The organism is Mycobacterium sp. SMC-4, assembly GCF_050205565.1.
Taxonomy (GTDB): Bacteria; Actinomycetota; Actinomycetes; order Mycobacteriales; family Mycobacteriaceae; genus Mycobacterium.
The window spans coordinates 1-57,671 of sequence record NZ_JBNMQU010000001.1 but is presented as its reverse complement, the minus strand read 5'-3'; the positions used below and the strand labels follow the sequence as shown (position 1 = coordinate 57,671).

General features: G+C 67.7%; 45 protein-coding genes, 2 pseudogenes and 1 riboswitch (1 of these 48 running past the window's edge). Of the genes and pseudogenes, 28 read left to right on the top strand and 19 right to left on the bottom strand.

The genetic code is table 11. The features are described 5' to 3' along the window. Both ACQI46_RS00235 and ACQI46_RS00230 read left to right on the top strand, forming a co-directional pair. A protein-coding gene (locus ACQI46_RS00235; protein WP_427091953.1) for a bifunctional methylenetetrahydrofolate dehydrogenase/methenyltetrahydrofolate cyclohydrolase crosses the window boundary here: on the top strand, nt 1-637 show its 3' portion. 221 nt of this gene lie to the left of the window's left edge; 637 of the gene's 858 nt are visible here — the last part of the coding sequence; its start codon lies beyond the left edge, outside the window; its stop codon occupies nt 635-637. After that, on the top strand, nt 634-936 hold the full coding sequence (locus tag ACQI46_RS00230; RefSeq protein ID WP_427091952.1) for a DUF3017 domain-containing protein: 303 nt from the start codon (nt 634-636) through the stop codon (nt 934-936). The genes ACQI46_RS00235 and ACQI46_RS00230 overlap by 4 nt, the downstream gene beginning before the upstream one ends. A 563-nt stretch (nt 937-1,499) precedes the next feature. Here the strand turns inward: ACQI46_RS00230 and ACQI46_RS00225 are convergent. From ACQI46_RS00225 to ACQI46_RS00210, 4 genes are all read right to left on the bottom strand, one after another. Continuing rightward, a complete protein-coding gene (locus ACQI46_RS00225) occupies nt 1,500-2,219 on the bottom strand; it encodes a class I SAM-dependent methyltransferase (RefSeq protein WP_427091951.1) in 720 nt (239 codons plus the stop codon). Next, nucleotides 2,216-3,343: a homoserine O-acetyltransferase MetX gene (gene metX, locus ACQI46_RS00220; protein WP_427091950.1), complete on the bottom strand. Its 1,128-nt coding sequence runs from the start codon at nt 3,341-3,343 to the stop codon at nt 2,216-2,218. The genes ACQI46_RS00225 and metX overlap by 4 nt, the downstream gene beginning before the upstream one ends. A gap of 11 nt (nt 3,344-3,354) precedes the next feature. Next, entirely contained in the window at nt 3,355-4,680 is a 1,326-nt protein-coding gene (locus ACQI46_RS00215) for a bifunctional o-acetylhomoserine/o-acetylserine sulfhydrylase (RefSeq protein WP_427091949.1), read from the bottom strand. A gap of 44 nt (nt 4,681-4,724) precedes the next feature. Further along, nucleotides 4,725-4,844, bottom strand: a riboswitch (SAM riboswitch). Nucleotides 4,845-4,913: 69 nt separating this feature from the next. Continuing rightward, on the bottom strand, nt 4,914-5,750 hold the full coding sequence (locus tag ACQI46_RS00210; RefSeq protein ID WP_427091948.1) for an alpha/beta fold hydrolase: 837 nt from the start codon (nt 5,748-5,750) through the stop codon (nt 4,914-4,916). A 62-nt stretch (nt 5,751-5,812) separates the two neighbouring features. Between ACQI46_RS00210 and ACQI46_RS00205 the strand changes: the two genes are divergently transcribed. From ACQI46_RS00205 to yhjD, 3 genes are all read left to right on the top strand, one after another. Continuing rightward, nucleotides 5,813-6,625, top strand: a complete 813-nt coding sequence (locus ACQI46_RS00205; protein WP_427091947.1) for an exodeoxyribonuclease III — start codon at nt 5,813-5,815, stop codon at nt 6,623-6,625. 72 nt (nt 6,626-6,697) lie between these two features. Further along, on the top strand, nt 6,698-7,720 hold the full coding sequence (gene trpS / locus ACQI46_RS00200) for a tryptophan--tRNA ligase (protein ID WP_427091946.1): 1,023 nt from the start codon (nt 6,698-6,700) through the stop codon (nt 7,718-7,720). A gap of 16 nt (nt 7,721-7,736) precedes the next feature. Beyond that, nucleotides 7,737-8,810: an inner membrane protein YhjD gene (yhjD, locus tag ACQI46_RS00195; protein ID WP_427091945.1), complete on the top strand. Its 1,074-nt coding sequence runs from the start codon at nt 7,737-7,739 to the stop codon at nt 8,808-8,810. Here the strand turns inward: yhjD and ACQI46_RS00190 are convergent. Continuing rightward, nucleotides 8,785-10,011, bottom strand: coding sequence for a D-alanyl-D-alanine carboxypeptidase family protein (locus tag ACQI46_RS00190; protein WP_427091944.1), 1,227 nt, complete (start codon nt 10,009-10,011; stop codon nt 8,785-8,787). The genes yhjD and ACQI46_RS00190 overlap by 26 nt on opposite strands. Before the next feature lie 70 nt (nt 10,012-10,081). On the opposite strand from ACQI46_RS00190, the gene ACQI46_RS00185 reads away from it, so the two are divergent. Next, complete coding sequence (locus ACQI46_RS00185; protein WP_427091943.1) at nt 10,082-11,233, top strand: metallophosphoesterase; 1,152 nt, start codon at nt 10,082-10,084, stop codon at nt 11,231-11,233. A 78-nt stretch (nt 11,234-11,311) separates the two neighbouring features. Further along, on the top strand, nt 11,312-11,566 hold the full coding sequence (locus ACQI46_RS00180; protein WP_427091942.1) for a hypothetical protein: 255 nt from the start codon (nt 11,312-11,314) through the stop codon (nt 11,564-11,566). On the opposite strand, the gene ACQI46_RS00175 is transcribed toward ACQI46_RS00180, so the two are convergent. Both ACQI46_RS00175 and ACQI46_RS00170 read right to left on the bottom strand, forming a co-directional pair. Then, a complete protein-coding gene (locus ACQI46_RS00175) occupies nt 11,552-12,937 on the bottom strand; it encodes an aspartate aminotransferase family protein (RefSeq protein ID WP_427091941.1) in 1,386 nt (461 codons plus the stop codon). The genes ACQI46_RS00180 and ACQI46_RS00175 overlap by 15 nt on opposite strands. Next, complete coding sequence (locus ACQI46_RS00170) at nt 12,934-13,455, bottom strand: Lrp/AsnC family transcriptional regulator (RefSeq protein WP_427091940.1); 522 nt, start codon at nt 13,453-13,455, stop codon at nt 12,934-12,936. The genes ACQI46_RS00175 and ACQI46_RS00170 overlap by 4 nt, the downstream gene beginning before the upstream one ends. Nucleotides 13,456-13,576: 121 nt before the next feature. Here ACQI46_RS00170 and ACQI46_RS00165 point away from each other — a divergent pair, with 121 nt between their 5' ends. After that, entirely contained in the window at nt 13,577-15,052 is a 1,476-nt protein-coding gene (locus ACQI46_RS00165; RefSeq protein ID WP_427091939.1) for a gamma-aminobutyraldehyde dehydrogenase, read from the top strand. A gap of 89 nt (nt 15,053-15,141) precedes the next feature. Here ACQI46_RS00165 and ACQI46_RS00160 read toward each other — a convergent pair whose 3' ends face one another. Then, nucleotides 15,142-22,077 carry an Ig-like domain-containing protein gene (locus tag ACQI46_RS00160; protein ID WP_427091938.1) on the bottom strand — a complete coding sequence of 2,312 codons (6,936 nt, stop codon included), beginning with the start codon at nt 22,075-22,077 and terminating at the stop codon, nt 15,142-15,144. 665 nt (nt 22,078-22,742) lie between these two features. Between ACQI46_RS00160 and ACQI46_RS00155 the strand changes: the two genes are divergently transcribed. Then, on the top strand, nt 22,743-23,663 hold the full coding sequence (locus ACQI46_RS00155) for a sigma-70 family RNA polymerase sigma factor (RefSeq protein ID WP_427091937.1): 921 nt from the start codon (nt 22,743-22,745) through the stop codon (nt 23,661-23,663). Here ACQI46_RS00155 and ACQI46_RS00150 read toward each other — a convergent pair. Further along, the gene (locus tag ACQI46_RS00150) at nt 23,620-24,195 is read right to left on the bottom strand and encodes a carboxymuconolactone decarboxylase family protein (RefSeq protein ID WP_427091936.1); all 576 of its coding nucleotides are present in this window, start codon (nt 24,193-24,195) and stop codon (nt 23,620-23,622) included. The genes ACQI46_RS00155 and ACQI46_RS00150 overlap by 44 nt on opposite strands. A 200-nt stretch (nt 24,196-24,395) precedes the next feature. Here ACQI46_RS00150 and ACQI46_RS00145 point away from each other — a divergent pair, with 200 nt between their 5' ends. From ACQI46_RS00145 to ACQI46_RS00120, 6 genes are all read left to right on the top strand, one after another. Continuing rightward, entirely contained in the window at nt 24,396-25,526 is a 1,131-nt protein-coding gene (locus tag ACQI46_RS00145; protein ID WP_427091935.1) for a polyprenyl synthetase family protein, read from the top strand. Continuing rightward, nucleotides 25,526-27,031 (top strand): phytoene desaturase family protein, encoded by a 1,506-nt coding sequence (gene crtI, locus ACQI46_RS00140; protein WP_427091934.1) that lies wholly within the window; start codon nt 25,526-25,528, stop codon nt 27,029-27,031. The genes ACQI46_RS00145 and crtI overlap by 1 nt, the downstream gene beginning before the upstream one ends. Beyond that, on the top strand, nt 27,031-27,975 hold the full coding sequence (locus ACQI46_RS00135; RefSeq protein WP_427091933.1) for a phytoene/squalene synthase family protein: 945 nt from the start codon (nt 27,031-27,033) through the stop codon (nt 27,973-27,975). Before crtI ends, ACQI46_RS00135 begins: the two co-directional genes overlap by 1 nt. 68 nt (nt 27,976-28,043) lie before the next feature. After that, nucleotides 28,044-29,513 (top strand): FAD-dependent oxidoreductase, encoded by a 1,470-nt coding sequence (locus tag ACQI46_RS00130; protein ID WP_427091932.1) that lies wholly within the window; start codon nt 28,044-28,046, stop codon nt 29,511-29,513. After that, nucleotides 29,510-30,502, top strand: coding sequence for a DUF5914 domain-containing protein (locus ACQI46_RS00125; protein WP_427091931.1), 993 nt, complete (start codon nt 29,510-29,512; stop codon nt 30,500-30,502). The genes ACQI46_RS00130 and ACQI46_RS00125 overlap by 4 nt, the downstream gene beginning before the upstream one ends. 86 nt (nt 30,503-30,588) lie before the next feature. Continuing rightward, nucleotides 30,589-31,728, top strand: coding sequence for an AI-2E family transporter (locus ACQI46_RS00120; RefSeq protein WP_427091930.1), 1,140 nt, complete (start codon nt 30,589-30,591; stop codon nt 31,726-31,728). A 77-nt stretch (nt 31,729-31,805) separates the two neighbouring features. Here ACQI46_RS00120 and ACQI46_RS00115 read toward each other — a convergent pair whose 3' ends face one another. Genes ACQI46_RS00115 through sdhC form a run of 4 tightly spaced genes read right to left on the bottom strand, consistent with a single transcriptional unit; the run spans nt 31,806 to nt 35,161 of the window. Beyond that, nucleotides 31,806-32,582 (bottom strand): succinate dehydrogenase iron-sulfur subunit, encoded by a 777-nt coding sequence (locus ACQI46_RS00115; protein ID WP_427091929.1) that lies wholly within the window; start codon nt 32,580-32,582, stop codon nt 31,806-31,808. A 1-nt stretch (nt 32,583) separates the two neighbouring features. Further along, a complete protein-coding gene (sdhA, locus tag ACQI46_RS00110) occupies nt 32,584-34,338 on the bottom strand; it encodes a succinate dehydrogenase flavoprotein subunit (protein WP_427091928.1) in 1,755 nt (584 codons plus the stop codon). A 20-nt stretch (nt 34,339-34,358) separates the two neighbouring features. Then, nucleotides 34,359-34,826 (bottom strand): succinate dehydrogenase hydrophobic membrane anchor subunit, encoded by a 468-nt coding sequence (locus ACQI46_RS00105; RefSeq protein ID WP_427091927.1) that lies wholly within the window; start codon nt 34,824-34,826, stop codon nt 34,359-34,361. After that, nucleotides 34,823-35,161 (bottom strand): succinate dehydrogenase, cytochrome b556 subunit, encoded by a 339-nt coding sequence (gene sdhC, locus ACQI46_RS00100; protein WP_427091926.1) that lies wholly within the window; start codon nt 35,159-35,161, stop codon nt 34,823-34,825. Before sdhC ends, ACQI46_RS00105 begins: the two co-directional genes overlap by 4 nt. Nucleotides 35,162-35,467: 306 nt before the next feature. Between sdhC and ACQI46_RS00095 the strand changes: the two genes are divergently transcribed. The 3 genes and pseudogenes from ACQI46_RS00095 (at nt 35,468) to ACQI46_RS00085 (ending at nt 38,404) form a co-directional block, all read left to right on the top strand. Next, nucleotides 35,468-35,884 (top strand): cytidine deaminase, encoded by a 417-nt coding sequence (locus ACQI46_RS00095; RefSeq protein WP_427091925.1) that lies wholly within the window; start codon nt 35,468-35,470, stop codon nt 35,882-35,884. Between the two features lie 56 nt (nt 35,885-35,940). After that, nucleotides 35,941-37,293 (top strand): annotated as a pseudogene (locus ACQI46_RS00090) (thymidine phosphorylase); the annotation flags it as partial. A gap of 22 nt (nt 37,294-37,315) precedes the next feature. Next, the gene (locus ACQI46_RS00085) at nt 37,316-38,404 is read left to right on the top strand and encodes an adenosine deaminase (protein ID WP_427091924.1); all 1,089 of its coding nucleotides are present in this window, start codon (nt 37,316-37,318) and stop codon (nt 38,402-38,404) included. Between the two features lie 212 nt (nt 38,405-38,616). Here the strand turns inward: ACQI46_RS00085 and satS are convergent, their stop codons facing one another. Genes satS through ACQI46_RS00070 form a run of 3 tightly spaced genes read right to left on the bottom strand, consistent with a single transcriptional unit; the run spans nt 38,617 to nt 41,302 of the window. Continuing rightward, a complete protein-coding gene (gene satS, locus ACQI46_RS00080; protein ID WP_427091923.1) occupies nt 38,617-39,870 on the bottom strand; it encodes a protein export chaperone SatS in 1,254 nt (417 codons plus the stop codon). 44 nt (nt 39,871-39,914) lie between these two features. Then, a complete protein-coding gene (locus ACQI46_RS00075) occupies nt 39,915-41,009 on the bottom strand; it encodes a C40 family peptidase (RefSeq protein WP_427091922.1) in 1,095 nt (364 codons plus the stop codon). After that, nucleotides 41,009-41,302, bottom strand: a complete 294-nt coding sequence (locus ACQI46_RS00070; RefSeq protein WP_427091921.1) for a type VII secretion target — start codon at nt 41,300-41,302, stop codon at nt 41,009-41,011. The genes ACQI46_RS00075 and ACQI46_RS00070 overlap by 1 nt, the downstream gene beginning before the upstream one ends. A gap of 63 nt (nt 41,303-41,365) precedes the next feature. On the opposite strand from ACQI46_RS00070, the gene upp reads away from it, so the two are divergent. After that, entirely contained in the window at nt 41,366-41,989 is a 624-nt protein-coding gene (gene upp, locus ACQI46_RS00065) for a uracil phosphoribosyltransferase (protein ID WP_427091920.1), read from the top strand. 28 nt (nt 41,990-42,017) lie between these two features. On the opposite strand, the gene ACQI46_RS00060 is transcribed toward upp, so the two are convergent. Further along, nucleotides 42,018-43,616: a phospho-sugar mutase gene (locus ACQI46_RS00060; RefSeq protein ID WP_427092752.1), complete on the bottom strand. Its 1,599-nt coding sequence runs from the start codon at nt 43,614-43,616 to the stop codon at nt 42,018-42,020. A gap of 25 nt (nt 43,617-43,641) precedes the next feature. Between ACQI46_RS00060 and ACQI46_RS00055 the strand changes: the two genes are divergently transcribed. Then, nucleotides 43,642-44,742, top strand: coding sequence for an AbrB family transcriptional regulator (locus ACQI46_RS00055; RefSeq protein ID WP_427091919.1), 1,101 nt, complete (start codon nt 43,642-43,644; stop codon nt 44,740-44,742). On the opposite strand, the gene ACQI46_RS00050 is transcribed toward ACQI46_RS00055, so the two are convergent. Then, entirely contained in the window at nt 44,688-45,473 is a 786-nt protein-coding gene (locus ACQI46_RS00050; protein ID WP_427091918.1) for a purine-nucleoside phosphorylase, read from the bottom strand. The two genes, ACQI46_RS00055 and ACQI46_RS00050, sit on opposite strands and share 55 nt — an antisense overlap. 49 nt (nt 45,474-45,522) lie before the next feature. Here ACQI46_RS00050 and ACQI46_RS00045 point away from each other — a divergent pair, with 49 nt between their 5' ends. The 4 genes from ACQI46_RS00045 to ACQI46_RS00030 all read left to right on the top strand — a co-directional run bounded on the left by ACQI46_RS00045 (nt 45,523) and on the right by ACQI46_RS00030 (nt 52,184). Further along, a complete protein-coding gene (locus ACQI46_RS00045) occupies nt 45,523-46,701 on the top strand; it encodes a M20 family metallopeptidase (protein ID WP_427091917.1) in 1,179 nt (392 codons plus the stop codon). Continuing rightward, nucleotides 46,698-47,867 (top strand): M20 family metallopeptidase, encoded by a 1,170-nt coding sequence (locus tag ACQI46_RS00040; RefSeq protein WP_427091916.1) that lies wholly within the window; start codon nt 46,698-46,700, stop codon nt 47,865-47,867. The genes ACQI46_RS00045 and ACQI46_RS00040 overlap by 4 nt, the downstream gene beginning before the upstream one ends. A 349-nt stretch (nt 47,868-48,216) precedes the next feature. Beyond that, nucleotides 48,217-51,066, top strand: coding sequence for an RND family transporter (locus ACQI46_RS00035; protein ID WP_427091915.1), 2,850 nt, complete (start codon nt 48,217-48,219; stop codon nt 51,064-51,066). A 230-nt stretch (nt 51,067-51,296) separates the two neighbouring features. After that, entirely contained in the window at nt 51,297-52,184 is an 888-nt protein-coding gene (locus tag ACQI46_RS00030; protein WP_427091914.1) for a hypothetical protein, read from the top strand. A gap of 112 nt (nt 52,185-52,296) precedes the next feature. Here the strand turns inward: ACQI46_RS00030 and ACQI46_RS00025 are convergent, their stop codons facing one another. Further along, nucleotides 52,297-52,776: a gamma-glutamylcyclotransferase gene (locus ACQI46_RS00025; protein ID WP_427091913.1), complete on the bottom strand. Its 480-nt coding sequence runs from the start codon at nt 52,774-52,776 to the stop codon at nt 52,297-52,299. Nucleotides 52,777-52,816: 40 nt separating this feature from the next. Between ACQI46_RS00025 and ACQI46_RS00020 the strand changes: the two genes are divergently transcribed. From ACQI46_RS00020 to ACQI46_RS00005, 4 genes and pseudogenes are all read left to right on the top strand, one after another. Beyond that, a complete protein-coding gene (locus ACQI46_RS00020; protein ID WP_427091912.1) occupies nt 52,817-54,232 on the top strand; it encodes an NAD(P)H-quinone dehydrogenase in 1,416 nt (471 codons plus the stop codon). 61 nt (nt 54,233-54,293) lie between these two features. After that, the gene (locus ACQI46_RS00015; protein WP_427091911.1) at nt 54,294-56,024 is read left to right on the top strand and encodes a glycerol-3-phosphate dehydrogenase/oxidase; all 1,731 of its coding nucleotides are present in this window, start codon (nt 54,294-54,296) and stop codon (nt 56,022-56,024) included. Nucleotides 56,025-56,077: 53 nt separating this feature from the next. Beyond that, on the top strand, nt 56,078-56,926 hold the full coding sequence (locus ACQI46_RS00010; protein ID WP_427092751.1) for a pseudouridine synthase: 849 nt from the start codon (nt 56,078-56,080) through the stop codon (nt 56,924-56,926). 563 nt (nt 56,927-57,489) lie between these two features. Then, nucleotides 57,490-57,671: pseudogene (locus tag ACQI46_RS00005) on the top strand (RNA-binding protein); the annotation flags it as partial.

The following is a 57,671-nucleotide window of genomic DNA, read 5'->3' as shown; positions in this document are numbered from 1 at the left end:
CCAGGCGGACCTCGACGCCACGCTCGACGAGCTCAACGCCAATCCGGACTGCACCGGCTACATCGTGCAGCTGCCCCTGCCGAGGCATCTCGACGAGAACGCGGCGTTGGAGCGGGTGGACCCGGGTAAAGACGCCGACGGCCTGCACCCGACCAACCTCGGTCGGTTGGTCCTCAACGAGCCTGCCCCGCTGCCGTGCACGCCGCGCGGCATCGTGCACCTGCTGCGTCGGTTCAGTGTCGAGATCGCCGGTGCGCATGTCGTGGTGATCGGCCGCGGCGTCACGGTGGGTCGTCCGCTCGGGCTGCTGCTGACCCGCCGCTCGGAGAACGCGACGGTGACGTTGTGCCACACCGCGACCCGTCACCTGCCGCAGATCACGCGCGAGGCCGACATCATCGTCGCCGCGGCCGGGGTGCCGCACATGGTGACCGCGGAGATGGTGCGGCCGGGCGCCGCCGTCGTCGACGTCGGGGTCAGCCGCGATGAGAACGGCAAGCTCGTCGGCGACGTCGCCCCCGACGTGTGGGACGTGGCCGGGCACGTGTCTCCGAACCCGGGAGGTGTCGGCCCCCTGACGCGCGCTTTCCTGTTGACCAATGTCGTCGAGCGCGCCGAGGTGCTGGCCGGCTTGTGACCGTCAGGCAGTTCGTCCGCAAACTCCGCGAGGTGGCTGCCGCGCAATGGCCGATCCTGGTGGTCGCGCTGTTCCTGGTCGCCGCGTTCGCGCTGGTCGCAGCCGGCTTCTGGCGGCGCGGGGCGCTGGTGATGGCGGTGGGGGTGGCAGCCGCAGCCGGGCTGCGGCTGGCGCTGCCCGACGAGAGGGCCGGGCTGCTGGCGGTGCGCACGCGCACCGTCGATTTCGTCACCACGGCGTCGGTCAGCGCCGCGATGCTCTATATCGCTTGGACCATCGACCCACTGGGCACCAGCTGAGGGCTCGCGAGTTGGCCTGCCACAGTCGCTCGGGGAGGCGGCCGCGGAAGTCGCTCGGGAGAAGTTGCTCGGGAGGAGTGGCTCGGAAGTCGCTCGGGCAAGTCGCTCGGGAGAAGTGGGTCCCGAAGTGCCCACTACGAGCGACTTTGTCGGAGCTTTACCCGGCTGGCACCACCTGAGGGGCCGAATACTCCGCGAAAGTGCCGTCACGGTAGTGAACGTCGCGCGATCACGACCGTGAGCGCACTTTCGCGGAGCCTGCCGCAAGTTCTTTCGAGGAGAGTGCACTTTCGCGGAGGCCTGCCATAGTCCCTGGCGAGAAGTGAAGCCTGAAGTGCCCACTACGAGCGAATTTGTCGGTGCCCATCTAGGCGCGCTACGCAGACGCCGACTTTGTCGCTCGCAGTGGGCAGCGACGATCCGACTGTCGTGGCACCCCGCAGCGCGCGCGGCACCCGCAGCGCACCGGCAGCCCGCAGCGCACCCGGCACCCTGCAGCGCGCCGGGCACCCCGCAGCGCACCCGGCACCCCGCAGCGCGCCCGGCAGGAGCGCGAAGTCCGCTCAGCCCAGCGTCGCGCGGATGCACACCGTGATGTACGGCAGCGCCAGGCCGCTGCTGTTGGCCAGCGCGGGATGGGTGTTCAGCAGCTCGCGGACCTGCTCGAGCGTGCGGGTCCGGACTCGCTCAGGTGAGGTGATGCAGTAGCTCCGCGACGCCACGAGGTCGATCAGCGCCTGCGGGGTCAGATAGCTCGTCCACTCCACCTGGTGGCGTTCGACGTCGGTGAACGGCGTGGGCAGGTCGGCGGTCTGGGTGAACGGGTCCACTTCGTGGCCGATGATGTCGCCCAGTTCCTTGACCCAGCCCAGGCGTTCGTCGCGGTTGTTCCACACCAGACCGAGCCGGCCGCCCGGCCGTAGCACCCGCGCGACCTCCTTGACCGCGCGTTGCGGGTCGAACCAGTGCCAGGCCTGCGCCACCAGCACCGCGTCGACGCTGGCGTCGGGCAGCGGAATGTCCTCGGCCGTGCCCAGCAGCGCAGGGGTATCCGGCAGCGACGAGCTCAGCACCTCGAGCATCTCCGGGATCGGGTCGACGGCCACCACGTCCAGTCCGCGTTCGACCAGCCGCGTGGTCAGCTTGCCGGTCCCCGCCCCGAGGTCGAGCACGTCACGCGCGCCGTCGGGAAGCAGCCAGTTGATCGCCTCGGGTGGGTAGGACGGACGTCCGCGCTCGTACGCCGCGGCCTGGGCGCCGAACGACAGCGAGCGCTCGCTCACCGCGACGCCAACTCCAGCGTGCGCCGGATCAGCTTGCCCACCGCGTCGAACTCGAGCAGGAACCCGTCGTGGCCGTATTTGGAGTCCACGACATCCAGGCCGTCGCAGCCGGGCAGCAGCTCGGCCAGCTCGGCCTGAAGCCGCAGCGGGTAGAGCCGGTCGGAGGTGATGCCGCCGACCACCGTCGGCACCGGGCAGCCGCGCAGCGCGGCCTCCACACCGCCACGCCCGCGCCCGACGTCGTGACCCGACAGCGCGTCGGTGAGCGCGACATAGGTGCCGGCATCGAAGCGCTGCAACAATTTTCGGCCCTGGTGCTCCAGATAGCTCTGCACCGCGTAGCGGCCGCCGGTACCGGGATCCTCGTCGTTCTGGGCGTCGTTGGCGAACCGCTCGTCGAGCTCCTCCTCGCCGCGGTACGTCAGATGCGCGATGCGCCGGGCGATCTGAAGCCCGGCGTCGGGGCTCCGCCCCGTTCCGTGGTAGTCCCCACCGAGCCAATCGGGGTCGGCTTTGACGGCGGCCACCTGGGTGCTCTGGGTGCCGATCTGGTCGGCGGTCGCGCGCGCGCCGACGGCGAGCACCAGTGCGGCGCGCACGCCGTGCGGATGGGTGACGATCCACTCCAGTGCCCGGGCGCCGCCCATCGATCCGCCCATCACGGCGGCCACCTCGGTGATGCCGAGACGCTCGAGTACGGCGAGGTCGGCGGCCACCTGGTCGCGGATCGAGATCACCGGAAACCGTGAGCCATAAGGCTTTCCGTCCGGTGCCAGTGAACTCGGGCCGGTCGACCCGCGGCACCCGCCCAAGGCGTTGGTCGAGATCGCGCACCAGCGGTCGGTGTCGATGGGTGCGCCCGGCCCGGCGATGCCGTCCCACCATCCCGGAGTGGGGTGGTCGGGGCCGGCGGGCCCGGTGATGTGCGAGTCGCCGGTCAGTGCGTGCAGCACCACCACGACGTTGTCCCGGTTGGGGGAGAGCTTGCCCCAGCGTTGCACTGCAATCGACACGTCCTCGATCACAGCGCCGTTCTCCAGCGTCAGCGCGCCGATGTCGACCACACCGGTTTCCCCTTCGGGCGGCAGCGTCGCGCGATCGGTAGCCACATCCACGATTGTCACGTCACAGGCCTTCAGGACGACGCCGCAGAACTGGTGTCGCCGAGGAACGGCTTGGCCGCGGCGAACCCCTGCTCGAGGTCGGCGATGATGTCGTCGATCCCTTCGATACCCACCGCCAGCCGTACCAGTCCCGGCGTGACGCCGGTGCTCAACTGCTCCTCGGGGGACAGTTGCGCATGCGTGGTCGAGGCGGGATGGATGACCAGCGATCGCACGTCACCGATGTTGGCGACGTGGCTGTGCAGCGTCAGCGCGTTGACGAACGCCTTGCCGGCTTCGACGCCGCCGGCCAGTTCGAACGCGAGCACCGCGCCGGTCCCCTTGGGCGCCAACTTCTTTCCCAGGTCGTGCCACGGTGAGGACGGCAGTCCCGCGTAATTGACCGACAGCACGTCGGCATGGTCGTCGAGGTAGGCCGCCACCCGCTCGGCGTTGGCGACATGGCGTTCCATGCGCAGGCTCAGGGTCTCCAGTCCCTGCGCAATGAGAAACGCGTTGAACGGTGAGGCCGACGATCCCAGATCGCGCAGCAGCTGCACGCGCGCTTTGAGCGCATACGCCGGCGGGCCCAGTTCGGCGAACACCACGCCGTGGTAACTCGGATCGGGTTCGGTGAATCCGGGGAACCGCCCGTTGGTCCAGTCGAAGGTGCCGCCGTCGACGATCACCCCCGCGATCGCGTTCCCGTGCCCGCCCAGGTATTTGGTCGCCGAGTGCACGACGATGTCGGCGCCGTGGCTCAGCGGCTGGATCAGGTACGGCGTCGCGATGGTGTTGTCGACGATCAGCGGTACGCCCACCTCGTGGGCGATCCCTGCGACGGTCGGGATGTCGAGCACGTCGATCTGCGGATTGGAGATCGATTCGGCGAAGAACGCCTTGGTGTTGGGTTGCGCTGCGGCGCGCCAGGAGTCGGGGTCGTCGGGGTTGTCGACGAAGCCGACCTCGATGCCGAGCTTGGGCAGCGTGTAGTGAAAGAGGTTGTAGGTGCCGCCGTACAGCCTCGGGCTGGACACGATGTGATCGCCGGCGTTGGCGATGTTCAGGATCGCGAGGGTCTCGGCGGCCTGGCCGGATGACAGGAACAGCGCGGCGACGCCGCCTTCGAGCGCTGCGATGCGCTGCTCGACGACATCGGTCGTCGGGTTCATGATCCGGGTGTAGATGTTGCCGGTCTCGGCCAGCCCGAACAGCGCTGCCGCGTGGTCGGTGTCGCGGAAGACGTAGCTGGTGGTCTGGTAGATCGGCAGGGCGCGCGCGTTGGTGACGGAGTCGGGCGTCTGGCCGACGTGGATCTGTTTGGTCTCGAACGCCCAATTGGCATCGGGTTGCGTCATCAGCGGTGCTCCTCCATGAAAACCAGGGGGCCCGTTTCATGGCGGACCCGCGCTTGCCTTATAGCCGTGTGCGGCTACTCAACCTGGTCATCACCCGGGGCACCCCACCGCGGTTGGAGGGTTGCCGGCCAGCGAGCCGGGGCTTGACGCTGGCGCTCATGACCGACACGAAGGTTATCGCACGACATCCGAAACCTGCCAGTGGGTTGGCGTCGGCGCAGGTGGAGCGGTTTTCAGCTCTCGGCTGCGGTGGTGGTGGGCGCGGTGTGCTCGTCGACGAAGGATGTGATCAGATCGGCGATCACCTTGGGGGCTTCGAGCATCGGGATGTGCCCGTATCCGTCCAGGCGGACCACTCTGGTGTCCGACGGGCAGTGTTGGAGGAAGTACCGGTTGCCGCGCGGCGTGGGGAACACGCGGTCTTTCTCGCAGAGCACCAGCTGGGTGGGTGCGCCCAGGTTGGCCAGCTCGAGCAGGCCGGGCAGTCGCAGCGTCTTGATCAGCAGCTGCAGGTAGGCGCTGCAGTGGGTGGCGTCGATGACGAGGTCGTGCAGGTCGGCATCGGAAGGACCGTCGGCGGGGCCGCTGACCGGCAGCGTCGCGAGTCGGCGCGCGCCGGGCAACTTCAAGATGCGCGGCCCCATCAGGCGCGCCGCGATCAGGGCCGGCCCGCCCAGGATGAACTTCAGCACGGTCTCGTACTTGGTCAGCGAGTGTTGCGACCAGCCGCCGGCCGGCCCGATCGCGGTGACGGTGCGGGCACGTCCGCGTCGTTCGAGTTCGAAGCCGACCCAGCCGCCCAGCGAGTTACCGACGATGTGGGCGGTCTTCCAGCCCAGCTCGTCCATCCGCCGCTCGACGTCGTCGACCAGGATCTGGGTGTCGAGCAGCCAGGTGGGGGAGCGGCGTCCGCCGTGGTGCCCGACCATGGTGGGGGCGTAGACCTCGAAGCGTCCTGTGTCGGCCAGCTGGGTGGCGACGGTGCGCCAGACGTTCTGGGAGCACAGGAACGGGTGCAGCAGCAGGATCGGTTCCCCGGAACCCTGGTGGATCGGCTCGCGTTCTGGCATGCGGCCGAGATTAAGGTGATACCGGCGGTACCGCAAGAAAGGGTTGTTCTAGGGTCGGCCCCATGATCGTGAGCACCGTCAACGTCAACGGCGTGCGAGCCGCCGTCAAGCAGCGCTCGGCGGAGAACCTCGGTCTGCTGGCCTGGCTGGACGAGACACTCGCCGACGTGGTGTGCCTGCAGGAGACCCGCTGCGACGACGAGCAGCTGGCCGACGCGTTGGCGCCCGCGCTGGCCGACGGGTGGCATTTGGCGTCGGCGCCGCCACACATCAAGGGCCGCAACGGGGTTGCGGTGCTCTCCCGAACGCCGTTCGATTCGATCTGCATCGGTTGCGGCGACGACGAATTCGCGTTGCACGGCCGGTACCTCGAAGTCGAGACCGCCGGCGTCACCGTGGGCAGCGTGTACGTCCCCACCGGCGAGGCCGAAACCGAGCGGCAGGTGGAGAAGGAACGCTTCATGGCCGCCCTCGGTGCCCGGATGGCCGAGCTGATCGCACGAGCAGCCGAGGGCGGAAGCGAATCAGTGCTGTGCGGGGACTGGAACATCGCGCACACGGAGAACGACATCAAGAACTGGAAGGGCAACCTGAAGAAGTCGGGCTTCCTGCCGCAGGAGCGGCAGTGGGTGTCGGACCTGTTGGCCGCCGGCTGGGTCGACGTCGTGCGGCAGGCCCATCCCGACGTGCCCGGACCCTACGCATGGTGGTCCTGGCGCGGTAAGGCGTTCGACAACGACGCGGGCTGGCGCATCGACTACCAGTTGGCCACGCCGGGGTTGGCCGCCCGGGTGGTCTCGGCGCGGTCGGAACGGCCGAAGGCCTACGACCTGCGCTGGTCGGATCACTGCCCGGTCACCGTCGAGTACCGGTGATTTCGGCGTGCTTGTCGTCGCTGAGCGTCGATAACCACGCCGAAATCGCACAGTGCAAAGATGACTATCACCATGAGCGACACAACCCGGCCCGTCGTCTTCTCCGGCGCGCAACCCACCTCCGATTCCCTGCACCTCGGCAACGCACTGGGCGCGGTGGCCCAGTGGGTGGAACTGCAGGACGGCAACGACGCGTACTTCTGTGTCGTCGACCTGCACGCGATCACCGTCGCGCAGGACCCCGAGACGCTGCGCCGGCGCACGCTGGCCACGGCCGCGCAGTACCTCGCGCTGGGTGTGGACCCGCAGCGGGCCACCGTGTTCGTGCAGAGCCATGTGCCCGCGCACGCCGAATTGTCTTGGGTGCTCGGCTGTTTCACCGGGTTCGGGCAGGCCTCGCGGATGACGCAGTTCAAGGACAAGTCGCAGAAGCAAGGCGCCGAGGCCACCACGGTCGGCTTGTTCACCTACCCGGTGCTGATGGCCGCCGACGTGTTGCTCTACGACACCGAGCTGGTCCCGGTCGGCGAGGACCAGCGTCAGCATCTGGAGCTCGCCCGCGATGTCGCGCAGCGGGTCAACGCCCGCTTCCCGGACACGTTCGTCGTCCCCGAGCCGATGATCCCGAAGGCCACAGCCAAGATCTACGACCTGGCCGACCCGACGGCCAAGATGAGCAAGTCCGCGGCCACCGACGCCGGCCTGATCAGCCTGCTCGACGACCCGGCCAAGACGGCCAAGAAGATTCGCTCCGCGGTGACCGACAGCGAACGCGAGATCCGGTTCGATCCCGAAGCCAAACCGGGGGTGTCGAACCTGCTGACCATCCAGTCGGCGGTCACCGGCGTCAGCATCGACACGCTCGTCGACGGTTACGCCGGGCGCGGCTACGGCGACCTGAAGAAGGAGACGGCCGAGGCGGTGGTCGAGTTCGTCACGCCCATCAAGACCCGTGTCGACGAATTGCTCGCAGATCCGGCCGAGTTGGAAAGTGTGCTGGCCACGGGCGCGCAGCGGGCACGCGAAGTGTCTGGACAGACGTTGCGCAGGGTATACGACCGGCTAGGGTTCTTAGCACCGCGCGCGACCCACTAGCCAGCGAGGAGGACGGATGACGGCCTCGCAGGACCCGTCCGACTCCGACGAGAAACCGGGATTCATCGACCGGTTCCGCGCACGCAGGCCGTGGTTCGATCACGTGATGCGCGCCCAGGAGCGCTACAAGGACTCCAAGGGCGACTTCTACGCCGCGGGTATCACCTACTTCACGATCTTCGCGCTGTTCCCGCTGTTGATGGTCGGTTTCGCGGTCGGCGGCTTCGTGTTGGCCAGCCAGCCCGAGCTGCTGGCCGGCGTGCAGGACCGGATCCGCTCGGCAGTCAGCGGTGACATGGGTCAGCAACTCATCGAGCTGATGGACTCGGCGATCGAGTCGCGTGCGTCGGTCGGTCTGATCGGGTTGGCCACGGCGGCCTGGGCGGGGCTGGGCTGGATGGCCAATCTGCGCGAGGCGCTGAGCCAGATGTGGGGTCTGTACCGCGACGAGCTGCCGGGCTTCGTGCGCACCAAGATCTCCGACCTGGTGGCCCTGCTGTCGGTGTTCGTCGCGATCGTGCTGACGTTGTCGCTGACCGCGCTGGGCAACATGTCGGTGATCCGGAATGTGTTGGAGTGGTTCGGCATCACCGACGCGCCGGTCTGGACGGTGGTGTTGCGCATCGCGTCCACGCTGGTGTCGGTGCTGGTGGCGTGGCTGCTGTTCACGTTCCTGATCGCGCGGTTGCCGCGCGAGTCGGTGAGCTTCCGCAGCAGTGTGCGGGCCGGGTTGATCGCCGCGGTCGGGTTCGAGATCTTCAAGCTGGTGGCGGCGATCTATCTGCAGTCGGTGGTGACGGGCCCGGCGGGCGCGACGTTCGGTCCGGTGCTGGGGTTGATGGTGTTCGCCTACATCACCGCGCGGCTGGTGCTGTTCGCGACGGCGTGGGCGGCGACCATGCCGGAGAACATGAACGAGGCACCCGTGGCGGCGCCGGGCCCCGCGGTGATCCGCAACCGTCCCGTCACCCGGCCGGGGTTGGCGCCGTGGCAGGCTGGGGCCGCGGCACTCGTCGGTGCGGTTGGCGCTCTGGGCTTTTCGCGGGCCCGGCGCAGCCGGTCGCTCAGCCGCGGCGAGGACGCCGGTTGAGCGACCGCGCGCCCATGATCAAGCTCAACACGATCATCGAACCGACGACGCCGACGCCCACCCGTACCGGCATGGCGTCGACGTCGGACAGCGTCGCATTGGCCTTCGTCGTGGTGGCCTCGGCGGGTTCGGCCGTGATGCCGCCCAGTGAAGGGTCCGGGTCGACCAGGGTGCCCACCTTGGTGCCCGCCGGCACGGCGAACCCGTAGTCGAGCAGACGTGCGGCCTGCTCCCACGGTGCGATCGGCTGTCGTGTGCCACGCAGCAGCACCGCCACCAGGCGGCGGCCGTCACGCTGGGCTGCGCCGACGAACGTCTGCCCGGCGTCGTCGGTGAAGCCGGTCTTGCCGCCCAGCGCCCCGGGATAATGCTCGAGCAGCTTGTTGTCGTTCTCGATCGGGTAGCCGCCCTCTCCGCGGCCGGGGAACGTGAACGACTGTGTGGCAACGATATTGGTGAACACCGGGTTCTGCCACGCGTACCGGTAGAACAATCCGATGTCGTAGGCCGACGTGCTCATGCCCGGCCCGTCCAGGCCGGAGGGGGTGGCGACGCGGGTGTCCTGGGCGCCGAGCTTGTGCGCCAGGCCGTTGATCTTGCCCAGCGCGGCCTCCATCCCGCCCATCTGACGGGCCAGCGCGAACGCGGCGTCGTTGCCGGAGTACATCAGCAGCCCGTGCAGCAGGTCGTTGATCGAGTAGAAGCCGCCCTCGCCCACACCGACTTTGGTGCCTTCCTGGGCGGCGTCCTCGGCGGTGCCGGGCACCACCTTGTGCAGTGGCAGGTCGCGGATGGCCTGCATCGCGGTGAGCACCTTGATGACGCTGGCCGGCCGGTGTCGGCCGTGCGGATCGCGCGCGGCGATGACGTCTCCGCTGTCGATGTCGGCGACCAGCCACGCCTCGGCGGACACGTCGCCGGGTACCGGCGGGGCACCGGGCGCGGTGATCACACCGCAGCCGCCGAGCGAGTCACCACCCATCGGTTTGGCCGGCACCGGGATCGGGGCGGGCGGCGGGTCGCCCGGCTTGGGTACCTCGGACGCGTCGATCGCCGGCGGTGTCGTCTCCCGGTACAGGCAGGCGTCCGGCGGAGCGCCGGGGTCGGCGATCGCGACCGGTGCGGTGGTCAGCAACGCGGCGGTCATGGGTGCGGCCAGCAGCGCCGACACGCGCGTGGCGATCGTCCGGAAAGTGCCCATCGTCTGCGCAGATTAGGCGATTGCCGCGGTGATCCCGGGGAGCCACGCGGCGTCTAGGCTGTGCTCACCCATGTTCATCGTGATTCTCGGATCGATCCTCGGCCTCATGCACGTCTACGTGTGGAAGCGCTTGGTCAAGGACACCACCGCGCCGGGGCGGATCCGCATCGTGTGCTCTGTGCTGCTCGGCGTGCTGTTGGTTCTGCTGATCGCGGCGTTGATCGTGCCGAGGGTCGCCGACGTCACCGCGTCGCGGTGGCTGGCCTGGCCCGGATACCTGTGGTTCGGGGTGGTCGCGTATCTGGTGTTGACGCTGGCGGCGCTCGAGCCGATCCGGTTGGTGCGGTGGTTGTGGCGGAAGCGGCGGCCTCCGGAGGAGCCCGAGTCACCGGAGCGGCGGGTGTTCCTGTCGCGGGTGGCGGCGGTGGCCGCCGGCACTGCGACGGTCGGGTTGGTGGGCACCGGACTGGTCAACGCCCTGGGTCCGCCGCAGACCCTGCGCGTGCCGGTGCGGCTGCCGCGGCTGAACCCGGCGTTCGACGGCTTCCGCATCGCGGTCGTCTCGGACATTCACCTGGGTCCGCTGTTGGGCCGTGCCCACACCGAGCGCATCGTGCGGATGATCAACGAGACCGAACCCGACCTCGTCGCGGTGGTCGGTGATCTGGTCGACGGCACGGTCGCCGAACTCGGACCGGCTGCCGAGCCGCTGCAGGACCTGGTGGCGCGCGAAGGCGCCTTCTTCGTCACCGGCAACCACGAGTACTTCGTCGAGGACACCGCGGAGTGGCTGCGCGAGCTGGAACGTCTCGGTTTGAACCTCCTGCGCAACGAGCACACCAGCATCCGGCGCGACGGCGCGGCGTTCGATCTGGCCGGCATCAACGATCTGGCCGGTCGATCGCACTCGGATCCGCCCGACCTGGACCGGGCGCTGCGCGGTGTGCAGGCCGAGAGTCCGACCGTGCTGCTGGCCCACCAGCCCGTGCAGGTCGAAGACGCCGCCGACCGCGGCGTGGATCTGCAGATCTCCGGACACACCCATGGCGGGCAGATGTGGCCGTTCCACTACGCCGTCAGCCTCGCCCAGCCCGCGCTGGCCGGGCTGTCGACGGTGCGCGACACCCAGTTGTACGTGTCGCGCGGCGCCGGGTTCTGGGGGCCGCCGCTGCGCGTGGGTGCGCCGCCGGACATCAGCGTGCTGACACTGCAAAGTTCCTGATGTTTGCAGGAGTGTGAGGTTGGGCACTTCTGCGCAAGGTCATGGCGATTCCGCCGCCTTTACTCAGGTATGCCCCGCATGCTGAAGGCCAACCCCTTCCGGAAGGTCGAGGACATGACGACAGACAACGTTGGCGCTACCGTCATCGACTTGCAGGTGCATTCCGCGCGGCGACGCGCTCGCTTCGACGAAGCGATGAAGCGACACCCGGCATACCTGTCGCGGTTGGCCGCCGCCGGCGACGACTCCGCCGAAATGGCATTCCATGCGCCCAAGTCGCCGATTGCGCCGTGCCAGAAGCAATCTCGGCGAATCGAGCTACAGCCGCTGTGACGCCTCGGTGAGCACTGTGCGCAGCACGTCGTAGATCGCGTCGAACTCGGCTTGTCCGCTGATCAGCGGCGGCGCGAGCTGCACGACCGGGTCGCCGCGGTCGTCGGCGCGGCAGTACAGGCCCGCCTCCCACAGCGCCGGGGTGAGGAAGCCACGGAGTAGCCGCTCGCTTTCCTCGTCGTTGAACGTCTCCTTGGTGGCCTTGTCTTTGACCAGCTCGATGCCGTAGAAGAATCCCTCGCCGCGGACGTCGCCGACGATCGGCAGGTCGTAGAGCTGCTCGAGCGTCGACCGGAACGCCGGCGCCATCTCCTTGACGTGGTCGTTGAGGCCTTCGCGTTCGAAGATGTCGAGGTTGGCCAGCGCCACCGCCGACGACACCGGGTGCCCACCGAAGGTGTAGCCGTGCCCGAACACCGTCTTGCCGTCGTTGAAGGGTTCGAACAGCCGGTCGGACGCGATCATCGCGCCGATCGGCGAGTAGCCCGACGTCAGACCCTTCGCGCACGTGATGATGTCCGGCACGTAGTTGAAGTCGTCACACGCGAACATCGAGCCGATCCGACCGTAGGCGCAGATGACCTCGTCGGAGACCAGCAGCACGTCGTACTCGTCGCAGATCTCTCGGACCCGCTCGAAGTAGCCCGGGGGTGGCGGGAAGCAGCCGCCGGCGTTTTGCACCGGCTCCAGGAACACCGCGGCGACGGTGTCAGGGCCTTCGAACTCGATGGCTTCGGCGATACGGTTGGCGCAGTATTCGCCGAAGGCTTTCTCGTCGTGTGCGTAGGGTTCGGGTGCGCGGTAGAAGTTGGTGTTCGGTGCGCGGAAGCCGCCCGGCACCAGGGGCTCGAACGGCGCCTTGAACGCGGGGATGCCGGTGATCGACAGCGCGCCCTGCGGGGTGCCGTGGTAGGCGATCGAACGCGAAACCACTTTGTGTTTACCGGGTTTACCGGTCAGCTTGAAGTACTGCTTGGCCAGCTTCCATGCGCTTTCGACGGCCTCGCCGCCGCCGGTGGTGAAGAAGATCCGGTTCAGATCGCCGGGCGCATAGCCGGCGATCCGCTCGGCGAGTTCGACCGCGGTCGGGGTGGCGTAGGACCACAGCGGGAAGAAGGCCAGCTGTTCGGCCTGCTTGGCCGCGGCCTCGGCGAGCTCTTTGCGGCCGTGGCCGACCTGGACCACGAACAGCCCGGAGAGGCCGTCGATGTACTTGCGGCCCTTGTCATCCCAGATGTGGACACCTTCGCCGCGGGTGATGATCGGCGGGGTGATGCCGGCCCCGTGGCGGGCGAAGTGCCCCCACAGGTGGCGGTTGGCTTTGGCCGACAGTTCTGTTGCCGTGTCGGGAGTTTCGGAGACGATGCTCATCGGGTGCCCCAATTGTATTGCTGCTTCACAAGTTTCAAGTAGACGAGGGTTTCGGTGGAGATCACTCCCGGCAGGGCGCGGATCTGAGTGTTCAACAGTTCGAGGAGGTGGTCGTCGTCTTCGCAGACCACTTCGGCGATCGCGTCGAAGGATCCGGCGGTCAGCACGACGTAGTCGACGGCGTCGATCTGTGCGAGCTTCTCGGCGACCACGGTGGTGTCGCCGGTGCATTTGATGCCGATCATGGCCTGGCGGGCGAATCCGAGCTGCATGGGGTCGGTGACGGCGACGATCTGCATCACCCCGGCGTCGACCATCCGCTGTACCCGCTGGCGGACCGCTGCTTCGGACAGTCCGACGGCCTTACCGATACCGGCATAGGAGCGTCGGCCGTCCTGTTGCAGCTTCTCGATGATCGCTTTGGACAGCTCGTCCAGCGGGAACGCGGCACCGGGTCGGGAGGTGTTCACCCGGAATGAGACCGGGCCGACGGCGTGCGGTACCCCGGGGTTGGCCATGCCTGAGATTGTGCACGGAATCCGTCGTCACAGGCAACCACAACCATGAAATCGGGTGTACAACGCCACTGACGCGTGCGTAATGCGTAGCGTTGCTCGGTACGTCGTATAGCGTTGCGGTATGGGCATGGCAAGTAGTTGGATCGATGGCGCGCCGGTGACGACCGCGGGCCCCACGCACACGGTGATCAACCCGGCCGACGGCAAGGCGGTCGCGGAGTACGCGCTGGCTGAGGCCGCGGATGTGGACCGCGCCGTGGCTTCCGCGCGCGCCGCGCTTCCCGGCTGGGCGGGCGCGACGCCGGCGGACCGCTCGGCGGTGCTGGCCAAGCTGGCGCGGCTGGCCGACGAGGCTTCTTCTGTCCTGGTCGACGAGGAGGTCAGTCAGACCGGCAAGCCGGTCCGGCTGGCCACCGAGTTCGACGTGCCCGGGAGCATCGACAACATCGACTTCTTCGCCGGGGCCGCGCGTCATCTCGAAGGCAAGGCGTCCGCGGAGTACTCGCCCGATCACACGTCCTCGATCCGGCGGGAGGCGGTCGGGGTGGTCGCGACCATCACGCCGTGGAACTATCCGCTGCAGATGGCGGTGTGGAAGGTGTTGCCGGCGTTGGCCGCTGGGTGTTCGGTCGTGATCAAGCCGGCCGAGATCACGCCGCTGACGACGTTGACGTTGGCGCGCCTGGCCTCGGAAGCAGGGCTGCCGCCGGGTGTGCTCAACGTGGTCACCGGCGCCGGCGCTGACGTCGGCGCCGCGCTGGCCGGGCACGGCGATGTCGACATGGTGACGTTCACCGGGTCGACGCCGGTGGGCCGGCGCGTAATGGCCGCCGCCGCGGTGCACGGGCATCGCACGCAGCTCGAGCTCGGCGGCAAGGCGCCGTTCGTGGTGTTCGACGACGCTGATCTCGATGCGGCCATTCAGGGCGCGGTCGCCGGCGCGCTGATCAACACCGGGCAGGACTGCACGGCGGCGACGCGGGCGATCGTCGCGCAGCCTCTGTACGACGATTTCGTGGCTGGCGTGGCCGAGTTGTTCGACAAGGTGGTCGTCGGTTATCCTGCCGATCCCGACACCGATCTGGGGCCGCTGATTTCCGAGGCACACCGGTCGAAGGTGGCCGAGATGGTGGCGCGGGCGCCGGGGGAGGGCGGACGGGTCGTGTCCGGCGGCATCGCACCCGAGCGGCCGGGGTCGTTCTACCGGCCGACGCTGATCGCCGACGTAGCCGAGTCGTCTGAGGTCTGGCGCGACGAGATCTTCGGACCGGTACTCACGGCGCGGCCGTTCGTCGACGACGACGATGCTCTGCGCCAGGCCAACGACACCCAGTACGGGCTGGCGGCCTCGGCGTGGACCAGGGATGTCTATCGCGCGCAACGGGCGTCGCGCGAGATCCACGCCGGTTGCGTGTGGATCAACGACCACATCCCGATCATCTCCGAGATGCCGCACGGCGGCTTCGGCGCCTCGGGCTTCGGCAAGGACATGAGCCAGTATTCGCTCGAGGAGTACTTGTCGATCAAGCACGTGATGAGCGACATCACCGGGGTGGCCGAAAAAGATTGGCATCGCACGGTTTTCGCGAAGCGGTAGTTGCGCGGGATAGCATTCCCGGCTGCGGTTGAGGCGGGTCCACAGCCGGGGTGCTATTCCGCGAAATGTTTGGGGGGTGTCGTCCAGGTTCAGAAGAAGTTGACGACGGTCTTCTCGACCGTTCCGGAAAGGAAGCGGTCTATGGCGCTGAGCACTCTTCGCGACTGCTCCCAGCGGTGAGCATTCGTATCGTAGATACGAGCGGCTTCGGCGTAGTTCTTTCGACTGTGCGGGTCGTTCGGGTCTGTACCTTTGGTATTTGCGAGATACACGGTCTTCCAGTCCGCCTTGTTGTTGACGAATGTCTCTCTATAACCTCGGTTGCTCACTTGCATCCTCCCGCCGTTCCAGATGTCGAATATGCCGCCGAAGAACTCGTCCTTCGGAATGAAATCGTTTTCGGCGTGGAGATGCAGGACGTCGACTTCGGCTCTGTATTCGCTCGCCTTCTTGACTAATGGGGCCGCGAAAGTTACGACAGTTGTAACCTTCTCCGAATATCGGCCCTTTACCGCGTAATTTTGTGCAGTCGACCCGCCCTTGCTGAAGCCGACTAGAAGGATTTCTGAAACATATTCCCCTTGTCGCTCGATGTCTTCGATAGTTTGATTTATTGCTCGTTCCATGTTTTCGTCGATGATCCCTCGCTTTGCCCGAAGCATCGCATTCTTGGTGAACAGGTCCCACCATTCGCCTTTGATGCCGCTGATGTAGGCCACTACGCGGGTCACGCCATTTTCCACAATCTTGTCGATGGTAATGGTGTCGCCATCGAGGAGGATATTTGGGAGAAGGTCGGCGGTTCTGCCCTGTTGGACATTACTTTGATCACCTTCGCTTAAAATGCTGCCCGAAAATTGTGGGATCAACCTCGCGATCGCCTGCATGGTGATTTTCCACGATGCCAGCCCATCGATCTTCGAGGTGTCGAGGACCAGCACAGCCTCCTGGGCGACACCGCCGTCAAGTTCGTAACCGCTCGTGGTGTAGATTTTCCGACCATCCCGGCTGAGGGCTATCCCGCCCAAGTAGAAGTCTTCGCTGCCAATATTGATCGGGACGGTGGTCACGTCGTTGGTGGTGGTGTCAAAGACAATGACTTCATATCCGCTACTCGCATAGACGCGGCGACCGTCCGGGCTGACGGTGACGGCGTAACCGTAGGGGTTGCCGTAATGGTGGGGGACGGGAATGGTGGTGACTATCTTGGTGGCGGTGTCGAGCACGGCCATTGCTGTAGTGCCGTCGAGACTGACACCCACGGTGTAAGCGCGGCGACCGTCCGGACTGAGGGCCAAACCGAATGCCCTGACAGCACCGCTTACAGGGATGGCGGTGACAGTGTTGGTGGCAGTGTCGAGCACCGTTATGGCGACGGAGCCGTTGACGGTGACGCTCGTCGTGTAGACGCGACGCCCATCCGCGCTCACAGACACTCCGTTGGCGAGATATGCAGTATCGCTGCTGTTTTCGTTAGGGACGGGAACCGTGGTCACGGTGTTCGAGATCGTGTCGAGGACGGTCAGCACTTGCTGACGGCCGCTGCCGTCGAGGACGACACCGCTGTAATAGACGCGGCGGCCATCAAGACTTACGGCTATTCCCACCTCGTTAAAGTAGGCACTGCTGATCGGCACTGTGCGCACGGTGTTCGTGACGGTGTCGAGTATGAACGCCGCAGGCTGGTAGCTGGTTCCGGTGAAGGTGAGTCCGTTGGTATAGACGTGCCGACTGTCTGGGCTCACCGCAATTCCGTACGCGTTGTAGGGGTAGCCGTTGCTGACGGGGATCGTCTTCACGGTGTTGGTTTGGGTATCAACGATGGTGACCGCTTGCCGAACGGTAGAGCCGGTGCCGGTGATGCTGACCGTGTAGACGTGGCGGCCGTCTGGGCTCACGACGACCTGGCTTGGGTACGGGAAGACGGTGCTGGTGGTGATGGTGGCGGTAGGGGTGACCGTTCCGGGCAAGGTCGACACGGTGTCAGCGGTACTCACGATGCCAGTGGACGCGCCTGCCGCGAGCGCTAAATGAGCGCCGACAATCGGTGTCGCGCTTGGTCGGCCTGCGTCCGGCGGAGTGGTTGTAATCGCGGCCGGCGCATCGCCTGTCGTAGCGGTAAGCGTCGCATCGTGGCTTGCCACTTCGCTGTTGGGACGCAGGTCTTCTGCTGGCGAGGGTCCCCCAATGATGTACAGGCGTGACGATGGGTCACCCGATCCGGAAATCGTCTCCACGGTGACCTGGTAAATGGTGCCTTCGGGTCCGAAGACCGCGGGCCCGGCTGGCGCCCCCGCGATCGGGCGCGTGATCGGCGTGATACCCAACGGAGAGATAACGGCGACCGTGGTGCTCGAAACTCCTGAATCGGGAGCGATGTGCCCGACAGATTGATAGACGGTCCCATCGGATGCGATGACGACGGATCCCGCTGGGACACCGTCGATGCTGTGCGTCGCGATGCCCGTCGCGGTGAATACCGAAACGCTGGTCGTATAGACACCAGTGTCTGAATGGACAGCAGTGGTCTGATACGCGGTTCCGTCCGGCGCTACCACTACCGTCCAGTTCGTCCCAGTGGATCGCGGGTCACCGGGACGGCCCGCGAGTTCGCGAATGGTGGTGCCATTGGCGGTGATGACCGCCACCCTGGTGGTGTCGGTATCGGCGTCATAGGTTGTCAGGAACGCGTTTCCGTTGACACCCGGCACCACCGTGCCGACCACCTCACCGGCGATATCGACGATATCGGTGTCGCCCGCGGCGGTCCGTATAGCCAGCGTGGTGCTCGCTGTGTAGGTGGCCGGGTCGAAGTCCTGCGCCACCTGGTACACGGTGCCGTCCGGCCCGACGACGACCGGCAACACGCTCGGTCCGCCGGAGGTTTGCAGTGGGATGCCGGCGATGTCCTGGAGGATCGGCGTCAGCCCGGTCGTGGTGATTGCCGCTACGGTTGTGACGTACTCGACTGTCCCAGCGTCGGTGTCGAATACAGGGCTGAATACAGTTTGGTACAGGGTCCCGTCCGGGCCAAGTACCGGGCTGCCAATGGGAATGCCGTCGATAGTGCCGGCGAGCCGGACCAGTCCACTGTCGGTGAGGACTGCAATCCCGGCCGTGCCGAGGGCGGCATCGGGGCCGGCGGGCGTCTGATAGATCGGCTGATAGATGGTCCCATCGGACGCGAACCCGACTCCGCCGCCTGCGGCACCGTCGATCGAGTACGTACTTGGTCCATTCGGGCCGAGGATCGCCACCGTCGTGGTGTGTTCGCCGGCTTGCAGTGTGACTGGGTCGATGACCCAGTCGCCCATGGTGAGGTACACCGTGCCGCCAGCCGCCACCACCGGTCCGGCCGGCGCACCGATTCCAGAACCGCCAGGGAAGCCGCTGAGGGTGTAAGGGGTAGCCCCGTCCGAGGCGATGACCAAAACCGTTGTGGTGTAGCTACCGTCGCTCAAGAGCTGCGAGAGGATTTGGTAACCGGTGCCGTCGCCCCCGAGGACGACCGGGCCGGCGGGGGCGCCAACGTGGTGGCCGGTGAACCAGCTTGGGCCAGTTGGCGGGATGATCACGACTCCGGAGGTGGTGGCGCCACTCTCGTAGTCGCGGTAGGTGACCGATTGGTAGACGGTGCCGTTCGCGCCCACGACCAGCGGGCCCGCTGGGTCACCCGGCACCGGTTCGGTATAGGTGGTCGTGCCGCTCGTGCCGATCACCGCGACGGTGACGGTGGTGACGCCTGCCGAGTCGCGGGTAGTGGTGGTTCGGTAGATCGTGCCGTCGGCAACCACGACCGGGCTACCGAGTACCGATCCGTCGGCGGAGCCGGGGGCGCCTGCAATCGGTTCGCCGATCTCAGCGGTGCTGAGCAGATCGGCGACAGCGACCGGGGTCAGCACAGCGATCCTGCTGAGCGGACCGTCGTCACCGGCCACTGAATACGGCACATAGACACGGCCGTCGGCACCCAACGTCACATCGGACGGGTAGCTGCCGCTTCCAAGGTTGATAGTGCGGGTAATCGAGCCGTCTTGGTCTAGCACGGTGATCGTGCCAGTGTCGGGGTCTGTGACGTAGACGGCACCATTGGCCCCGACATCTACACTCCACGGGTTGCCGCCGAGATCAACGGTCTGGGCGATCGACCCGTCAGGCTCGACGACGATGAGGGTTCCCTGCCAGGGATCGGTGATGTAAATCCGGCCATCGAGCCCGACCGTCAGGCCGGTGATGCCGGTCGCCGCGTCTTCGAATTCCGGCAGGTGGATGGTGTCTGCGACAGAGCCGTCGGGGTGAAAGATTGTGATTGTCTTGGTAGTCCAACTACCCACATAGACGCGCCCTGCGTTGTCGACATCGATACCCGATGCTGGTTCTGCCAGATTCGCAAACAGCGCGGCGGAGTGGTCGCTCGCAGGGTCAATGACCACCACAGCGCCGTGGAAGGATTCTTGGTAGTCGTCTTCCCAACTGTCAGCGACCTCGCTGGTGACGTAGATCCGGCCATCTGGGCCGATGGCCACGTCGAAGGCAGTGCTGATCGCCTGAGGAATGATCGAACCGATCTCGATGACCGTATCGATCGAACCGTCAGGATTTATCACCGTGATCGTGCCTGCGGAGTCATCGGCAAGGTACTGGGTGATGTAGAGGCGGCCGTCTGGCGCTATCGCCAACTCCTGGGCACCAAGGCGCGCTTCGTCGATGGTGCGGACGTCGGTCGAAAAGCTCACCGCGGCATCGATCGGCGCGACGACATCGATGGTTGTAGTGGCCCGCCCGTCAGATGCTGTGATCTTGAAGGTGGTACTGGGCTCTCCAGTTTTGAGCCAGGCGGCGAACCGCGCCTGCACTGTGGGTGTGAACTTCCATGCTCCGGTCTCGGAATCGATGACGACCGTGCCGATTTCCTCTTCGGGACCTGCGGTCAGCTCGAAAGTGAGTGTGTCTCCGTCTGGATCGGAGACGTTGATGGTTCCGGTCACCGTGCCGCTGTCGTTATGTGTCGTGAAATCGTAGGCGGGGGTGCCGAAGACGGGAGCGACGTTGAAAACGGGCACGATGACCGTCAATGTGGCGGTGTCGCTGAGCAGCCCGTCGGAAGCGGTGTAGGTCAGCACCTCAGTGCCGGAGAAGCCTGTTGCGGGGGTGTAGGTGATGGTGCCCCCGGTGAACGTGACGACTCCATTGGCCGCTCCGGTGACAGCGACGACGGTCAGGGGGTCGCCATCCGAGTCGGTGTCGTTGTCGACGACGTTGACGATGACACTGCGGACGTCGGACGGCATGGTGAACGTGTCGTCTGTCGCAGCAGGCGCGTCGTTGACGAACCCGACAGAGATCGTGACGATGGCGGTGTCGGTCAGCGTTCCGTCGGACACTGTGTAGGTGAATGAGTCGGCACCGTGATACCCGGTCGTGGGGGTGTAGGTGATCTTCCCGTCGGCGATCACTGCGGTTCCGTGGCTGGGTGCGCCGACTGCGGAGATGGTCAGTGTGTTGCCGTCGGGGTCGGTGTCGTTGGCCAGGACATCAACAGCGATCGGCGAATCTTCCGCCGTGGTAGCCGAATCCGCAACGGCGACAGGCGCTTCATTGACCGGAGTGACCGTCACGCTCACGATCGCGGTGTCGGTCAGTTCGCCATCGGTAACGGTGTAGGTGAACGAAGCAGTGCCGTGATACCCCGCGACCGGGGTGTAGGTCAGATTCCCGCCATCGATCGTCACGGTGCCCTGCAGCGGCGTCGACACCTGAGTGATGGTTAAAGTGTCGGCGTCGGCGTCGGTGTCGTTGGCCAGCACGCCAACCACGACCGGCGTGCCTTCGGCGGTACTGGTCGAATCGTCGTTGGCGACGGGTGCCTGGTTCATCGGAATCGTCGGGGCGACGGTGACCGTCACCGTCGCGACCGACAGATGCCCGCCTCGCAGCAGACTGACCAGTGAATGAACGTGCCAGGGGCTGGCTTCATCGGACACTCGGTAGCTGAAGGTGTCGGTGCCGACAAAGCCGGCCTTCGGCGTGTAGGTGAAGCTGCCGTCCGGGTTCAGCGCCACCGTGCCGTTGGCGGCCTGCGTGTATCCGGTGACGGTGAGGATGTCGCCAGTGTCCGGATCGACATCGTTGCCCAGCACGGTGATTCGTGTGGGCAGGCTTTCGGATGTTTCAGCGACATCTGCGATCGCGTTCGGCGTGCTGTTGAAGAACGTGCGCGCGATCTCGCGGCGCACGAAGGCAAGAACCCCGAGAAGCAACGGAGGATCGCTGGGCGCACTGGGAGCGGGATTGAAGAGCATGTTCAACGCCTTCGCGGCGATGTCGAGCATCTTCACCGCCCCGCCGAAGATCGCTCCGATCGGTGTGGGCTGGCTGACCAGTGGTGCCGGCGCCGGCACGGTGTCGATGAAGTTCGTGGCCGGAACTTTGCGCGTCGTCGCCGGCGAGTTGTGCACCGGCCCGCGCCCCTCCGCCCGAGTTGCCACACGACCATCCACGACGAGCCTGGTTTTGTCGGCAAGGTTCGTCGCGGCCGATGTGCTGTTGGCCGCGGGTGTCTCGATTGTGGCGGTCTGCGATGGGGCGGCGTCCGTGCTCCCACTTCGGCCGGCCGCGGCCGTCGTAGTGGCCGACTCCTCGACGGACGGGCGACCGGTGCGGGGCTCGACGACGACGTCGTCGACGTGGACGTCTTCTGGCTCGGGGGCTGGGCTCTCGGCCGCTATCCCGTCGGCGGCTTCCTGGTCCTCACCATCGAGTTCGGCGTCTTCCAACTCCGACTCGTCGACTGGTCCGTCGGCCTCGGATTCCGTCGGAGCGCTCTCCACAGCTGACGACGTGGTCGCCCCCTCCGTCGGCGACTCGGACTCGGAAGCCGACGTGCGGGCACTCGTGCTTGCGGAATCAGTCGACGACGTTTCGGAATTGGTGGTGTCGGCCCACGCTGGATTGGCAACTGCTGTGCCGATCCCCAACGCAACCGCCAACGCGCCGACACGACCAACGTACTTTGCATAGCCCACGGCAATGCTCCCCCGGGAATGTGACCCACAGTGGTCAACTGACGGGAGATGCTACTCAGAGCAACGCGGTATTGACGGAGTTAGTCGAAGCAATTCTCGGGTTGATGTTTCCGGGATAAGCGCTTGAACAGGGCATCTGCAGAGCGTCTCAGGAGATTCATACGTTCGGACGACGCCTGAATGGCAGATCTAGCGCCTGAAGGCAAATTTTGACTCATGCGTTGAGGTTGCGTGGGTGCTGGGTGAAGGGCCGGAATTCGTGGACGTTCGCTGTAAGTGGCGCACAAGGAGCCGCGGTGACGAGGGGGGTGCCGGACACCGTGACGGTAAATAGCGACCCGTAGCGGCCGGCTGCCTCGTCGGAAATCGTGAATGTGGTGTTGATTCCGCTGACCGCGTCGCGCACCGTAACGCTGGCGTCCGACGCCCAAATTCGGCGTCTCCGCTGTACCGGTGAACGGAAAACGAGCACTCGCCGGCGCCCGTCCCATGCATGCGTTGACCGATATTCGCGACGTCAGCGTGTCCCCAGGCATCGCGCGTTTCATCGTGGAACGCGGCTCCGACCGCGAGAGTGCGCGCAGCGTAGTGACGACTGCCGCGACCCTACGCTGAGGGCACTTTCGCGACCCCCGACCCCCGGGCGCCCGCACTAAACTGCACCTATGACCACCGCGGAGTTCGAACGGCTCCGGCCGCACCTGGTCTCGGTGGCCTACCGCCTCACCGGCACCTTCGCCGACGCCGAAGACGTCGTGCAGGAGGCCTGGATCCGATGGAACAGTCGCCGCGACAACCAGATTCGCGATACCAAAGCCTGGTTGACCACGGTGGTGAGTCGACTCAGCCTGGACCGGCTGCGCTCGGCGGCGCACCGGCGTGAGAGCTACACCGGGCAGTGGCTGCCCGAGCCCGTGGTCACCTCGTTCGACGAAGACGATCCACTCACGGCGGTGGTGGCCGGCGAGGATGCCCGGTTCGCGGCCATGGTCGTGCTGGAGAACCTGACGCCCGATCAACGGGTCGCGTTCGTGCTGCACGACGGGTTCGCCGTGCCGTTCGGAGAAATCGCCGAGATCCTCGGCTCGACCACCGCGGCGGCCCGCCAACTCGCCTCGCGTGCCCGCCGCACGGTCGCGTCGGCACCGCCTCCGGCCGCCGACCACGGCGACGTCGTCGCAAAGTTGCTCGGCGCCATGGCCTCCGGTGACCTGGCGGCTGTCGTGGCGGTGCTGCACCCCGAGGTGACGTTCACCGGCGACGCGAACGGACGCGCCCCGACCGCCGCCCGGGTGGTCGAGGGTGCCGACAAGGTGGCCAGATTCCTGCTCGGCCTGGCGCAGCGCTACGGTCCGCGGTTCTTCGACAGCGGACGGCCGGCGCTCGTCAACGGGGAGCTCGGCCTGTACTCGCCGGGAGCCGACGCCGACGGCGGGTGGCCGACGCTGGCGCCGCGGATTTCCGCGGTGACGGTGGACGGGGGCCGTGTGGTGGCGATCTACGACATCGCCAACCCGGACAAGTTCACCGCGTCGCCGCTGGCTACGGCGACGCCCACGGCACTCGGCACGCATCTCCGGAGCTGAACCCCTGCTCGGTGATACCGAGCGCGGTGTACATCCGAGCGCGCATGTTCTCCACACCGATCTGGTAGGTCAGTTCGATCACGCCTGCGTCGCCGAAGCGTCGGCGGAGGTCGTCGACTTGTTCGTCGGTGACTTCGTGCGGGTCCGTGGTGATCGCTTCTGCATAGGCGATGGCGGCGCGCTCGTCGTCGGTGTAGGCCGGTGATGTTGCGTAGTCGTCGATGTGGGTGAGCTTGTCGGCGTCCAGACCGTCGAGACGTGCCAGCATCGCGCCGAAGTCGACGCACCAGGAACAGCCGATGCGACGCGCAGTCCAGAAGACGGCCAGCTCGCGCACGCTGCTCGGCAGACGCTGCGACGCGGACTGCAGCAACCCTTCGTGGGCGGCGTTGGCCAGCAGCAGACGCGGATGGTGCGCCGCAACGGCAAATGGTTCGGGCACCTCCCCGAAGCGGTGCTTGGCGTAGCGGTACATCAGGCGGGTGATCAGTGAGGCCTGGTCGGGGGACCGGGCCGGAATTCGTGGGGTCATACAGCACAGACGAGACAGCCCGTCGAGGTGTGACAGAACGAGGCGAATGGAGGGGAGAAACCTTCAGAAGTGGGTACATCGTCGAAAGGCGCGCTGGCTGAGCGGCGATCGTCAGGAAAAAGTCCCGAACCAGGACCCATCCGAGTCGCGAACCGCTCCGAATGCTCCGCATGAAGAGGGTCGGCGCGACCAGAAGGAGCATGTCCTTGAACAGCGGTGAATGGATTCGAGCGGCGGTAGCCGCTCCGAGCCGGTGGCCGGAGGCGGACGCCGCCAGGCTGGCGGTCTGGCGCGACGACGTGCGTTCTGCAGTACGCACTCACCTACTCGATTTCGTCCACCGCGAATGCGTCGAACGGCTGGGCGACGCCCACGTCGACGTCGCACCGGGTCTGTTGCGCGACTTCGTCGAGGGCGGCAAGTACGTCCGCTCGACCTATATGTATCTGGGCTGGCTGTGCGGCGCAGCCGAGGACGATGGGGCGCTGCGCGCGTCGGCGAGCCTGGAGTTGTTGCACGCATTCGCGCTGATTCAGGACGACGTCATGGATGCCTCGCCGATGCGGCGGGCACGGCCGGCTGCGCATGTGGTCTTCTCGCGCTGGCATCGTGAGCGCGGGCTGGGGGGTTCGGCCGACCGGTTCGGCGAATCCGCGGCGATCCTGCTGGGTGATCTGTGCCTGGTGTGGGCGGCGCAGATGCTGCGCACCAGTGGCCTGGACGACGAGGCGCTGACGCGGGTGTGGCCGCGCTACGACGACATGCGGGTCGAACTCGCCGTCGGCCAGTTCGCGGACCTGGTCAACAGCTCGCACGCATTCCCGACGCTCGACGAGGTGTTCGACGTGTTGCGCCGCAAGTCCGGCAACTACACGGTGCGTCGCCCGTTGGAGATGGGCGCCGCCATGGCCGGCTGCGACCCCGAGCAGCTGATGGCCTTGTCCGGCTACGGCTCGGCCATCGGGGAGGCCTTTCAACTCCGCGACGACGTCCTGGGCGTGTTCGGCAGCCCCTCGATGACCGGCAAGTCCGCGCACACCGACATGGAAGCCGGCAAGGCGACCAGCGTCATCGTCGCCGCCTACGAACTCGCCGGCCCCGGACTGCGCGGCCAGCTCGCCGACCTGATGAGCGCCACCGACCTCGACGCCGCCTCGATCGAACGGTGGCGGACGCTGATCATGGCCAGCGGTGCAGTGCAGTGGATCGAGGAACGCATCGGCGAACGACACCGCCGCGCCATGGACTACCTCGATCAGGTGGAGCTGCCCGAGCTTCCGCGCGCCGCGCTGGCCGAGATGGCAGTGGCCTGCACCCAGCGGGCGGCGTGATGCGCACCGTCACCGGAAAGACCGACCGGGTCGTCGTCGTCGGAGCCGGCCTCTCGGGATTGTCGGCGGCCATGCAGCTGGCCGGGCGGGGCCGCAGCGTCACCGTGCTGGAGCGCGGCAGCCACCCCGGCGGTCGGGTCGGCCGCGCGGACATCAACGGCTACCGCATCGACACCGGCCCCACCGTGCTGACGATGCCGGACATCATCGACGACGCGTTCGCCGCTCTCGGCGAGTCGCTGTCGGATCATCTTGCGCTGCAACAGGTACACCCCGCGTACCGGGCGAAGTTCGCCGACGGCAGCGAGCTTGCGGTGCACACCGACGGCGCCGCGATGGCCACCGAGGTCGAACGTTTCGCCGGACGCGCAGAAGCCGACGGCTATCTGCGGCTGCGGGAGTGGCTGACCCAGCTGTACCGCACCGAGTTCGATGGGTTCATCGCCAACAACTTCGACTCGCCGCTGTCGCTGCTGACCCCGCAGCTGGCTCGGTTGGTGGCGCTGGGGGCTTTCCGCCGGTGGGAACCCGTGGTGCGCAGGTTCCTGAAGGACGAGCGTCTGCTGCGGGTGTTCACCTTCCAGGCGCTCTACGCGGGGGTGCCGCCGCAGAGCGCGCTGGCGGTCTACGCGGTGATCGCCTACATGGACACTGTTGCCGGGGTGTACTTTCCCGACGGCGGCATGCGCGCGCTTCCCGACGCGATGGCCGCAGCCGCAACCCGTGCCGGTGTCGAATTCGTCTACAACGCACCGGTTTCCGAGCTCGAATTCAGTGGACCACGGGCGACCGGCGTGCGTACCGCCACGGGTGAGCGCTACGCGGCCGATACCGTGGTGCTGACCACCGAACTCCCTGACACCTACCGGCTCCTGCGGCGGACACCGCGACGGCCGTTGAGGATCAAGGCGGCCCCGTCGGCGGTGGTCGCGCACGTCGGATGCGCGGCGGTCGGTGACCGGGCCGGCCACCACACCATCCTGTTCGGCGACGCGTGGAAGGACACGTTCCGCGACATCATCGACGACGGTCGTGTGATGCGGGATCCGTCGCTGCTGGTGACCCGGCCGACCGCCGGTGACCCGTCGTTGGCGCCGGCCGGGCGGGATCTGCTGTACGTGCTCGCACCCGCACCCAACACCGATGTCGGGACCGTCGACTGGGACACGACGGGCGAGCAGTACACCGACCAGATGCTCAGCGCGGTGCGCACCCGGATGCCCGGTGTCGGTGATGACGCCGAGATCCTGCATGTGGTGACGCCGTCGGACTGGAGCCGGCAGGGAATGGCTGCCGGAAGCCCATTTGCATTGGCACACACCTTTTCTCAGACGGGTCCGTTCCGCCCGGCCAATACCGTCCGCGGCATCGACAACGTCGTGCTGGCGGGCTCCTCGACTGTGCCCGGTGTCGGAGTTCCGACGGCGATCCTGTCCGGCCGACTGGCCGCCGACCGGATCACCGGGCTCACCGCTGTCCGCTCGCACACGGAGGTCCACCGCTGATGATCAGCTCAGAGCTCGATGCCGCCGGTGTACGGGAACCGTCATTACGCGAGGCCTACCGACACTGCCGCGACGTCAACGCCGCGCACGGCAAGACGTTCTTTCTGGCCACCCGGCTTCTGACGCCCCGGCAGCGTCCGGCCGTGCACGCGCTGTACGGGTTCGCCCGTGGTGCTGACGACATCCTCGACGGTTTCGACGACCGAGATGTCGAGCAGCGCGCCGACGAACTCCAGCAGCTGTCAAAGCGCTTGTTCGCCAGCCTGGTTCAGCACGAGCCGGCCGACGATCACCCGACCCTGACAGCCGTGGTGGACACCGCGCGCAAGTACGACATCAGCTGGGATCTGTTCGACGACTTCCTGGCGTCGATGCGGATGGACCTGACGGTCACCGATTATCCGGACCGTAAGTCGTTGGAGCGGTACATGTACGGCTCGGCCGAGGTGATCGGCCTGCAGATGCTGCCGGTGCTGGGCACGGTGGGCCGGCGCGAGGAAGCAGCACCGTACGCCGCGGCGCTGGGCAAGGCGTTCCAGTTGACGAACTTCCTGCGCGACATCGACGAAGACCTCGACCGCGGCCGTGTCTACCTGCCGGCGGACGAACTGGCCGCTCACGGTGTGGACCGCGAGCGTCTGCTGTGGTGCCAGCGGGAAGGCCGCACCGACGGGCGCGTGCGACGGGCGCTGGCCGAGCAGCACGCGATCACCCGCAAGGTCTACGACCAGGCGCGCCCCGGGATCGACGCGCTGGCCCCGTGTTCGCGGCCCTGCGTGTCTGCGGCGTTGACGCTGTATTCGGAGATCCTGGACCGAATCGAGGCGATCGACTTCGAGATCTTCGGCCGTCGTGCGACGGTGGGTAAGCCGCGTCGACTGGTGGTTGCGGTCGCCGGGATCGGCAAGGCGTGGGTGAACAGGCTTCGATTCGGGAGTGTTTGACGGTGCAGCAACGGCATGTGACTCCGGAGACTGACCGACGCCGGCAACGCTGGCCAGGACCACCGGGGTTGACCTCGGTTGCGCCCGACCAGCAGCAGCCCCGCGTGGTGGTGGTCGGCGGCGGCATCGCCGGTCTGGCCGCGGCGACCGGGCTGGCCGAACGCGGCGTCGCGGTCGACGTCGTCGAACGGTGCGACTATCTGGGCGGCCGGGTCGGTGGCTGGCCGGATACGCTGGCCGACGGGTCTGCGGCGGCGATGAACCGCGGCTTCCACGCGTTCTTCCGCCAGTACTACAACCTGCGCGCACTGCTGCGACGCAGCGATCCGACGTTGTCGGCGCTGACACCGGTCGACGACTACCCGCTGATCGACGGCGACGGCCGCCGCGACACCTTCCGCGGGCTGCCGCAGACCCCACCGCTGAACGCGCTGGCTTTCGCATTGCGCAGTCCCACCTTCCGGCTGCGCGACCTCGTGCGACTCGACGCGAAAGCCGCTGCGCCGCTGGCGACGGTATCGGTGCCCGAGACCTACGAGTTGCTCGACCACCGCGATGCGGCGACCTTTCTGCGCGACATCCGTTTCCCCGACGCGGCGCGGCATTTGGCGTTCGAGGTGTTCGCGCGCAGCTTCTTCGCCCGGCCCGAAAAGCTGTCGGCCGGCGAGCTGGTCACGATGTTCCACATCTATTTCCTGGGCTCCAGCGAGGGATTGATCTTCGACGTTTCCAACGCGAACTTCGATGTAGCGCTGTGGAATCCGTTGCGTGACTACCTGACCGGGCTCGGCGTCACGTTCCACACCGGCGTGGAAGCCCACGAGTTGACGGTGGGGGAGCAGGTCACGCTGAGCAGCTCGCGCGGCGAGTTCGTCGCCGACGGCGCGGTGCTGGCCGCCGACGTCGCGGGCCTGCAAGCTCTGGTGTCCGCGTCGCCGGGCTTGGGGGACCCGCAGTGGCGCGAGCAGGTGGCCGGCATGGGTGTCGCGCCGGCGTTCGTGGTGTTGCGGTTGTGGCTGGACCGCGCGGTACGGGCGGACCGTTCGGCGTTTGTCGGGACAGGTGGGCGCGAGCCGCTGGACAATGTCAGTGTGCTGGAACGCTACGAACGCGAAGCCGCCGAGTGGGCGGCGCGCACAGGCGGATCGGTCGTGGAGTTGCACGCCTACTCGGTGGCCGACGCCGACGACACGGTCTGTGCGGCGCTGATCAAGCGGATGCACGAGCTGTATCCCGAGACCGCCGACGCGCAGATCGTCGATCAGCGGGTGCTGCGCCGCCAGGACTGCCCCCGCTTCGCGCCAGGCGATTTCGCGAACCGGCCGACGGTCGCAACACCGCATCCGCGGATCAAGCTCGCCGGCGACGGGATCCGCATCGACCTTCCGGTCGCGCTGATGGAACGCGCGGCGACGACGGGCTGGACCGCGGCCAACGAGCTGCTCGCCGGGTTCGGCCTGGCCGGGCATGCGCTGCACACCGTGCCCAACCAGGGGCGGTCCTCTGTTCTTCGGCGACTGGCTGGTGCGGCCCGATGAGTCAGTGGCGCAAACGGCTCGCGAAAGCGGTTCCGTTTCAGGTGATTCCGTCGACCAACTGGGCAGCCCAGACCCCGTCGTACGCCGACGCCAATCCGGCAGTGATCCGCTCGGCGCTCCAGCGCGCTCAACGCCGTCCCGGGGGTAACTGGTTCACCTTCGCGGCGAGCTCGTCGATCACCACCAAGGCGTTCGGAACCTCGGTGGGTGGACGCGAGCTGGTGGCGTGGCGGGGTGCCGACGGTCAGCTGCTGGTGGCGCCGCGGGCATGTCCCCACCTGGGCGCCGACCTCGCGCAGGCGCCCGTGGAGTGCGGCACGCTGGTCTGCCCGTGGCACGGCCTGCGATTGGGGACGCAGCGCCACGGCACCTGGAAACCATTGCCCGCCTACGACGACGGCGTGCTGTGCTGGGTGCGCCTGGATGACATCGGCGGGCAGCAACCCACTGACACACCCCCTGCTATGCCGCGTCCACCGCAGCCGTCGCTGGCCGCGGTCACCCGACTGGAGGGGGTCTGCGAACCTCAGGACATCGTGGCCAACCGGCTCGATCCCTGGCACGGGGCGTGGTTTCACCCGTATTCGTTCACGCAGCTGCGGGTGCTGAGCGCACCCCCGGCCGAAGACGACCTGCCCGAGGACGCCGACCGCTTCGTCGTCGAGGTGACGTTCCGGATGGGCCGGCTCGGCGTGCCCGTCGTCGCCGAGTTCACCGCACCCACACCGCGCGCCGTGGTGATGCGCATCGTCGACGGCGAGGGAAAGGGCAGCGTCGTGGAAACACACGCCACGCCAGTCGGTTCGGGCCGGGACGGTCGGTCGCGCTCGGCGGTCGTGGAGGCCGTCGTCGCGCACTCCGATCGGCCGCACTTCGGCAAGGGGCTGGTCGCGGCGCCGCTGATCCGCCCGCTGATGCGTCAGGCCGCTACGCGGCTGTGGCGCGACGACCTGGCCTACGCCGAACGGCTCTACCACCTCCGCTCCTGACCCGCCGAAATTGCATTCCACGCGCGTCAACCGCGTGTTTTCGTCGCGCTGGATGCAATCTGGGCGAAGACGGGTAGAAAAGGCAGATGGACGCTAGCCAGTCACGCCCGACCCGAGGTTCGGTCTACCGCGAGCATCTCAGAGCCGGCGCGACCGTGGCGCTGCAGTTGGTGGCGGTGGGCGCGGGGCTGTGGGTGCTGGCATGGGTGGTCGGCAAGACGTGGGTGATCATGCTGCCGGTGCTGCTGGCGCTGATCCTGTGCACGGTGCTGTGGCCTCCGGTGCGCTGGCTCCGGGACAGAGGGGTGCCGCCGGCTCCGGCGGTGCTGCTGGCCCTCGCGATCGCCGCGGGTGTCATCGCCGGGGTGATCGCCGCGGTCGCGCCGGCGATCGTCGAACAATCCACCGAGTTGGCCGAGCAGGCCACCGCCGGTGTGGTGAAGGTGCGGGACTGGCTCGACGGTCCGCCCCTGAACATCAGTGAAGCGCAATTGGATTCCGCTGTCGCTGCGATCAACGACACGTTGAACTCCAGCAGCGCGCAGATCGCGTCGGGCGTGTTCACCGGGGTGGGCGCTGCCACCTCGGCGCTCGTCACGTTCTTCACCACCGTGGTGGTGACGTTCTTCTTCCTCAAAGACGGTCCGGCGTTCCTGCCGTGGCTGCGACGAACCGTGGGCATGCCGGCCGCACCGCACATCGCCGAGATGTTGGAACGTGTCTGGAAAACCCTGGGCGGGTTCATCCGCACGCAGGCCCTGGTCAGCCTCGTCGACGCGGTGCTCATCGGCATCGGATTGGTCGTTCTGGGCGTGCCCTTGGCGTACGCGCTGGCGATCATCACCTTCATCGGCGGGTTCGTCCCGATCGTCGGTGCTTTCGTCGCCGGTGGTTTGGCGGTGCTGGTCGCGCTGGTCGCCAACGGCCCCGTCAACGCACTCATCGTGTTGGGAATCATCCTGGCGGTGCAGCAACTCGAAGGCAACGTCCTGCAGCCCTGGCTGCAGTCGAAGTCGATGAAGTTGCACGCGGTCATCGTCTTGCTGGCGGTGACGTTGGGTGCCTCGACGTTCGGTGTGATCGGCGCGTTCCTGGCGGTGCCGGTGGCAGCCGCGGCGGCGGTGATCCTGCGGTACTACCTCGAACAGGTGAGCATCCGAGCCGGCGAGAACGCGGATGAAGCCGAGACCGCGGACGAAGCCGAGCCGGAGAACGAACCCGCCTGACCCCCGCCGAACTTGCATTCCACGCGCGTCAAATCCACTTTTGACGCGCGTGGAATGCAAGTTCGGCGAAAGGACGCTCAGCGCGCGAACATCAACGCGCGCTTGACCTCCTGGATCGCCTTGGTCACCTCGATGCCACGCGGGCAGGCCTCGGTGCAGTTGAAGGTGGTGCGGCAGCGCCACACTCCGTCGACGTCGTTGAGGATGTCCAACCGTTCGGCCGCCGCCTCGTCACGAGAGTCGAAGATGAAGCGGTGCGCGTTGACGATCGCGGCCGGACCGAAGTACGACCCTTCGCTCCAGTAGACGGGGCACGACGTGGTGCAGCAGGCGCACAGGATGCACTTGGTGGTGTCGTCGTAGCGGGCGCGGTCGGTCTGGCTCTGGATGCGTTCGCGCGTCGGCTCGTTGCCCGAGGTGATCAGGTACGGCTTGATCGCCTTGTACGCGTCGAAGAACGGCTCCATGTCCACCACGAGGTCCTTCTCCACGGGCAGCCCGCGGATCGGCTCGATGGTGATGGTGAGCTGCTTGTTCGGGTTCTTGGGCAGCATGTCGCGCATCAGCACCTTGCACGCCAGCCGGTTGACGCCGTTGATCCGCATGGCATCCGAACCGCACACGCCGTGCGCGCAGGACCGGCGGAACGTCAACGTGCCGTCCAGGTACCACTTCACGTAGTGCAGCAGGTTCAGCAGCCGGTCCGAGGGCAGGCAGGGGACCCGGAAGCTCTGCCAGCCGGCCGAATCCGGGTCTTCCGGATTGAATCGGGCGATCTTCAGCGTCACCATCACCGCGCCGTCGGGCACGGGCGGGGTGGTGGCCTCGTCCTTCTCGATTACAGGCGCACTCATCTCAGTACTTCCGTTCCATCGGCTCGTAACGAGTCATCACGACGGGCTTGTAGTCCAACCGGATGTCACTCAGAAGGTCCGTACCTTCCTTGTAGGCCATGGTGTGACGCATGTAGTTGGTGTCGTCGCGGTTGGGGTAGTCCTCGCGGGCGTGGCCGCCGCGGGATTCCTTGCGGTTCAACGCACCCACCACGGTCACCTCGGCCAGCTCGAGCAGGAAGCCCAGCTCGATGGCTTCGAGCAGGTCGCTGTTGTAGCGCTTGCCCTTGTCCTGCACCGTGATCCGCGCGTACCGCTCCTTCAGGGCGTGGATGTCGGTCAGCGCCTGCTTCAACGTCTCCTCGGTGCGGAACACCGCGGCGTTGTTGTCCATCGACTGCTGCAGCGCACCGCGGATGTCGGCGACGCGCTCGTGGCCGTGCTCGCCCAGGATGTCGCTGACCCAGCCGGTCACCATGGCCGCCGGGTTCTCCGGAAGCTCGACGAAGTCATGTCCGAGTGCGTAATTCGCGGCGGCGATGCCGGCGCGGCGACCGAACACGTTGATGTCCAGCAGCGAGTTGGTGCCCAGCCGGTTGGCGCCGTGCACCGACACGCACGCGCACTCGCCGGCGGCGTAGAGCCCGGGCACGATGGTCGTGTTGTCCGACAGCACCTGGCCGTTGACCGTCGTCGGGATGCCGCCCATGACGTAGTGACACGTCGGGTAGACGGGCACGAGCTCCTTGACCGGGTCCACACCCAGGTAGGTGCGGGCGAACTCGGTGATGTCGGGCAGCTTGGCTTCCAGCACGTCCTCGCCGAGGTGGCGGACGTCGATGTAGACGTAGTCCTTGTTCGGGCCGGCGCCGCGGCCTTCGAGGACCTCGAGCACCATCGAGCGGGCGACGATGTCGCGCGGCGCCAGGTCGACGATCGTCGGCGCGTAGCGCTCCATGAAGCGCTCGCCCTCGCCGTTGAGCAGCCGGCCGCCCTCACCGCGCACGGCCTCGGAGATCAGGATCCCCAGGCCCGCCAGACCCGTCGGGTGGAACTGGTGGAACTCCATGTCTTCCAAGGGAAGTCCCTTACGGAAGATGATGCCCAGCCCGTCGCCGGTCAGCGTGTGCGCGTTGGAGGTGGTCTTGTACATCCGGCCCGACCCGCCGGTGGCGAACACGATCGCCTTGGCGTGGAAGACGTGGATGTCGCCGGTCGCCAACTCGTAGGCGACGACACCGGTGGCCACCGGACCGCCCGCGGTCTCGGTGAGCGTGATGTCCAGGGCGTAGAACTCGTTGAAGAACTCGACGTCGTGCTTGACGCAGTTTTGGTACAGCGTCTGAAGGATCATGTGGCCGGTGCGGTCGGCGGCGTAGCAGGCGCGACGCACCGGCGCCTTGCCGTGGTCGCGGGTGTGCCCGCCGAAGCGGCGCTGATCGATGCGGCCCTCGGGGGTGCGGTTGAACGGCATCCCCATCTTCTCGAGGTCGAGCACCGCATCGATGGCCTCTTTGGCCATGATCTCGACGGCGTCCTGGTCGGCCAGGTAGTCACCGCCCTTGACCGTGTCGAAGGTGTGCCACTCCCAGTTGTCCTCTTCGACGTTGGCCAGGGCCGCGCACATGCCGCCCTGTGCCGCGCCGGTGTGCGAACGCGTGGGGTACAGCTTGGTCAGCACCGCGGTGCGTACCCGCGGTCCGGCTTCCACGGCCGCCCGCATGCCGGCGCCGCCGGCGCCGACGATGACGACGTCGTAGCGATGTTCGTGAATCATCAGTGCTCTCCCTGGAAACCTCAGCCGATGGTGGCGTCGAACGTCAGCAACACGTAGGTGCCCAGCACCAGCGTGAACACCATCGACAGCGCCAGCAGTGAATTGAGCCAGAACTTGGTGGAGTCCTTACGGCTGTAGTCGGCGATGATCGTGCGCATGCCGTTGCCGCCGTGCAGCTGAGCCAGCCACAGCAGCAGCAGGTCCCAGGTCTGCCAGAACGGCGACGACCAGCGCTCGGCGACGTAGTTGAAGTCGATGCGGTACACACCGTCCTCCCACATCAACATGATGAACAGGTGGCCCAACGCGAGGAACACCAGCACCACGCCGGAGAACCGCATGAACAGCCACGCGTACTTCTCGAAGTTCGGCATGCCGCCACCGCGACGTGCCGAACGGGGGTTGTCCAGGCCGGGCGGACGGTCGTGGCTGCGCTGCAGGACTGGAGCCTCCGGGCCGCGCTTGTTGTCTGCTGCCGGTGCGGTCATAGGAATCGCTCCCACATGTGCATGCCGATGACGCCCACTGAGGCGATCAGGACGGTGAGGAAGACCCCGGCCACCACCCAGAGCATCTGGCGCTGGTAGCGAGGTCCTTCGGACCAGAAGTCGATGAGGATCACGCGGATGCCGTTGAGGGCGTGGAAGAGCACCGCGCCGACGAGCCCGACCTCCATCAGCCCGACGATCGGCGTCTGGTAGGTCGCGATGATCTCGTTGTAGGCCTGCGGGCTGACGCGCACCAGTGCGGTGTCGAGCACGTGGACGAACAGGAAGAAGAAGATCGTCGCACCCGAGATGCGGTGCAGCACCCACGACCACATGGCCGGGTCACCGCGATACAGGGTTCGGCGTCGCGGTTTGGATCGCGGCGCCGGTATGCCGGTATCAGGTGATGTCGCCGTACTCATGTGACCTCCAACGCCATCGGTGGACGCGTGGGGCGCACGGTGTGCTGGACCGCAGCCCCAAAACCTCGGGGCGACTCTAATCCCCTTTGTACTGCCGAACGAACTAGCGTGGAGCCGTATGCGCCGGTAAAAGGGGAGAAGTTAGGTTGCCCTATCCAAAACGTGCGTCGCGTAACGAGGTGTTCGGAATGGATTCAGACTCGGTTCGGGCGGCCTGAAGTGAGCCTGGAAATCGACTGGGAAGTGTTGCGGCGCAAGGCTGTTGAGGTGTCTGCGCATGCTTATGCGCCCTATTCCGGCTTCCGGGTGGGGGCGGCGGCGCTGACCGCCGATGACCGGATCGTCACCGGATGCAATGTGGAAAATGTCTCATATGGCCTAGGTCTCTGTGCGGAGTGCGCAGTGGTCTGCGCCCTGTTTTCCGGCGGTGGCGGACGGCTGGTCGCGCTGGCCTGTGTCGGCCCTGACGGCGAGGTGCTGATGCCTTGCGGGCGTTGCCGCCAGGTGCTGTTCGAGCACGGCGGACCCGACCTCCTCATCGACCACCCGACCGGCCCCCGCGCGCTGCGCGACCTGCTGCCCGACGCGTTCGGGCCCGACGACCTGGCGCGCGGGGATCGTCGGGAAACGCCGTGACCCACGCCACATCCGACGGGCCGTTCGACGCGCCTGAGCCTGACGGGCCGTTCGACGTGGCTGAGCCTGACGGGCCGTTCGACGCGCCTGAGTCTGACGGGCCGTTCGACGCGCCTGAGTCTGACGGGCCGTTCGACGCGCCCACGGTCATCCGGACCAAACGCGACGGCGCGGCGCTCTCCGACGCCGCCATCGACTGGGTGATCGACGCCTACACCCACGACCGCATCGCCGACGCCCAGATGTCCGCGCTGCTGATGGCGATCTTCCTGCGCGGGATGACGGGCGCGGAGATCGCGCGGTGGACCGCGGCCATGATCGCCTCGGGTGACCGGTTCGATTTCAGCGATCTGCGCCGCTACGGGCGACCGCTGGCGTTGGTGGACAAGCACTCCACCGGCGGGGTCGGCGACAAGATCACCATCCCGCTGGTGCCCGTCGTCATGGCCTGCGGGGGAGCGGTCCCGCAGGCCGCCGGGCGCGGCCTCGGCCACACCGGCGGCACCCTCGACAAACTCGAGGCCATTCCCGGATTCACCGCGGAGTTGTCCAAAGGCCGTATCCGGCAACAACTCTCCGACATCGGCGCAGCCATCTTCGCCGCCGGTGACCTCGCACCCGCCGACCGCAAGATCTACGCGCTGCGCGACGTCACCGCCACCACCGAGTCGCTGCCGTTGATCGCGAGCTCGGTGATGAGCAAGAAGATCGCCGAGGGTGCCCGCGCGCTGGTGCTCGACACCAAGGTCGGCGCCGGGGCGTTCCTGAAGACCGAAGCCGAATCGCGCGAGCTGGCCCGCACCATGGTCGATCTCGGCACCGCCCACGGCGTCGCGACCCGGGCGGTCCTGACCGCGATGGACGTCCCGCTGGGCCGGGCCGTCGGCAACGCCGTCGAGGTCGCCGAATCCCTGGAGGTGCTCGAGGGCGGTGGACCCGAGGACGTGGTGGAGCTGACTGTCACGCTGGCGCGGGAGATGCTCGACGCGGCCGGGATCGACAGCGTCGATCCGGCCCAGACACTGCGCGACGGGACCGCCATGGACCAGTTCCGCCGCCTGGTCGCCGCGCAGGGCGGTGACCTGGGCCGGCCGCTGCCCATCGGCGCGCACAGCGAAACCGTCCTCGCGCCACGTGATGGCACCATGGGAGACATCGACGCGATGGCGGTGGGGCTGGCGGTGTGGCGGCTCGGAGCAGGCCGTTCCGAGCCGGGCCAGCACGTGCAGTTCGGCGCCGGACTGCACATTCACCGACGACCGGGTGAACCCGTCGCGGCCGGCCAGCCGCTGTTCACCCTCTACACCGACACGCCGCAGCGATTCGGTGCGGCACTGTCGGAGCTCGACGGCGCCTGGGCCGTCGGCGACCACCCCCCGCCGTCACGGCCGCTGATCATCGACCGAATCAGTGATGAGGAGGTTCGCAGAGGTGACGACACCGTTGACCCTGGAAACCATCGGCAAGGCCCCCAAGGCTCTGCTGCACGACCATCTGGACGGCGGGCTGCGGCCCGCCACCGTGCTCGAGCTGGCCGCCGAGACCGGTTATGACGCACTGCCCGCCGACGACGTCGACGAGTTGGCGACGTTCTTCCGCACCGCCGCGCACAGCGGATCGCTCGAACGCTATCTGGAGCCGTTCGCGCACACCGTCGGCGTCATGCAGACCGCTGATGCGCTGCACCGCGTCGCCTACGAATGCGTGGAGGACCTGGCCGCAGACAACGTCGTCTACGCCGAGGTGCGGTTCGCACCCGAGTTGCACATCGACGGCGGGCTGTCGTTGGACGCGGTCGTCGACGCCGTTCTGGCCGGGTTCGCTGACGGCGAGAAGGCTGCCGCGGCCGACGGGCACACCATCACGGTGCGCTGTCTGGTGACCGCGATGCGGCACGCTGCGCGGTCGCGGGAGATCGCGGAGCTGGCCGTGCGGTTCCGTGACAAGGGCGTGGTGGGTTTCGACATCGCCGGCGCCGAGGCGGGCCATCCACCCACCCGGCACCTCGACGCGTTCGAGTACATGCGCAGCAACAATGCGCGCTTCACCATCCACGCAGGGGAGGCGTTCGGGCTGCCGTCGATCCACGAGGCGATCGCGTTCTGCGGGGCTGACCGGCTCGGACACGGCGTGCGCATCGTCGACGACATCACCGCCGATGCCGACGGCACCCCGCGGCTGGGCCGGCTGGCCTCGCTGTTGCGCGACAAGCGGATTCCGTTCGAGATGTGCCCGAGCTCGAACGTGCAGACCGGCGCGGTGCCCAGCATCGCCCACCATCCATTCGACCTGCTGGCGCGCTTGCGTTTCCGCGTCACCGTCAACACCGACAACCGGTTGATCAGCGACACGACGATGAGCCAGGAGATGCTGCGGCTCGTCGAGGCGTTCGGCTACGGCTGGAGCGATCTGGAACGGTTCACCATCAACGCGATGAAGTCGGCGTTCATCCCATTCCCCGAGCGCCTGGCCATCATCGACGAGGTGATCAAGCCGCGCTACGCGGTCCTGATCGGCTGACCCCCGGGCTTTCGTTCCGAGCGCACGCGCGGCTCGTTTGGCCGAGCGCGCGTGTCTGTCCCTCGACACGCCGGTGATCGGCGGCAGGCAGCGCGCGCTCGCGCCCGCCGAGCGCGACGAAACTGTTGGCGTTGCGCGGCGTGTCGACCAGCAGACACGCGCGTTCGCCAAAACAAGGAGACCCGCGCTCGGCCGGAACGGGTAGAGGCGCGCTACTCCTGCCGGAGGCGGGACTCGACGAAGCGCTCCAGCGACTCCCACTCGGTGACGGCGTCGGCGTACGGCGGGTTCGGCCGGGACACAGACGCCGGGTCCAACGCGTAGGCGATGACCCGGCCCAGCGGGGCATCGGGCGCCAGCTTCGCGGAAACGCTCGGGTCCTCGGCGTAGTCGCCGATGTCGTGCAACAGTTCCACGGCCAGCTCGACCTGGTCGCGGTCGAGCGTCTCGGGTCCTTCGGCGAGGTCGTCGGCGATGTCGGTGAGCACGTAGACGTTGTCGTCGGTCACGTCGACGCGCAGCGAGCCGTCGGTGGCCGCGGTGCGGATGTCGTCGTAGGTGGCCAGATCGGACAGGTCGTGGTCGTGCTCGTCGGCCAGGTAGCGCGCCAGCGTGCGCTCCGAGCCGAATACGCTGATCCGGCCGTTGCGGCCCAGGAAGATCGGCCGGTCGTCGAGGTAGCAGCGCAGCGTGAAGTAGGACCCGCCGCTGGTCATGATCCGCACGGGGTCGATGCCGACGCGTGCCCAGAAGTCCTCGTCGCTGCCGAGTACCTTCTGCTCGGCGGCCGCGGCCAGCTCGGCGGACTCCTCGTCGGTGTCGACGATGTCGTCGATCACCACGTCGTCGATGTCGTCTTCCGGCTCCGGCGCCGGTCCGTCGAGCTCCTCCTGGGCGGTGCGCGCCGCCGCGGCGTCGACGTCCGGGGTGGTGATGATCTCGTCGATGGCGGAAACGACGTTGTCCCAGCCGCGCGCGATGATCTTCTCGATCTCGGCCCAGCGTTTGCGTCCGGCGCGGCCGGAGAAGGCCTCGACTCCGCCGCCGACGGTCCCCAGCACCGGGTTGCCGTTGAAGAACTTGGTCACCGCGGGCAGCTCACACACCGAGCCGATCGACGACACCACCGCGAGCGAGCCGTGCAGTGTGCGCACGCCGTCCTCGGTCGGCTTGGCCGACAGGATCTCCTCGAAAGCGGCCAGGTCGTGGGTGTGCTCCTCGGTCGGCGCCAGCCGATGCGCGTTCTGCGTGGTCAGCTTCTCCCAGGCCGGGTGATCAGCCAGGTCGTTGTCGGTGTTGGTGCGCACGAACGCCACCAGGTCGGCGACCGAGTCGAACACGTACAGATCCTCGTCCTTGCCGAGGAACGCCTCCCACTCGTCGCCCTCGGCGCGCCACCGCGGCGCCCACAACGTGTACACGTCGCCCTTGGTGAGCCTCAGCCCGATCGGCACGATGTCAGCCATGGCGCACAGCCTAATGGGCAGTGGTCGTCGATTTTGCGGGCACGCTAGCCCGTCGGCCGCCAGAAGCCCTGGAATCCCTGACTGAGATTGGTCGTCCGGATCGGGGAGAGTTTGACCGGGTCGCCGGCTTCGATCATGGTGCCGTCGCCGACGACCATCGCGACGTGGCCGTCCCACACCGCCAGATCCCCGGGACGCAGGTCGGCCGCGGGCACCGCCGCGCCGATGTCCTGTTCCTGGGCCAGTCGCGGAATGTCCAGCCCGGCCTGGCTGTAGGCCCACTGGGTCAGGCCGCTGCAGTCCAGGCCGACTCCCGGTGTGGTGCCGCCCCATTGGTACGGCACACCGAGCTGGGTCAGCGCGTGCCGCACCGCGTCCGCGGCGACGGGGTTGGGTGCCATCACGACCGTGCCGTCGGGCAGCCGAACGGCCACCCCGTCGCCGAACGTCGCGGCGTCGGGGGTGTCCGCGCCGTCGGGCCGCACCGAGCTCACCAACTCGGCCAGCCCGGAAGCGGCCGGCGCCGCGCCGCCGCCCGCCGGGCCGGCGCCGCCGCCTACCGGGCCGGAGGGGATCCCGCCGCCCGCGCCCGACCAGCCCGCCGGAGACGTCGACGCGGCCGGCGGCGGCGGGGGAGCCTGGGCCGTCACCGTCCGCGCCTGCGCGTCCAGTTCGGCCTGTAGCTCCTCGACGATCGCGATGGCCCGTGCCAGCGCGTCGCGCGCTTCGGTGAGCAGCTGCTTGGCCACACCGGGCGAGTCCAGCCGAGGTTCCAGCGCGCCGGCCTTGGCTTCGAACTCCTCAACGAGGTCCTGCAGCCGGCGATGTGCGCCAGCGACCGCGGCCGCGGCCCGGTCGGCAGTGGTGCCCAGGCGGCCGGCGCGTTCGGCGGCGCTGTCGATCGCGGCCGCGGTGGACGCCGCGAACTCGGCTGCCGCGTCGGCGCCCGCCCCGGACCAGCCCGCGTCGACGGTGCGCCAGGCGCGCTCGGCGTCGGAAGCGATACCGGTGAGCAGGTCGCGCACACCCCCGAGCACCACCGCGGGATCAGCGGCGGGGTCACCGGTCCAGCCGGGCCCGACCAGGGACTGAACGTGACGGATGGGCGCCGCCAGCGCCGAAACCAGCGGGGTCGGCATCACCACCACCCCAGCGCGGCGCCGGCGTCGGCGTCGGTGCTCTCGTACGCCGCGGCCGCACCGCCTGCCGCGACGCGGGTGTCGGCCAGTGCGCCGCCCAGCGCGGTGACCGTGCCGGCCTCCGCGGCCGCAACCTGCGCCAGTGCCGCCAAGAACCGGGCGCCGACGGGCCCGAACATCGCCGTTGCGCCGGCCCCGACGGCGGTCAGGCGTCCGGCCACGTCGTGCAGATCGGCGGATTGACCTGATGAAGCGGTGCCGTAGCCGCGGACGAGGTCGGGATCGACGGACAAGTGCGCGTACATACGGTTAGGACGCCGCGAACCGCCGCTTGGTTCCCGTTAAGGTTCGCAGTCATGGATGTCCGCGTTGTCGACCACCCGCTGGCCGCGGCTCGGCTGACCACTCTGCGCGACGAGCGCACCAACAACGCCGGGTTCCGGGCCGCCCTGCGGGATTTGACGCTGATGCTCGTCTACGAGGCGACGCGGGAGTTGCCCATCGACGTCGTGTCGGTGCGTACGCCGCTGGTCGAGACGGCGGGTGCGCGGCTCGCGGTGCCGCCGCTGCTGGTGCCGGTGCTGCGTGCGGGTCTGGGCATGGTCGACCAGGCCCACGAGCTGATCCCGGAGGCCCGCGTGGGTTTCGTCGGGGTGGCTCGCAACGAGGAGACGCACCAGCCGACGCCGTACCTGGAGTCGCTGCCGGATGATCTGAGCCGGCAGCCGGTGATCGTGCTGGATCCGATGCTGGCCACCGGCGGCTCGATGGCCCACACACTGGAACTGCTGTACAGCCGCGACGCTGTCGATGTCACCGCGATCTGTGTGGTGGTCGCCCCGGAGGGGCTCGCGGCGCTGGAGAAGGTTTCTCCGGATCTGCGGCTGTACACCGCGGCGGTGGACTCCGGTCTCAACGACTTCGCCTACATCGTGCCGGGACTCGGGGATGCCGGGGACCGTCAGTTCGGCCCGCGCTGATTCTCGCCGAAATTGCATTCCACGCGCGTCAACTCGCGCTTTGACGCGCGTGGAATGCAATTTCGGCGGCGACGGACTCCTGAAGCGCGGCGGCGCGCGAGCGTGCATCGCCCAGCTCGCCGGCACACCGAATTTCGATGTAGCACTTGAGTTTCGGCTCTGTTCCCGACGGTCGCACCACGACCCGCACCGCGGCCGCGTCGTCGCCGCCGGTGAACACCAGCGCGTCGGTGTGCGGAGACAGGTCCTCCACGATGACCTCGAAGCCTGCGATGGCCTTCGGTGGGGAGGTGCGCAACCGGCCCATCAGTTCGGCCGCCTCGCCGGCCGAGGACACCCGGTGGGTCACCGCGGTCGTGGTGTGCACGCCGTGGCGGCGGGCCAGTTCGTCGAGCGCGTCGAGCACGGTCATCCCGCGGTCCCGCAGTGCCACCACCAGATCACACGCCAGCACCGCGGCGCTGATGCCGTCCTTGTCGCGCACCGCCTCGGGGTCCACGCAGTGCCCGATCGCCTCTTCGTAGGCGTAGACCAGCGTGCCGTCGACCTCGAAGTCCGCGCGGGCCAACCACTTGAAGCCGGTCAGGGTCTCGACGTGCCGGGCGTCGTGCGCGGCGGCGATCGACGCCAGCATCCGCGACGACACCACGGTGCTGGCCACCACCGGCCGGTCCACGGCACACGTGGACAATACGTAATCACCCAGCAGCCAACCGGTTTCGTCACCCGACAACATGCGCCAGCCCGACGGTGTCGGGATCCCGATCGCGCACCGGTCCGCGTCGGGATCCAGTGCGATCGCCAGGTCGGCGTCGACGTCGGCGGCCAGCGCCAGCAGCAGATCCGAGGCGCCCGGCTCTTCCGGGTTGGGGAACGCGACGGTCGGGAAGTCCGGGTCCGGCGCGAACTGCTGCGACACCACGTGCACGTCAGAAAAGCCGGCCAGCGCCAGGGCGTCCAGCGCGAGTTCGCCGCCCACGCCGTGCATCGGGGTCAGTGCGACGCGCAGGGAGCCGACGGTGCGTCGCACCGTCGCGGCACGTTCGACGTAGCCGCGCACCAGGTCCGCGCCGGTCGCCGTCACTGGCTGCCGCGGGATCTCATCGGCGTAAGGTGCTGTGGCGATGGCGTTTTCGATGTCCCGGTCGGTCGGTGAGACGATCTGCAGGCCGCCGGACAGATACACCTTGTAGCCGTTGTCGCTCGGCGGATTGTGCGACGCGGTGATCTGCACACCGGCGGCCGCGCCCAGAGAACGCACCGCATACGCCACCACCGGCGTCGGCGCCGGCATGAACATCAGCGTCACCGAAAATCCCTGAGCAGCAAGTACTCCGGCGGCCGCACGCCCGAATTCTGCCGACCGGTGCCGCGCGTCGTACCCGACCACCACCGTCGACCCGGCCAAGTCGCGCTCTTTCAGCACCGTGCCCAGCGCCCACGTCGCGCGCAGCACCACCGCGAGGTTCATGCCGTTGGGGCCCGCGCGCAGCGGCCCGCGCAGTCCGGCGGTGCCGAACGTCAGTGTCTGGGCGAACCGGTCGGCGAGCTCGTCGTCGCTGCACGCCGCGAGCTCGGCCGCGGAGCCGGGATCGGGGTCGTGGGCCAGCCACTCCTGCACCGAGATCATGCCCGGAGGGTATCCAGGATGAATGCGACGCATTCTCCGATGGGCGGTGCTGGCCGCGGCGACGGTCGCGGCCACGGTGCCGCTGACGCTGCTCGGCGTGCCGTCGGCGGCGCTGTTCGCCGGGCTGGTCGTCGGAATCGTGTTCGCGCTCACGGTCTCCGGGCAGACGCGGGTGCCCCGTCGGCTCGGGGTGGCCGCCCAAGGGGTTCTCGGTGTCTACATCGGCACGATGGTGCAGCAGGACGCACTGTCGACGCTGCGGGACGACTGGCCGATCGTCGCGGCGGTCGCCGTCGCCACGCTGGCCCTCAGTGTCCTGGCCGGCGTGCTGCTGGGCCTGCACCGCGACGTGACGCCGCTGACCGGGGCGTTGGCGCTGGTGGCCGGCGGCGCATCGGGTCTGGTGGCGATCGCGCGCGAACTCGGCGGTGACGACCGCGTGGTCGCGGTGGTGCAGTATCTGCGGGTGGCGCTGATCACTGCGTCGATGCCGCTGGTCGTGACGCTGGTCTTCCATGCCGACACCTCGCACGGCACCTTCGAACGGGAGGCCGCCCAACGCTGGTATCTGAGCCTGCCGATGCTGATCGCTCTCGTCCTCATCGGCGGGTACGCCGCGCGCAGGGTCCGGCTGCCCGGCGCGGGTCTGCTCGGTCCGCTCGCGCTGACGGTCGCGGTGGAGCTCAGCGGCCTGTCGTTCGACCTGTCCGTGCCCGAGGTGCTGGTGCAGATCGGTTACGTGCTGATCGGCTGGCAGGCCGGGCTGGCGTTCACCCGGGAGTCGCTGCGCGCGGTGGGGCGCCTGCTGCCGCTGGCGGTGACGCTGATCGTCGCGCTGGGTGTGGCGACCGCGGGCCTCGGGGTGGTGCTCGCGCGCGTGGCCGACGTGACGCTGCTGGAGGGCTACCTCGCGACGAGCCCGGGCGGGGTCTACGCCGTGCTGGCCACCGCCGCCGAGACCGGCGTCAACGTCACGTTCGTGATCGCCGCGCAGGTGGTGCGGATTCTGTTGATGCTGTTCTGCGCGCCGCTGCTGGCGCGCGGGGTGGCGAGGCTGAGCGGGAAGGCTCAGAGGCGCTCGATCACCGACGACAGCAGCGAGCCCATCCGCGTCGCCGATTGACGCCCGGCCTCGAGCACCTCGGTGTGGCTGAGCGGTTCTCCGGTCATCCCGGCCGCCAGGTTGGTCACCAACGAGACGCCGAGCACCTCGGCGCCGGCCTCGCGCGCGGCGATCGTCTCGTGCACCGTCGACATCCCGACCAGGTCCGCGCCGAGGGTGCGCAGCATCCGGATCTCGGCCGGCGTCTCGTACTGCGGGCCGGGTAGCCCGGCGTAGACGCCGTCGGCCAGCGTCGGATCGATGGCGCGGGCCACGTCGCGCAGTCGCGGCGAGTACGCGTCGACCATGTCGACGAACCGGGCGCCGACCAGTGGGGAGCGGCCGGTGAGGTTGAGGTGGTCGCTGATCAGCACCGGCTGGCCGACGTGCATGTCGCTGCGCAGGCCGCCCGCGGCGTTGGTCAGCACGACGGTGTGCACCCCTGTCGCGCACGCGGTGCGCACCGGATGCACGACGTGACGAAGGTCGTGGCCCTCGTAGGCGTGGATGCGGCCGAGCAGCACCAGCACGCGGTGGGTCCCGATGCGCAGCGAGAGCACCTGTCCGCGGTGGCCCTGCGCGCTGGGTGGGCTGAAGCCGGGCAGGTCGGCCATCGCGACGACGGCCGTCGGGTCGCCGAGTTGCGTGGCCGCCGGCGCCCATCCGGAACCGAGGACGACGGCGACGTCGTGCCGGTCGACGCCGGTGCGCTCGGCCAGGTCGGCGGCAGCCGCGGCGGCGAGGTCGTCCATGACGGGCAGCCTAGTTCGGGCTCGGGCATGCAGTGAGATACTGGCCCCCATGCCCACCACCGCCGCGCCTCGCGTGGAAGACGCCGTGCAGCGGCGCCGCGGTGACCTGATCGAGCTGTCGCATGCCATCCACGCCGAACCGGAGCTGGCGTTCGACGAACACCGCAGCTGCGCCAAAACCCAGAAGCTCGTTGCCGAGCGCGGCTTCGACATCACCGCCGGAGTGGCCGGTCTGCCCACCGCGTTCCGTGCGGTGTTCGGCAGCGGACCGCTGGTCATCGGTATCTGCGCCGAGTACGACGCGCTACCCGAGATCGGGCACGCCTGCGGGCACAACATCATCGCCGCGTCGGCGGTCGGCACCGCGCTGGCGCTGGCCGACGTCGCCGACGAGCTGGGTCTGACCGTGGTGCTGCTGGGCACCCCCGCGGAGGAATCCGGTGGCGGCAAGGTGCTGATGCTCGACGCCGGTGTGTTCGACGACATCGCCGCGACGGTGATGCTGCATCCCGGGCCGATCGACATCGCCGCCGCGCGCTCGCTGGCTCTCTCCGAGGTGACGATCCGCTACCTCGGCCGCGAGTCGCACGCCGCGGTCGCGCCGCATCTCGGTGTCAACGCCGCCGATGCGGTCACCGTCACGCAGGTGGCCATCGGGCTGCTGCGCCAACAGCTCGCGCCCGGGCAGATGGTGCACGGCATCGTCACGCACGGCGGGCAGGCCGCCAACGTGATCCCGGCGCGCGCCGAACTGCACTACACGATGCGGGCGACGCACTCGGGGTCGTTGCGCGAGTTGGAATCCCGGATGTCGGGCTGCTTCGCCGCAGGTGCGGTCGCCACCGGCTGCGAGCACGTCGTCGACGAAACCGCCCCGGCCTACGCGGAACTCGCCCCCGACCCGTGGCTGTCGGCGACGGTGCGTCAGGAGATGACGCGACTGGGACGCACCCCGGTGCCCGCCGAGCTGGAGGCATCGGTGCCGTTGGGCAGCACCGACATGGGCAACGTCACGCAGGTGATGCCCGGCATCCACCCGGTGATCGGCATCGAGTCCGGCGGCGCGTCGATCCATCAGCCCGAGTTCACCGCGGCCGCGGTGTCGGCGAGCGCGGACACCGCGGTGGTCGAGGGCGCGGTGATGCTGGCCCGCACCGTCGTGGCGCTGGCCGAGACGCCCGCCGAGCGCGACCGGGTGCTGGCGCGGCAGTTCAGGCGGGCCTCATGAGCGTGCTGGCCCACGCCGCCGCGCGGTGGCTCTCGGCCCATTACGACGATTTGGTCAGGTGGCGCCGGCATTTGCATCAGCATCCCGAGTTGGGGCGGCAGGAGTTCCAGACGACGCAGTTCGTCGCGTCGCTGCTGGCCGACGCCGGGCTCAACCCGAAGGTGCTGCCCGGAGGGACGGGCCTGACGTGTGATTTCGGGCCCGAGCACGGTCCGCGGGTGGCGTTGCGCGCCGACATGGATGCGCTGCCGATGGATGAACGCACCGGTTTGCCGTACTCGTCGCTGGTGCCGGGGGTGTCGCACGCGTGTGGTCACGACGCGCACACCGCGGTGCTGCTGGGCGCGGCGATGGCGATGGCGTCGGCGCCCGAGTTGCCGGTCGGGGTGCGGCTGTTGTTCCAGGCCGCCGAGGAACTGATGCCCGGCGGGGCGCTCGACGCGATCGCCGCGGGCGCGTTGACGGGGGTGTCGCGGATCTTCGCGCTGCACTGCGATCCGCGGCTGGCGGTCGGCAAGGTCGCGGTGCGGCCGGGGCCGATCACGTCGGCCGCCGATCAGGTCGAGGTGACGCTGCATTCGCCGGGCGGGCACACGTCGCGTCCGCATCTGACCGGTGATCTGGTTTACGGGCTGGGCACGCTGATCACCGGGGTGCCCGGCGTGCTGTCGCGGCGTATCGACCCACGCAACAGCACGGTCATGGTGTGGGGTGCGGTCAACGCCGGCGTCGCGGCCAATGCGATCCCGCAGACCGGCTCGCTGGCCGGCACCATCCGCACCGCCAGCCGCGAGACCTGGCTGACGCTGGAACACATTGTGCGCGACACGGTTTCGTCGCTGCTGGCACCGCTGGGCATGGAGCACAGCGTGCTGTACCGGCGCGGCGTGCCGCCGGTGGTCAACGAAGAGGTGTCCACACGGATTCTCACCCACGCGATCGAGGCGATCGGTCCGGACGTGCTCGCCGACACCCGCCAGTCCGGCGGCGGCGAGGACTTCTCCTGGTATCTCGAGGAGGTGCCCGGCGCGATGGCCCGCCTGGGTGTGTGGAGCGGTCGGGGCCCACAGCTGGATCTGCACCAGCCGACGTTCGACCTCGACGAGCGCGCCCTCGGTGTCGGCGTGCGGCTGATGGTGAACCTCATCGACCACGCGGTCACCTAGTTTTGCCGAGCGCGCGTGTCTGTCCCTCAACACGCCGTGATTCGTGGGCATTTTGCGCGCCCTCGCACCGCGCGAGCGGCGCCCAAGTGACGGGCACGCACACGCTAGGAACCTCTGCGTCAGGCCCAGCAGAATGTCGAGCAGGCGGCTTGGCCATTCCGTCCCCTCACGCTGCGCCGGAACTGTATCCCAGGTCACTGCGCGGCTGCGGATGGCCGCAGATCACTAGTTGGCCGGTCGGCTTGTCAATACTCGGCCGATTGGCTTAGTGTAGCTAGGTACTTTTGCATCCCGGTCGAAGGCGGCTGTGCCGTAACGACTTTCGAGTAAGTCTCTGGAGGAGTCGCCGGTGAACGGGCCTAGGCCGCACTTTTACGGCATCGCCCGGTTCATCCGCCTCGCGTCGATCCCCATCATCTTGATCTGGCTGGCGATCGCGGCGTTCTTCAACATCTCGGTGCCGCAGCTCGAAGAGGTCGGCAAGCTGCGGTCGGTGTCGATGAGCCCCGACGACGCGCCCGCCGTGATCTCGATGGAGCACATCGGCGAGGTCTTCGAGGAATACGAGTCCAACAGCTCGGTGATGATCGTGCTGGAGGGCCAGGAGCCGCTGCGCGACGACTCCCGCGCGTACTACGCCGACCTGATCAGCGCCCTCGAAGCCGACACCAAGCACGTCGAGCATGTGCAGGATCTGTGGAGCGATCCGCTGACCGCCGCGGGCGCGCAGAGCGCCGACGGGAAGTCGACGTACTTCCAGGTCTACCTCGCAGGCAACCAGGGTGAGGCGCTGGCCAACGAGTCGGTGCGCGCCGTGCAGGAATTGGTGCAGACCAGCCAGCCGCCCGAGGGCGTGGACGCCTACGTCACCGGTGCGTCGGCGCTGGCCGCCGAGCAGGAGGAGGCCGGCCACAGCAGCATGCGCTTCGTCGAGGCGCTGACGTTCCTCGTCATCACGATCATGCTGCTGTTGTTCTTCCGGTCGATCGTGACGACGCTGCTGATCCTGGTGATGGTCGGCCTGAGCTTGATGACGGTGCGCGGCGCGGTCGCGTTCCTCGGCTACCACGACATCATCGGGCTCTCGACGTTCGCGACCAGCCTGCTCGTCACCCTGGCCATCGCGATCGCCGTCGACTACGCCATCTTCCTGATCGGCCGCTACCAGGAAGCCCGCGGCAGTGGAGCCACCACCGAAGAGGCGTACTACACGATGTTCGGCGGCACCGCCCACGTCATCGTGGGCTCCGGTCTGACCATCGCGGGTGCGACGTTCTGTTTGAGCTTCACCCGGTTGCCGTACTTCCAGAGCCTGGGTGTGCCGTTGGCGCTGGGCATGCTGGTGCTGATCGCGGTCGCGATGACGTTCGGTCCGGCCCTGGTGACGATCGCGAGCAAGTTCGGTCTGCTCGAGCCCAAGCGTGCGATGCGCGTGCGTGGCTGGCGCAAGATGGGCGCGCTCACCGTGCGCTGGCCGGGGGCGGTCCTGGTGGCCAGCGTGGCGGTGTCATTGATCGGCCTGCTGGCGCTTCCCGGCTACCAGACCAGCTACAACGACCGCATGTACCTGCCCGACGACATCGAGTCCAACGTCGGCTACGCCGCCGCGGAGCGGCACTTCTCCCCGGCGCGGCTCAATCCCGAGGTCGTCATGGTCGAAAGTGACCACGACCTGCGCAACTCGGCCGACTTCCTCGTCATCGACAAGATTGCCAAGGCGCTGTTCGCCGTCGAGGGCATCGGTCGTGTGCAGACCATCACGCGCCCGGACGGCAAGCCGATCAAGAGCACGTCGATCCCGTACGCCATGAGCCGGCAGGGCGGGACTCAGGACCTCAACGAGAAGTACATGTTGGAACGCATGGACGACATGCTCCTTCAGGCCGAGGAACTGCAGAAGACCATCAACACGATGGAGAAGATGCAGAGCCTGATGGGGCAGATGTCCGACATCACCAACAGCATGGTCGCGAAGATGAAGAGCATGACGGTCAACACCGTCGAATTGCGGGACCACATCGCCAACCTCGACGACTTCTTCCGGCCCATCCGCAACTACTTCTACTGGGAACCGCACTGCTACAACATCCCCGTCTGCTGGTCGATGCGATCGCTGTTCGACATGATCGACGGGATGAACACCATGACCGACAGCATCCAGGACATGTTGCCGGACATGGAACGCATGGCCGCGCAGATGCCGAAGCTGATCGAGCTGATGCCGTCGCAGATCGAGTCGATGCGGTCGCAGCGGGAAATGATGCTGAAGATGTATCAGACCCAGAACGGCCAGCTGGAGCAGCAGGCGGCGATGTCGGAGGACGCGACCGCGATGGGCGACGCGTTCAATGATGCTTGGAACTCCGACACGTTCTATCTGCCGCCGGAGGCCTTCGAGAACAAGGACTTCCAGCGGGGTATCGAGCAGTTCATCTCGCCCAACGGGCATGCCGTGCGGTTCATCGTCGCCCATGAGGGCGACCCGTTGTCCCCGGATGGCATCGAGAAGATCGACGCGCTGCGTATCGCTGCCAAGGAAGCGGTCAAGGGCACGCCGCTGGAGGGTTCGAGGATCTACCTCGGCGGTACCGCGGCCACGTTCAAGGACATGGCCGACGGCACCCGCTACGACCTGCTGATCGCCGGAATCGCCGCTGTCGGGCTGATTTTCATCATCATGCTGATCCTGACGCGGGCGATCGTCGCCGCCGCGGTGATCGTCGGGACGGTGGTGCTCTCGCTGGGCGCATCGTTCGGATTGTCAGTGCTGGTGTGGCAGCACATCATCGGCATCGAACTGCACTGGATGGTGTTGCCGATGGCGGTGATCATCCTGTTGGCGGTCGGCGCGGATTACAACCTTCTGGTGGTGGCGCGCCTGAAAGAGGAGATCGGTGCCGGCCTGCAGACAGGCCTGATCCGGACCATGGGCGGCAGTGGCTCGGTGGTGACCGCCGCGGGCATGGTGTTCGCGTTGACGATGATGACGATGGCGGTCAGCGATCTGACGATCATCGGGCAGGTCGGTACGACCATCGGTATGGGTCTGATCTTCGACACGCTGGTGATCCGTTCGTTCATGACGCCGTCGATCGCGACGCTGCTGGGCCGATGGTTCTGGTGGCCGCAGCGCGTGCGCTACCGGCCCGTCCCGATGCCCTGGCCCAAGCGCGAGCCGCAGCAGCAGATCTCCAGCTAGGACTCCCACCCACCCCGCCGCCCAGGTCTGTTCGCGTCGTTTGCGCGAGCGCGCGTGTCTGTCCCTCGACACGCCGTGTTGCGTCAGCACTTTGCGCGCGCTCGTGGCTCGCGGGCGCGACATTAGCGCCGCTTCGCGCGTCGCGCGCCCGTCATCCCCAGACGCGATCCCATCCCCAGCCAGGGCAACCGGCGCAGTATCGGCGTCCGCCGCGGCCACAGCATGGAGTCATGAACGACGGACTCCTGCAACTGTTCACAAGTCAGGGCGGTGTGGCGACCACCGGGCAGATCCTCGGCCACCTGACCCGTCACCGCTTCGATGTCTACGTCGAAACCGGTGTGCTGGAACGCATTTGGCAGGGCGTGTACTGCCTCGGAGAACCGACTGACCTTCTGCGGCTGCGCGGGCTGGACCTCTCGGCGGGCAGGCCCGTCGCAGTGTGTCTGGCCACCGCCGCGGCGGTCTATGGTTTCGACACCGAACAGCCCGACGACCTGCATGTCCTCAACCCGCCTGGCTGCGCACTACGCGACGCCGACGGACTGGTCGTGCATCGCCGGGACGGAGCGCCGCTGGTGGTGGTCGACGGGCGACGCGTCACCAGCCCGGCGTGGACGGCCATCGAGGTCGCGCGGAGCCTGAGGCGCGGCCGGGCGCTGGCGACGCTCGACGCCGCACTGCGCAGCGGGACCTGCACGCTTCCGGACCTGTGGCGAGCCGCGATCGAGCAGAAGGGCCGGCGCGGCATCGTCGCGGTGCGGCAACTGCTGCCGTTGGCCGACCCACGCGCGGAGTCGCCGATGGAGAGCGAGGCCAGGCTGGTGATGATCGACGGCAACCTACCGATCCCGGAGTTGCAGTACGAGATCGTCGACGGCAACGGTGATCTGCGCCGGCTCGACTTCGCCTGGCCCGACGCGCGGCTGGCCGTGGAGTACGACAGCGTGGACTGGCATTCGAACCCGGAGGCGATGGCCAACGACCGCAGGCGTCAGGCGGCGCTGATGGACGTCGGGTGGACGGTCGTGCCGATCGTGTTCGACGACGTGCGATACCGGTCCGGGGAGCTGGTGGCCCGGCTCGACGGGCAGCTTTATGACGCTCGAGCGGCGTGAGCGCGCGCAAAATGCCGACGAACAGCGGTGTGTCGACCCGCAGACACGCGCACTCGCCAAAACAAGGCGAGCCGAAACAAGGCGCGCCAAAACAAGGCGACCCGAAACGGAACTAGCCGCTGGCTCCGGGGCCGACGTTGGTGGCCGGACGGGTCCGGATGTCGCGTACGTAAGCCGCTGGGGCACCGGCGATTTCAGCGGCGTCGGCCATCACTCCGAGATAGCGCGCCGACGGTAGCCCGCCCTCCCAGGCATCCACCACATACAGCCACGCCAGCACCGGGTCGGTGTCGGTGTCCGACGACAGCCGCTCCACCCGGCAGCGGATCTTCTTGTGCACGCCGAGTTCGGAGCCCTCCCAGCGGTCGAGGTTCTCCTCGTCTTCCTTGGTCATGTCCCACAGCACGACGAACACCTTGGAGTCGGGATCTTCGACGACGGTGGCCAGCGCGCCCTCCCAGCCCAGGTCCGCGCCGCCGAACGTCAGCCGCCAGCCGTGCAGCCAGCCCGTTCCGGCCATCGGGGAATGCGGGGCGCGCTGCAGCATCTGCTCGGGATGCATGTTCGATCCGTAGGCGGCGTAGAGCGGCACGCGTGAAGCTTAATCGCATCGTCGGCGATAAGTTGGAGCGGTGGCAACGCGCATCGTGATCATCGGAGGGGGACCGGCGGGCTACGAGGCGGCACTGGTGGCCGCCGCTTATGGCCGCGACGTCGCACAGGTGACGGTCGTCGACTCTGACGGTCTGGGCGGCAATTGCGTGCTCTATGACTGCGTGCCGTCGAAGACGTTGATCGCCTCGACCGGGGTGCGCACCGAGCTGCGCCGTGCGGGCGGGCTGGGCTTCGACCTGGGCATCGAGGACGCGCCCATCTCTCTGGCGCAGATCAACAACCGCGTCAAGACGCTGGCCGCGTCGCAGTCGGCCGACATCGGCAGCCAGTTGCTCAACCAGGGCGTGACGATCCTGCACGGGCGCGCCGAGCTCGTCGACGACGTCCCGGGGCTGGCCAGTCACCGCGTCCGGGTCACCACCCACGACGGCAAGGTCGGGGTGCTCAAGGCCGACGTGGTGCTCATCGCCACCGGGGCCAGCCCCCGCGTGCTGCCCCACGCCGAACCCGACGGTGAGCGGATCCTGACGTGGCGCCAGGTGTATGACCTCGAGGAGCTGCCCGATCACCTGGTCATCGTGGGTTCCGGGGTCACCGGCGCGGAGTTCTGCAATGCCTACACCGAGCTCGGCGTCGACGTGACCGTGGTTGCGAGCCGCGACCAGATCCTGCCGCACGAGGATTCCGACGCCGCGGCCGTGCTGGAGGAAGTGTTCGCCGAACGGGGCGTGACGCTGGTCAAGAACGCGCGCGCCCAGTCGGTCACCCGCAACGGTGACGGGGTCCGTGTCACCATGACCGACGGCCGCGTCGTCGACGGCAGCCACGCGCTGATCACCGTTGGCTCCGTTCCCAACTCCGCGAACCTGGGTTTGGAGCGGGTGGGCGTCGAGCTCAACCCGGGCGGCTACATCCCGGTGGACCGCGTGTCGCGCACTCCGGCCGCGGGTATCTACGCCGCCGGCGACTGCACCGGTCTCCTGCCGCTGGCCTCGGTCGCGGCCATGCAGGGCCGCATCGCGATGTACCACGCGCTCGGCGAGGGGGTCTCGCCGATCCGGCTGAGGACAGTTGCCTCGGCGACGTTCACCCGCCCCGAGATCGCCGCGGTGGGTATCCCGCAGACCGCCATCGACGACGGCAGCGTGCCGGCCCGCACCATCATGCTGCCGCTGAACACGAACGCTCGGGCGAAGATGAGCCTGCTCCGGCACGGTTTCATCAAGATCTTCTGCCGTCCGGCCACCGGTGTGGTGATCGGCGGGGTGGTGGTCGCGCCGATCGCCTCGGAGCTGATCTTGCCGATCGCGCTGGCCGTGCAGAACCGTATTTCGGTGACCGATCTGGCGCAGACGCTGTCGGTGTATCCGTCGCTGTCGGGTTCAATCGTCGAGGCTGCTCGTCGCCTGATGGCCCACGACGACCTGGACTGAGGACCAAACGCGCCACCTCGTCTAGCCTGGAGACATACCTGCCAGTGACGAGAGGGCGCGCGTGAGCAATCCTTCCCCGCAGACCTTCCTCAATCCTGCCCAGCGCGCCGTCGCCTGGGAGCGGCTGGGCAGCGAGCAGTTCGACGTGGTGGTGATCGGCGGTGGCATCGTCGGTGCCGGCGCCGCGCTGGATGCAGCGACCCGCGGCCTGAAAGTGGCGCTGGTCGAGGCCCGCGACTTCGCATCGGGGACGTCGAGCCGCAGCAGCAAGATGTTCCACGGCGGACTGCGTTACCTCGAGCAACTCGAGTTCGGTCTGGTGCGCGAGGCGCTGTACGAGCGCGAGCTGTCGTTGACGACGTTGGCGCCGCATCTGGTCAAACCGCTGCCGTTTTTGTTTCCGCTGACCAATCGGTGGTGGGAGCGGCCCTACATCGCGGCGGGCATCTTCCTCTACGACCAGCTCGGCGGCGCGAAATCTGTTCCGCCACAGAAACATCTGACCCGTGCCGGTGCGCTGCGGTTGTCGCCGGGGCTGAAACGCAGCTCCTTGATCGGCGGGATCCGTTACTACGACACGGTTGTCGACGACGCCCGCCACACCATGACGGTGGCGCGCACCGCCGCGAACTACGGTGCGGTGGTGCGGACGTCGACGCAGGTGGTCGCGATGCTGCGCGAAGGTGACCGGGTCACCGGGGTGCGGGTGCGCGATTCGGAGGACGCGTCGGTCACCGAGGTACACGGTCACGTCGTCGTCAATGCGACGGGCGTGTGGACCGACGAGATCCAGGCACTGTCCAAGGAGCGCGGACGCTTTCGGGTGCGGGCGTCCAAGGGTGTGCACATCGTGGTGCCGCGGGACCGGATCGTCAGCGAGGTCGCGATCATCCTGCGCACCGAGAAGTCGGTGCTGTTCGTGATCCCGTGGGGCACGCACTGGATCATCGGAACCACCGACACCGACTGGAATTTGGACCTGGCGCATCCTGCGGCGACCAAGGCCGACATCGACTACATCCTCGGGCACGTCAACAAGGTGCTGGCCACTCCGTTGACCCACGGCGACATCGACGGGGTGTATGCCGGGCTGCGACCACTGTTGGCGGGGGAGAGCGAGGAGACCTCGAAGCTGTCGCGTGAGCATGCCGTCGCGGTGCCCGCGCCCGGTCTGGTGGCGATCGCCGGTGGTAAGTACACCACCTATCGGGTGATGGGCGAGGACGCGATCGACGCGGCAGCGGAGTTCATCCCGACGCGGGTGGCGCCGTCGATCACCGAGAAGGTGCCGCTGATGGGGGCCGACGGCTACTTCGCGTTGGTGAACCAAACCCAGAGCGTGGGAGCGCAATACAACCTGCACCCGTATCGGGTGCGACATCTGCTGGACCGGTACGGCTCGCTGATCGGGGAGGTGCTGTCGCTGGCCAAGGATCGACCCGAGTTGCTCGAGCCGATCACCGAAGCGCCGGTATATCTGAAGGTCGAAGCGGCGTATGCCGCCGAAGCCGAAGGCGCGCTGCACCTGGAGGACATCCTGGCCCGGCGTATGCGCATCTCGATCGAGTATCCGCACCGCGGTGTCGATTGCGCCCGCGAGGTCGCCGAAGTGGTTGCGCCGATCCTGAATTGGAGTGCTGAGGACGTCACGCGTGAAGTCGACACGTACTGTGCGCGTGTCGATGCCGAGGTGCGCAGCCAGCAGCAGCCCGACGACGAATCCGCCGACGCGCTGCGCGTCGCCGCGCCCGAGGCGCGTGCCGAGATTCTCGAACCGGTACCGCTGACTTGAGGCCGGTCCCTGGGGGCAAGAGCGCAGCGACCCGGGGGAGGGCACAGCCGCCGCTGCCGGTCCGAGATGGGTTGGGCCCGGCCCGGGTACGGCTGCGGGGTGGGGCGGTGCTCGTCGAGTTGGCCGACCGGTTCGGCGACGCGGCCGCGCAGAAGGTGCTCACCGGGGAGGTGGTGGCCGCCGACGGTGCGGTGGTGACCGCGGCGACGGTGCTGCCGCCCGGCGCGTTCGTCTACCTGTATCGCGACGTGCGTGACGAGGTGCAGGTGCCGTTCGACGTCCCGGTGCTCTACCGCGATGACAACCTCGTGGTCGTCGACAAGCCGCATTTCCTGGCGACGATGCCGCGCGGACGCCATGTCACCCAGACCGCGCTGGTGCGGCTGCGTCGCTCGCTGGATCTGCCGGAGCTGAGTCCGGCGCACCGACTGGACAGGTTGACGGCAGGGGTGCTGGTGTTCACCACTCGCGCGCAGGTGCGCGGCGCGTACCAGACGATGTTCGCCGGCGGCCGGGTCCGCAAGACGTATCTGGCCCGCGCCTGCGTCTCGCCGGAGGTGACGTTCCCGTTGACCGTGGACAGCCGGATCGTCAAGCGCCGCGGGCAGTTACAGGCGGTCGAGGAGGACGGCGAGCCGAACGCGTCAACCGTGATCGAACATCTCGGTGACGGGCTCTACCGGTTGACGCCGCGCACGGGCCGTACACATCAGTTGCGGGTGCACATGAATTCGTTGGGGCTGCCGATTCTCGGTGATCCGCTGTATCCGACGGTGATCGACGTTCCCGCCGACGACTTCTCGACGCCGCTGCACCTGCTGGCGCACACCTTGGAATTCGAGGATCCGCTGACCGGGGTGCCGCACCGATTCGTCAGTGCGCGTCAGCTACCCCAGACATAGGTGTGCGCTCAGATCGCAATTCCCCTCGTTCGTTTTATTGCGATCTGAGCGCGCACAGTCCGCGTCGCATGACACGTACAAAGTGAATCTACGACATCGCAGAAGCGTTCGCGATGCGGATTGTTGAATTGTAAATAAACGTTTCTGCAGCGTATTTGCTGGTAGAACGCAGTGTTATCTCATGGTGAGTGTGTCTAAGGACATTTCCAGCATTTTCACCGGCAATGCCCCAGATCTGGCAAAGCGCGTCGCGCGTTCAACTCCGTGTTCACTGGATGGGGCTGCACACGGGTGTCGACCACCTCGTTGATGGCATCGGGGTTCGCTATGACGGTGGTGCGCTCTGCAGCGAGATCACGAAGACGACGGAACCTTGATCTGCGGGACCGTCGTGACGACGATGCTGTGGTAGCTCTATGGGCCGAAGCAATTGCCCGGACGATTATCGCTCGCCGGCACGAAACGTCTTCACAGGACAGTTGCTAGGAAGTGCCGTTCGGCCGCGGGAGTCCCGGTGGACTGCCACAATTGACCGGCGTTGCAACGGCAGGCGAGGAGGATCGGTGCGCAAGGTCTTGCTGTGCGCGGCCACGGCCGTGATTGCCGGTGGAGTGGTCAACCTGATGCCGCCGACGGCGTCGGCGACGGTCTGTGGCTCGATCGGCGGCAGGTTCGTCGACGTCACCGGATGCTCGGATCCGCTGTGGTACCTCGACAGCGTGTTGACGCCACCACCGCCCCCGCC

Coding starts and splice junctions, on each gene's coding strand:
- ACQI46_RS00210 (WP_427091948.1), bottom strand. CDS start 5,750: ATGCCAGAACGCGAGCCGATCCACCAGGGTTCCGGGGAACCGATCCTG.
- ACQI46_RS00115 (WP_427091929.1), bottom strand. CDS start 32,582: ATGAGTGCGCCTGTAATCGAGAAGGACGAGGCCACCACCCCGCCCGTG.
- ACQI46_RS00055 (WP_427091919.1), top strand. CDS start 43,642: ATGCGACGCATTCTCCGATGGGCGGTGCTGGCCGCGGCGACGGTCGCG.
- trpS (WP_427091946.1), top strand. CDS start 6,698: ATGAGCGACACAACCCGGCCCGTCGTCTTCTCCGGCGCGCAACCCACC.
- ACQI46_RS00165 (WP_427091939.1), top strand. CDS start 13,577: ATGGGCATGGCAAGTAGTTGGATCGATGGCGCGCCGGTGACGACCGCG.
- ACQI46_RS00170 (WP_427091940.1), bottom strand. CDS start 13,455: ATGGCCAACCCCGGGGTACCGCACGCCGTCGGCCCGGTCTCATTCCGG.
- ACQI46_RS00105 (WP_427091927.1), bottom strand. CDS start 34,826: ATGACCGCACCGGCAGCAGACAACAAGCGCGGCCCGGAGGCTCCAGTC.
- ACQI46_RS00135 (WP_427091933.1), top strand. CDS start 27,031: ATGATCAGCTCAGAGCTCGATGCCGCCGGTGTACGGGAACCGTCATTA.
- ACQI46_RS00150 (WP_427091936.1), bottom strand. CDS start 24,195: ATGACCCCACGAATTCCGGCCCGGTCCCCCGACCAGGCCTCACTGATC.
- ACQI46_RS00185 (WP_427091943.1), top strand. CDS start 10,082: ATGTTCATCGTGATTCTCGGATCGATCCTCGGCCTCATGCACGTCTAC.
- upp (WP_427091920.1), top strand. CDS start 41,366: ATGGATGTCCGCGTTGTCGACCACCCGCTGGCCGCGGCTCGGCTGACC.
- ACQI46_RS00180 (WP_427091942.1), top strand. CDS start 11,312: ATGCTGAAGGCCAACCCCTTCCGGAAGGTCGAGGACATGACGACAGAC.
- ACQI46_RS00145 (WP_427091935.1), top strand. CDS start 24,396: ATGTCCTTGAACAGCGGTGAATGGATTCGAGCGGCGGTAGCCGCTCCG.
- ACQI46_RS00155 (WP_427091937.1), top strand. CDS start 22,743: ATGACCACCGCGGAGTTCGAACGGCTCCGGCCGCACCTGGTCTCGGTG.
- ACQI46_RS00205 (WP_427091947.1), top strand. CDS start 5,813: ATGATCGTGAGCACCGTCAACGTCAACGGCGTGCGAGCCGCCGTCAAG.
- ACQI46_RS00215 (WP_427091949.1), bottom strand. CDS start 4,680: ATGACGCAACCCGATGCCAATTGGGCGTTCGAGACCAAACAGATCCAC.
- yhjD (WP_427091945.1), top strand. CDS start 7,737: ATGACGGCCTCGCAGGACCCGTCCGACTCCGACGAGAAACCGGGATTC.
- ACQI46_RS00125 (WP_427091931.1), top strand. CDS start 29,510: ATGAGTCAGTGGCGCAAACGGCTCGCGAAAGCGGTTCCGTTTCAGGTG.
- ACQI46_RS00120 (WP_427091930.1), top strand. CDS start 30,589: ATGGACGCTAGCCAGTCACGCCCGACCCGAGGTTCGGTCTACCGCGAG.
- ACQI46_RS00190 (WP_427091944.1), bottom strand. CDS start 10,011: ATGGGCACTTTCCGGACGATCGCCACGCGCGTGTCGGCGCTGCTGGCC.
- ACQI46_RS00050 (WP_427091918.1), bottom strand. CDS start 45,473: ATGGACGACCTCGCCGCCGCGGCTGCCGCCGACCTGGCCGAGCGCACC.
- crtI (WP_427091934.1), top strand. CDS start 25,526: ATGCGCACCGTCACCGGAAAGACCGACCGGGTCGTCGTCGTCGGAGCC.
- satS (WP_427091923.1), bottom strand. CDS start 39,870: ATGGCTGACATCGTGCCGATCGGGCTGAGGCTCACCAAGGGCGACGTG.
- ACQI46_RS00030 (WP_427091914.1), top strand. CDS start 51,297: ATGAACGACGGACTCCTGCAACTGTTCACAAGTCAGGGCGGTGTGGCG.
- ACQI46_RS00045 (WP_427091917.1), top strand. CDS start 45,523: ATGCCCACCACCGCCGCGCCTCGCGTGGAAGACGCCGTGCAGCGGCGC.
- ACQI46_RS00040 (WP_427091916.1), top strand. CDS start 46,698: ATGAGCGTGCTGGCCCACGCCGCCGCGCGGTGGCTCTCGGCCCATTAC.
- ACQI46_RS00075 (WP_427091922.1), bottom strand. CDS start 41,009: ATGCCGACCCCGCTGGTTTCGGCGCTGGCGGCGCCCATCCGTCACGTT.
- sdhA (WP_427091928.1), bottom strand. CDS start 34,338: ATGATTCACGAACATCGCTACGACGTCGTCATCGTCGGCGCCGGCGGC.
- sdhC (WP_427091926.1), bottom strand. CDS start 35,161: ATGTGGTCGTGGGTGCTGCACCGCATCTCGGGTGCGACGATCTTCTTC.
- ACQI46_RS00175 (WP_427091941.1), bottom strand. CDS start 12,937: ATGAGCATCGTCTCCGAAACTCCCGACACGGCAACAGAACTGTCGGCC.